Genomic DNA, 56,175 nt, shown 5'->3' on the forward strand with positions numbered 1-56,175 from the left:
TTGTCGCTGCCGCTCGACTTGCATGTGTTAGGCCTGCCGCCAGCGTTCAATCTGAGCCATGATCAAACTCTTCAATTAAAGTTTTGTTGATTCTTTCGAATCGGCTCAATGAATACTGATTGAGTTTCCATTACTAGAAGCTAGTAACGAGAACTCGAATTGACTGTGCCAACTTATTTTCACTACCGAAGCAGTAAACTTAAATTGTATTGGTCACTCAGCTCATTGATAAATCTTTTGACTAATCATTTCACGAGTGCCCACACAGATTGCATGGTCAAATTGTTAAAGAACGTTTGGCTAACACTTGGTGCTGGCCAGGCTGCGTATCTTACGCACCTCTTTTTTTAAGTCAAGAGCTTTTTTGATTTCATCAAAACCGCTTTCTGACTAACTTCAACGACACAAAAGGTTAACTTTTAACGCTTTTGACTTACTCATTGAAGAGACTGGCCATTCTATGCAATCTAAAAACAGTGTCAAGTACCATTTTTAGTCACTTTCTTTACCAATCAGCTTACCTACAAGTTATACACAGCTTACAAATAGCTTACTAAATGCCTGGCTGCCTTGTTGATGAGGTTGCATTATAGGGAGGCGGAGATATAAGACAACCATTTTTTCCTTTTTTATTACTGTTCGACGACGATTCAAACCAAACCCTATAAAAATGACAATAAATACACCGAAACAAGTATTCATAAAACTCGAATCAAATTCATTGCCGTAGATTAAGCGTAGTCAAAAAAATAAAAACCGGAACTTAATTAAGGTAACTTGTAAAAAGGCAGCCGCAGTCTGCCTCGACATTATGCAACATTAACAATAAAGTAAGGGTTAAGGAGATCTTCGCGATGATAGTCCAAAGCATCACCATTTAGTTGTTGCACTATTGCCCCAGCACTTTCAGCAATACATTGACCCGCGGCTGTATCCCACATCATTGTCGGCCCCAAACGTGGGTAATACTGCGCTCGACCTTCAGCAACCAAGCAAAATTTAAGAGATGACCCCACCTCAACCATTTTATGTTCACCCAAAGTACTCAGGAAACTAGTCATATCCGGGCTAGGATGAGAACGGCTACCTACAACTGTCGGCACCGTTGCCGGCCTGACCTTAATCTGATCACGTCCAGCCTTAGTCTGTAACCAAGCCTTTTCACCATTACCTAACCATGTTTTCTCCAGAGCAGGAGCATGGACAACCGCCAAAATCGGCTTTCCATTTTCAATCAAAGCAACGTTTACTGTGAATTCTCCATTTTTACGAAGGAACTCTTTAGTTCCATCCAACGGATCCACCAGCCAATAGGTTTTCCAGTATTGCCTCTCAGCCCAAGGTGTATGAGCAGACTCTTCAGTTAAGATCGGAATATCCGGAGTCAAAGAAGTTAACCGCTCAACAATAATAGCATTAGCGGCAAGGTCGGCTTCTGTCACCGGGCTGCTATCAGCTTTTTCTTCAACCTGAATGTTGCCATGATAGCGATCCATGATGGCAGCTCCCGCTTCCAACGCTATATCATAAATTGATTCGAGTAAGGTACTCACAGCAGCTCCTTTTATTAGCTGATAATCTGACGTTCTTTCAATGAACCCAAACACAGGTCAACCAACTCAGCAACAGACGCCTCCCCTGCTGATAGATAAATTTCCGGAGCATCAGGTGCCTGGTATTCCGAATCAATCCCAGTGAATTGTTTAATTTCACCTGCTCGTGCTTTTTTATACAAACCTTTTGGATCACGCTTCTCGCATTCAGCTAAAGGCGTGTCGACAAAAACCTCTAGAAACTCTCCATCCGGCAACAAGTCCCGCACCAACTGACGTTCTTGGCGATGTGGCGAAATGAAGGCCGTAAGCACAATCAGGCCAGCATCCGTCATTAACTTGGCCATTTCACCTATACGGCGGATATTCTCGCGGCGATCCTCAACCGAAAAACCAAGATCTCGACAAAGGCCATGTCTGACATTATCTCCATCAAGCAGGTAGGTATGGTAGCCCAACTCTGCCAAACGAGACTCCAAAACACCAGCCACCGTCGACTTCCCAGCTCCGCTCAATCCAGTAAACCACATAACGCAAGGTTTCTGGCTTTTTTGCTGGGCACGAAAAACCTTATCAATCTGATGGCTATGCCATACAACATTCTCATCCTGAGGCCGAACTACCGCTGTCATAATCGACTCCGTATCAAAATATACTTTTATATTAGGGGTAAAAAGGAAACAGCAGTGGGATCAGCAAAAGTACTACGAACGAATATACCACCGAGATCGGTAACCCCACTCGCAGATAGTCCCTGAGCTTGTAATTTCCAACGCTATAAACCAATAGGTTCGTCTGGTAACCATAAGGGGAAATAAAACTTGCACTCGCCCCGAACAAAATCGCCATAATAAAAGGCATCGGGTCTGCGCCGTAACTAAGTGCCAAACTGTATGCTATGGGAAAAGACAAAGCTGCAGCCGCGTTGTTCGTCACCAGCTCCGTCAAGACCAATGTCAGCAAATAAATGGCAATCAAAGCCCCGTAGATCCCCCAGCTATCAAAGGAGGCCATCAACATATTGCCAATTCGCTCCGAAAGCCCGCTAGACAACATCAGTTGCGCCAACGACAAAGCAGAACCAACAATCACAATAATATCGACAGGAAACCGGCGCCTGATTTCAGCAAAAGTAATAATGCCTGTTACCACCAAGACTAACAAATAGGCGGCTAACCCATTAATGATCGGAAAAACATCAAGCAAGGCTGCAGCAATAACGCCCATAAATCCAGCCAGTACCCCAAAACTCTTACTGCTGTCGAGCCGAGCGCTCGAATCCAGTCCGTTAACCAGCACAAATTCTCGATTAAGCTGTCGCTTCTTTTCTTTAAACGTTTTTCCCGGAACGACAACCAAGGTATCACCGGCATGAAGCTCAATATTGCCAAGCCCACCAGCCAGACGTTCATGCCCACGGCGTATAGCAACCACGACCGCATCAAAACGCTCCCGGAAACGGGCACTTTTCAACGTCTTGCCACGAATTCCTGCAGAATGGCTAACAATCACCTCCAGCATTGACTGCCCATTAAGGTGGTGCTGACCAAACAAATGCAGTCCGTGGATTTCCTGCAGAGTCGCAACGCTTTCAACATCACCACAAAACAGTAAAATATCTCCGACGATTAGCCGGGTATCCGGACATACCGGAGCCAAGGTTTTGCCGTCACGGATCACCTCAGCCAAAAAAAGGCGACGCAGTGCACGCAAGCCATTCTCAGCCACCGTTTTACCCGCAAGGGGCGACCCCCCTTCTATCCGAGCTTCAAGAAAATAGGGCAAGTCATCCTGACTGTTATCATCATAGCTCGGTAAAAGGTGACTGAGTGGAATAAGGATAAGTAAGCCGATTACCAACACAGCCAGACCTATCGTCGTCGGAGCAAAAAAACCCAGGCTCGGCAAACCGGCATCTTCCACAAAACTATTAATGATGAGGTTGGTCGATGTTCCGATCAGAGTAAGGGTCCCGCCAAGAATTGCGGTATAGGAAAGCGGGATTAGCAATCGGGATGGCGCATGGCGCTGATTTCGCTTAATAGCACCAATCAACGACACCACCACAGCTGTATTATTGGTAAAAGATGATAAGAAAGCGGTCGATAACCCAAGCTTGGCAACCACTGTTGATTGGCCGCCCTGTGAAATTTGACGGCCAACCCAGCTGATCAAACGGGTTTTTTCCAGCGCAACAGAAACAAGGATCAGCAACACTAAAGTTAATAATGACGAATTAGTAAAGTTACCAGCCAGAGTCGGCAACTCTATCATCCCTGCCTGAAAACCGACGAAAGCAGCACCGGCAAACAAATAAGCCGGTTTGATCCGCGTCATCAGCAGGCAGGTGACGATCACCATTATCATCGCAAGAACCATTCCTTGTTCCCAGCTCATTACATCATCCCAGTAACTTGCTGATATCTTTTGCATCCCAGTGAGGGAAATGCTTACGGATCAGCGCATTTAACTCAACTTCAAACGCACTGATAGAATGAACTTGCGAACTCTGCTGCCCGGACAGAGCTTCTCGAACCATTCCTGCCCCGACAGTCACATTGCTCAAACGATCAATCAGGATAAAGCCACCGGTATCAGTACAATTCTGATAGGCATCGACCGCAATAGCCTCATTGAGTGCCACTTCACACAAACCTATTCCGTTGAGAGGCAAGCTGTCGACAGCAAACGTCTCAAGGTTATTAATATCGACCTGATGCCGAATCACCTCAACAGCTCCTATGGTCTTCTTACCGGCAACCTTAATATCGTACTGCCGCCCGACTTCTAACGGCGCTTCTGACATCCAGACAATATCCGCCAACAAATGGCTGCTGAGTGGCACTTCATCACTTTGCGCCACCAGCGTATCACCTCGACTGATATCAATTTCATCGTTTAAAGTGAGGGTAACCGCCTGACCCGGATAAGCCTCTTCCAAATCACCGTCGAAGGTCACAATTCGAGCAACCGTCGAGGTTTTTTCCGAAGGTAATACCTTTACATTATCCCCGACTTTGACATTCCCGGAAGCCACTGTGCCAGCAAATCCCCTAAAATCCAGATTAGGTCTATTCACATACTGCACAGGAAAACGAAATGGCTTAATTTCTTTCTCCTGGCCGATATCGATGCTTTCCAATATCGCTAATAATGGCTCACCCTCATACCACGGAGTTTGCAAGCTACGCTCAACAACATTGTCGCCATCCAAAGCAGATAGCGGCACCAACGTGATATCCAGATCCGCGTTCAGTTTATCGGCAAACGCCAGGTACTCATCCTTAATAGACTCAAAGCGCGACTGTTCAAAGCCAACCAAGTCCATCTTGTTTACGGCCACGACAAAATGACGGATCCCCAGCAGACTGGCGATATAAGAATGACGACGAGTCTGATCAAGCACACCTTTACGGGCATCTATCAAAATCACGGCCACATCACAGGTTGAAGCCCCCGTTGCCATATTACGAGTGTACTGCTCATGGCCAGGGGTATCGGCAATAATAAATTTGCGCTTCTTGGTCGAAAAATACCGATAAGCGACGTCAATAGTGATCCCTTGCTCACGCTCAGCTTGCAGACCATCAACCAACAGAGCCAGATCAGGCTTATCACCTGTAGTTCCGACTTTCAGGCTATCAACGTGGATCGCCGCCAGCTGATCTTCATAAATCTGCTGGGAGTCATGTAACAAGCGACCAATCAGAGTACTCTTACCATCATCCACCGAGCCACAGGTCAAAAATCTAAGCAGGGACTTGTTTTGATGCTGATCCAGGTAAGCTTCGATACCCAGCTCCGCGACTTGTTGTTCAATTGCGCTATTCATTCATCCTCTCCTTAGAAGTAGCCCTGGCGTTTTTTCAGTTCCATCGAACCTGACTGATCATGGTCAATCGCCCTGCCCTGACGCTCACTCGATGTTGCCACCAACATTTCCTCAATAATGCCGGGCAGCGTATTGGCCTGCGACTCAATAGCACCGGTCAACGGATAGCACCCTAAAGTACGGAAGCGCACACTTTTATGCTCAATTTCTTCGCCCGGAAGCAGCTCCATACGATCGTCATCAACCATAATCAACATACCGTCACGATTAACAACAGGACGCACCTCGGACAAATAGAGTGGCACGATATCAATACCTTCTAAATAGATGTATTGCCAGATATCCAGCTCAGTCCAATTGGAAAGCGGGAACACACGTATGCTCTCGCCTTTATTGATCTGACCGTTATAAGTTTTCCATAGTTCTGGACGTTGGTTTTTCGGATCCCAGGTATGATTTTTATCGCGGAATGAGTAAACACGCTCCTTTGCCCGAGACTTTTCCTCATCACGGCGGGCACCGCCAAATGCGGCATCAAAACCATATTGGTTCAATGCCTGCTTGAGGGCCTGAGTTTTCATGATGTCAGTATGTTTGGAAGAACCATGTTTGAACGGGCTGATCCCCATAGCCAAACCTTCCTGGTTCTTATGGACCAGCAAATCGAAGCCGTACTTTTTCGCCGTACGATCACGGAACTCAATCATTTCGCGGAACTTCCAGTTCGTATCGACATGAAGAAGAGGAAATGGGATCTTACCTGGATAGAATGCCTTTCGAGCCAAATGCAGCATCACTGATGAATCTTTCCCGATGGAGTACATCATTACAGGGTTATCAAACTCGGCAGCCACTTCACGGATAATATGAATACTCTCCGCTTCCAACTGCTTGAGGTGGGTAAAACGTTTGGGGTCCATCACTCTCTCCATACTATGCCAGCTTCACTACAGCGGAGTGCTGTGGTTGCTGCTCCTGCTTTTCGAACCAATGTAGTTTTTCAGATAAATTCACAACTTCTCCCACCACTATCAGGGCTGGGGAAGCCGAATGTTGAGCTAACTGAGCCAACTCATGAAGCTGACCTTTCAAAACTTTTTGATTTTTCTGGGTACCGCGCTCAATGATGGCCACAGGTGTTTCAGGGGCACGACCGTGTGTAATTAACTGTAGTTCAATATCTTGCGCTTTAAGCAGCCCCATATAAATGACCAAAGTTTGCTTATCTCGGGCAAGGGTAGACCAGTCAAGCTGATCGCTATCTGGCTTAAGGTGACCGGTAATAAACATTGCAGTCTGAGCATAATCACGATGGGTCAGCGGGATCCCCGCATAGGCTGTTGCCCCGGCTGCTGCCGTAATCCCCGGTACAACCTGAAACGGAATACCGGCATCAAACAACACTTCCAACTCCTCGCCACCACGACCAAAGACAAACGGATCACCGCCTTTCAGACGAACTACCCGCTTCCCCCGCTGGGCGTAATGTACCAACAGCTGGTTGGTCTCTTCCTGTGGCACACTGTGGAAGCCGGCCTTCTTACCAACACAGATCAACTCTGCATCACGGCGAACCAAATCCATTACCTCGTCGGACACCAAGTAGTCATACAGGACAACATCGGCTTGTTGCATCAATTGCAATGCCCGTAAAGTCAGCAGCCCCGCATCACCTGGACCGGCACCAATCAACGCCACCTGTCCTTGCGGCTCAACCTTTTTCGACAGAGAGTGCAACTCATGTTCGGCTTCTTGATCCTGCCCAGCAGCGACCAACTCCGAAAAACGTCCGTCAAAGGCTTGCTCCCAGAAATGACGACGAGCAGTCAGCGTCGTTATGTTTTTTGCCAGTCGAGTCCGGAATTTCCCGGCTATTTCTGCCATTCGTCCCAGGTGCTGAGGTAAGAGCGATTCGAGCTTCTCACGGATCAAACGAGCAAGCACCGGGGCTTGGCCTGAGGAAGAAATAGCGACAATGATCGGCGAGCGATCAACAATAGAAGGGACAATAAAGCTGCAACGCTGGGTATCATCAACCACATTCACCATCACCTGGCGCTGGTTGGCTGATTGGTAAACCAGAGCATTGACTGCCTTGCGGTCAGTCGCGGCAATCGCCAGAAAAATACCGTCAAGATATAAGGGAGAAAATTCTTCGGCAAGGAAAGTAATATCACCGGCCTGCAAGGCTCGTTGGAAATCTGCATTTAATTTGGGCGCAATGACTCGAACATCCGCCCCCGCCTTTAACAGCATGCGGGTTTTGCGCCATGCAACATCACCACCGCCGACAACCAGGCAAGGCCGATGTTTCAAGTCTGCAAAAATTGGCAAGTAATCCATTCCAGCGCCCTCAAGTCCTATAACTAAAAGCACTATAGTTGGGCTGGGATATTACTTGAAATTCTATAATTTCATTTTTTATTCCAAAAAGTTTGGAATAGACATAAATACAGTGAATACCGCCACGAAAATGGCGAAGTTTAGTTAATCAATATAAAAATAGCAGTAATTACATAGATGTAAGGCATGGACTCATATTGCCACTAGGCTAATTGGGCTTATGTTATGCCTTTTTTGTATTAGTTGTCAGAACCAAACCTAGTGAAATAATAAGCATAATTAGTTTTTGTCTTCTTTTTCGAGCAAAAAATGCGATTCCAAACACAATAAGGTAACCAGCTCACGAAACAGCGACATCTTTTTTGATACCTTAAGCACGCTTTTTCTGTTCTATATCCTGGAGATAACCATGAAACTATCAGCCAAGCCGCTGTCGATTGCTGTACTTGGTGGCCTGCTAGCCATGGCTGGCCCAGCCACCGCTGAAACAATCAAATTACGTATCTTGGAAACAACCGATATCCATACCAATGTTATGGATTACGACTACTACAAAGATAAACCAACCCTGAAAACGGGTTTGGTGCGTACGGCAACGCTGGTGAAAAAAGCCCAAGCCGAGGTCATCAACAGTATCCTGGTTGATAACGGCGACTTAATTCAGGGAAGTCCTATGGGTGACTACATGGCGGCAAAAGGTATCAAATCTGGTGAAATTCACCCGGTTTACAAAGCCATGAACCAGCTGGACTATGAAGTTGGTAACCTGGGCAACCATGAATTCAACTATGGCCTGGATTTCCTGAAAACGTCGTTGGAAGGAGCTGACTTCCCTTACGTTAATGCCAATGTCTACGATCTAAAAACAGACAAGAACCTGTTCACGCCTTACATTATCAAGACGCACACCTTCAAGGATACTGATGGTGTCGAGCACGACGTCAAAGTCGGCTACATTGGTTTCGTTCCACCGCAAATCATGATTTGGGATAAAAAGAACCTGGAAGGCAAAGTCGAAGTCAAAGATATCAAGCAAACCGCTGAGAAGTTTGTGCCGCGAATGAAAGCGGAAGGCGCAGACATCATTGTCGCGATCCCTCACTCAGGCGTCACTGCCGACCCATATAAAGTGCTGGCAGAAAACTCAGTGTACTACCTCACCGAAGTTGACGGTATTGATGCTATCACCTTCGGCCACTCCCATGCTGTCTTCCCAAGCAAGGCTTTCGCCAGCCTGCCGAATACCGACATAGAAAAAGGCACTATCAACGGCGTACCTGCTGTTATGCCTGGACGCTGGGGTGACCATCTGGGCGTAATCGACCTGGTACTGGAAAAAGCAGGTAATGACTGGACAGTTACTGGCGCTCAAACCGAAGCACGTCCAATCTATGACAAATTCAAGAAAAAAGCCTTGGTAGAAGCCGACACCGACATGGTTGCCGCCTTAAAGGCAGATCACAAAGGTACCCGTGAATTCGTCAATCAACCAATCGGCAAAGCCAGTGATGTTATGTACAGCTACCTGGCATTGGTACAGGACGATCCAACCGTACAGATCGTCAGCATGGCCCAGAAAGATTATGTCGAGCGCTTTATTCAGGGCGATCCGGATCTGGATGGTATTCCGGTTCTGTCTGCAGCTGCGCCGTTCAAAGCCGGTGGTCGCGGTAACGACCCAGCTAACTTCACCGAGGTCGAATCAGGCCAGCTGACATTCCGTAATGCTGCCGACCTTTACCTCTACCCAAATACCCTGGTAGCGATGAAAGTTACCGGTAAAGAAGTGAAAGAGTGGCTTGAATGCTCTGCTGGTCAGTTCAACCAAATTGGTCTTAACAGCACGGCACAGCAAAGCCTGATCAACTGGGACGGCTTCCGTACTTATAACTTCGATGTTATCGATGGTGTTAACTACAGCATCGATATCTCCCAACCGGCCCGTTATGACGGTGACTGTAAGCTAGTAAATAACAAAGCCGAACGCATCAAAGAGCTGAGCTTCAACGGTAAACCCGTTGACCCAACACAGACATTCATCATCGCGACCAACAACTACCGCGCCTACAGCGGCAAATTTGCCGGTACTGGTGAAGCCTTTGTGGCATTTGCTTCACCAGATGAAAACCGTACCGTGGTAGCCGACTTCATCAGCCGTATCAGCAAAGAAAAAGGCCAAGTAGTACCAAGTGCCGACAACAACTGGCGCTTTGCTCCGCTTAAAAGCGACAAAAAACTGAATGTAACATTCGAAACCTCGCCAAGCGACAAAGCTGCACAGTTTATCAAGGGCAAGGGCCAATACCCGATGGAAAAAGTCGCGACTGACAAAGTAGGCTTTGCGATATACCGCATAGATCTGCAAAAGTAATTACTGACATTCTGTCACTCTGAAAATACCGCGGCCTGACCCGCGGTATTTTTTTGCTATGATGGCAAAATATCTATCTTCAATGATCGCCAATATGAAAGAGTCCCTATACCAATTTCTCAGCCAGCTAGGCGCGACGCAAGAGACAATCGAGCAGGCTGTTGCTCTGGCTGAACCAATGGAACTACCGACCCGGCATGTACTCCTTAACCAAGGGGAGTCACCGGCTTACTGCTACTTCCTGCTTGAAGGTTCATGTCATGCTTGCTACCTCACCGCCGAAGGTAAACAATTCAGTAAAGAGTTTTACTGGGATCAGGATGTTCTGATCGGCTTCGAAAGCCTGATCAGCGGACAACCGTCTCCATACTTATTGGAAACCCTCTCTGCCAGCAGACTGTTAGCCCTGCCAATCAGCCTGCTTAATCAATGGCGAGATGAAGGCAACCCGCTTTATATCCGCCTATTGGAACGTCAGTTAATCTATAAAGAACAAAAAGAAAGATTTATGCTGATGCACAGCCCTGAAGAACGTTATCAACTTTTTGCCGCCAACTTTTCTGATCTTCAGACCCGAATTGCGGATTACCAAATTGCGTCTTATCTGGGGATCACGCCTATCAGCCTTAGTCGGATCAAGAAGCGGCTTGAAGAGGAATAATACCAAACTGAATAATTTGAACGGCGCTTAACAAGCGTTAATGCCAGGAAGGCAAGCGACAGCTAATCTGCTGTAAACACTAATTTCAGCCAGGGAGAAAAACGATGCAATGGCAATGCCTGCCTTTCGAACAACTGAACACCCACCAGCTCTATGATCTGCTGAAACTCAGGGTCGATGTCTTTGTTGTCGAACAAAACTGCCCTTACCCAGATCTGGACGACAATGACCACCTAGCTGGTACACATCACTTGCTGGGTTACCAGAACGACCAGCTCGTGGCCTACCTGAGACTACTGCCGCCGGGTACCACTTATTCCAACGCCAGTATCGGCCGGGTCCTAACAGCAGAATCTACTCGGGGAACCGGGGGTGGGCATGATCTAATTCGCCAGGGGCTTGAACATGCAGAACAGTTATGGCCTGACCAAACCATCGACATCGGAGCCCAATCCCACCTCCAGCATTATTACGCCCGTTATGGCTTCGAGACCATTTCTGAGGAATACCTGGAAGACGGTATTCCTCATATCGACATGAGGCTGGGCAAAGGCATTGTCTGTGACTAGGCTCTCCCCTGTCGCCATCGGAGTACTGCTCCTCATGTTGGGCAACCTGTCATCATCCTTATCAGATGTAGCTGTCAAACTACTGGAGGGCGGGATCAGCGCCTTTCAGTACATGTTCATCCGCCAGCTACTCAGTGTCCTCTTCGTCTTGCCGCTCTGGCTGAAGCTGGCGCCGGCACAGCGAGCTATCGGCATGGCTACTGAAAGAAAAACCGGAACGTTCGAAAGTACTGGCCACCCTAACCGGCTTTTTCGGTGTCCTGGTGAGAAAACTACCGGCACAGCAACCTGTTATTGCTACCCAGTTCTGGACCGGCGTGTTCTCCCTGCCTGTTGCCGGCGTGCTGGCTGCCAACTTTTGGCACCCCATCACCGTTGTGGAACTCGGTCTGATTGCTGCCAGTGCTTTATTTATTCTGGGCTATCATGGCTGCAGTGTTGCAGCCTACCGCCGCGCCGAAACTGGCCGCCTGGGGCTGATTGAATATTCTGGACTTGTTTTTGTCACCCTTATCGGTATTACCGGGTTCAATGAGGTGCCCGACCTCCTGACAAGTTTGGGGATCATTCTAATCATTCTTCCGATGATGCCCTTGGACTTCCGATGATGCCCTTGGAGCGATTACGTCGGAATCCAACACAGACGACTTCGGCAAATAGCAGTGACACCCAGATAGCAAAAAAGGCCGCGTAGCGGCCTTTCCTTCAATTCAATGCAAACCTTACTGGCTGCGGACAAAACTGCCGTCAGAACGACGGAAAAACATCACTGGCTCACCACTGCGACTTTCAATTTGCAGCGCATCCAACCCGCCATCCTCAGTTTGCTTATAGCGCAGCCATTGTCCGGCCTTGATCCGGCTTAACGGCTTACCCTTACCTTCAATCGCAGCAACAGCATATAGATCGGCCAGTGGTAAGGAGTTGTCACGGAAGATATTTGCCATCGTTTCCCCCTTATTAACCTCATACTGGTACCACTCCTGTGCCATGGGCTGCTGGTGCGCAGGAGAAGCAGGCTCTGATACCGAAGCGGTTGTACTGGCAACCGGACGTTTTGGTGATGCAGGCTCTACACGCTGGCTAACCGGCGGCAATTCTTGCTGACTACCACCCAGTTTTAACTCGACATCGCGCCGTTGAGGCTCACCGCTATTCACGGTCGACGGCGCGTCACTGGCTGGTATAACCGACAAAATAGCCACAACAGGGACCAGGACAGCCAACGCCCGACGGTGTAGTTTCGGCAAACTCAACCATTTGGCTTTTAATAATGCCAACTTTGCCTGATGGTGCGTTTTGTAAACACCAAAACTTGCCTTGTTAAGGGAAAAACTAGGCAGTTTAAATTCTCTTTTTTTCTTCGAACGGCGTTTGGCCTGTCCCATATACAACACTCCAGAGCATTATCGCTCACGCAATCAAACGACATCTTGCCACAAAAGTTTACCCCTAAGGGTCTAAACTGTTATCCTGCCTGCTTAAATTCACTCTACACAAAGAGATGACACCATGTCTGACATTAAACTAGATACAGTTGAAACTAAAGCAAGCTACGGTATCGGTCTACAAATGGGCCAGCAGCTAGCACAAAGCGGTCTTGAAGGCCTAAATGTTGCAGCTATCGCTAAAGGTATCGCAACTTCACTTACTGGTGAAATGCCAGAAATCGAAGTTGACGAAATCAACAATGCACTACGTGAAATCCACACTCGTGCAGAAGAAGTTCGTCAGGAACAAGCTAAAGCAGCCGCTGCTGAAGGTGAAGCATTCCTAAAAGATAACGCACTACGTTCTGAAGTTACAGTAACTGAATCTGGTCTTCAGTACGAAGTTCTTGTTGAAGGTAACGGTGAAATCCCGACTTCAGACAAGCAAGTACGTGTTCACTACCACGGCGAACTAACTGACGGTACAGTATTCGACAGCTCAGTATCTCGCGGTCAGCCAGCAGAATTCCCTGTAACTGGCGTTATCGCTGGTTGGGTTGAAGCTCTACAAATGATGCCTGTTGGCTCTAAGTGGAAGCTTTACATTCCTCAAAACCTAGCTTACGGCGAGCGTGGTGCAGGTGCTGCAATCCCTCCTTACGCAGCGCTAGTATTCGAAGTTGAACTACTAGACATCCTGTAAGACGGCCAAGTCAAACAGAATAAATCAAACGGTGCTCAGGCACCGTTTTTTATCGTACCAAACATCTACATCTCCTCTCAATACCCCAACCAAGCGTCACACACCATATAATTTCAATTTAATTTGGTACTTACGCAGCATTCCCCACTACGCTTAAACGTGAATCAAAGGACGCTTAGCGCGCTAATCAAAGGAGAATGCCATGACATGTAAGCTCAGTTTCACCCGTCGTTTACTCACAATCACCACTCTGTTTAGCTGCCTGATCTTCTCGGCCAGCAGTTCTGCATTCAGTCTCTCAGATCTATTTGGCGGCAGTGATGACAAACAACCCGAAGCCTCGACCGCCAGCAACCCGCTCACCGATATACTCAGCAGCCAGCTCGATGTCACCCCGGAACAAGCCGCGGGCGGTGCCGGAGCACTATTATCACTGGCATCAAGCCAACTTAATGGCGATCAGGCTACCGAGCTAACCCAAATGATCCCCGGAGCCGATGCCCTCAGTGCCGCTATCCCGCCGGGACTGGGTGGCCTGCTAACCAACATCGATACCATCAACCAGGTATTTTCAGCCCTGGGAATGGATGCCAGCATGGTAAGCCAGTTTGTGCCTATCGTAATGCAGTTCCTGGGCGATCAGGGAGCCAGTGCCGGGCTAATGCAATCTCTCGGCACGATTTGGAATCCAGCCAGCTAAACTGTCGCGGCAGGGAGAATAACGGAACACTCCCTGCTTCCTGTCAAAAACAAGTAAATAATTGAATAAGAACAGTTAGCAGACATTTACAGCGTTCTATTTCCCATACAACAAAAAAGCCTGAGCAGTTAGCGACTACTCAGGCTTTTAAACTTTCTCCATTATACTTTCAGTTTCTAGGTTTCCACCTAATAGAAATAAAAGCGGTCAAATCCCGGAACCTCCGTATTCACCGTCATCTTCATGTAACCCGCACTCACGCTTAAGGCCAAAGAAACGAGTATCTTCTTCTTTCATACCCGGCTCCCATTTTCGGGTCGTATGGGTATCCCCCACCGACATGTAACCTTGATCCCAAAGCGGGTGGTAAGGTAATTCATGTCGTATCAGATACTGATGGATCTCCCTGTTGCTCCAGTCAATCAACGGCAGGAACTTAAACAAACCATTCTGGATAGCCAAAATCGGCAGTGTGGCCCGCGAATCTGACTGTTCACGCCGCAAACCAGAAAACCAGGTTCCGATACTCAGCTCATCCAAAGCCCGCCGCATCGGCTCGACTTTATTGATACGATTATACTGCTTAAGCCCTTCGACACCCTGCTCCCATAAGCGGCCAAACCGAGCCTCCTGCCATGCAGAGGTCAGCTCTGAGCGATAGACATGCAGGTTCAGCGATAGTCGTTCGGTCAACAGATCAATAAACTGATAAGTTTCCGGGAATAGATAGCCGGTATCGGTCAGAATCACCGGAATATCCGGCTTCTCTCGGGTAACCATATGAAGCATCACAGCCGACTGGATCCCAAAACTTGATGCGAGCGCAAACTCACCATCCAAGTGCTCCAGCGCCCAGCGGATGCGTGATTCTGCTGAAAGCCCCTCCAGTTCAGCATTGATTTCCGCCAACTGCAAAATCTGCTCAACTTTGCTCTGTTGCCGCAGCTCTGACAACACTAATTTAGGCATAGAAATCCCTCTTTGACACCAGTACCGGCTTAATAATCCCGGCACGGATTGTGAAATCGCCAAAATCCTCACCATCTTCTCGCTCAGTTGCCCAGCGTGCCACCAAGGCATCAATCTCTTCCATTATCTGAGCTACCGTGATGTTTTCCTTGTACATCTTAGGTACCCGGGTTCCGTTACGATTCCCGCCTAAATAGAGGTTATAACGCCCCGGTGCCTTGCCCACCAAGCCGATCTCGGCAAGCATCGCCCGGCCACAACCGTTAGGACAACCGGTTACCCGTAAAATAATATTCTCGTCTTTTGCCAGCCCATGTTTAGCCAGCAGCCCTTCGACATCGGTAACAAAACCCGGCAGGAAACGTTCCGCCTCAGCCATCGCCAACGGACAGGTCGGCAGCGAGACACAAGCCATCGAATTTTTACGCTGCTCGCTGACACCATCATCGATCAGGCCGTGATCACGGGCGATCTTTTCGATCTTTTCTTTATCCTTTGCAGCCACACCAGCCACAATCAAATTTTGATTAGCCGTCATCCTGAAATCACCGGTATGAACTTTGGCAATCTCTGCCATTCCGGTCTTAAGCGACTTACCGGGATAATCCAGCAAACGACCATTTTCTATAAACAACGCCAGATGATGTTTACCGTCTATTCCTTCCACCCAGCCGATACGGTCACCGCGATCGGTAAACTCATAAGGGCGGCTCTCAGTAAAAGTAATCCCCGCCCGTTTCTCGACTTCAGCCTTGAACACATCAACTCCGACACGATCCAGCGTATATTTAGTCTTGGCATTCTTACGGTTTGAGCGATTTCCCCAATCGCGCTGGGTTGTCACCACCGCAGCAGCAACATCTAATGTTTTCGCTAACGGGATAAAACCAAAATCATCGGCTCGGCGCGGATAAGTTGACTTGTCACCATGGGTCATAGCCAAGCCGCCTCCTACCAGCACATTAAAACCAACCAGCTTGCCCCCTTCGGCAATTGCCACAAAGTTCAAATCATTGGCATGAATGTCAACATCGTTCTGCGGCGGGATCACCACCGTCGTCTTAAACTTACGCGGCAAATAGGTGCTGCCCAGGATCGGTTCCTCGTCGGTGGTTTCCACCTTTTCACCATCAAGCCAGATCTCGGCATAAGCACGGGTCTTCGGCAGCAAGTGCTCGCTGATCTTTTTCGCCCATTCATAGGCTTCTTGGTGAAGAGTGGACTCGACGGGGTTAGAAGTACACAAAACGTTACGGTTCACATCCCCGGCAGTCGCAATTGAATCAATCCCGATCTGATTCAGGGTCCGGTGCATCAGCTTGATATTTGGCTTCAGTACCCCGTGGAACTGGAACGTCTGGCGTGTCGTCAAGCGGATACTACCGTACAAACTGTGTTCTTCGGCAAACTTGTCGATCGCCAACCATTGTTTTGGTGTGATAATCCCGCCCGGCATCCGTGCCCGCAGCATCACATTATGCAGCGGTTCCAGCTTTTGCTTGGCGCGTTCGGTACGGATATCACGGTCATCCTGCTGGTACATACCATGAAAACGGATCAGCTGGAAGTTATCAGCGGTAAACCCACCGGTAATGCGGTCATTCAGGTCATCGACAATCGTACCTCGTAGAAAATTACTTTCTCGTTTCAGGCGTTCGTTATCTGATAATTTCAGCTCGCTCATTAGTACACATCCCTCTGATAACGCTTGCTCTTACGCAGCTCGCTAAGATACTGCTCCGCCTGTTCGCGGCTTTGTTTACCTTGTCGCTCAACCACGGTGACCAGTGCCTCCTGGACATCTTTCGCCATCTTATTGGCATCACCACAGACATAAATATGAGCCCCATCCTGCAGCCACTTCCACACTTGCGCTGCATGCTCCAAGATTCGGTGCTGGACATAGACTTTTTCGGCCTGATCTCGGCTAAATGCCACATCCATCTGGGTCAAAACTCCAGATTTCAGATACTTCTGCCATTCAACCTGATACAAGAAATCTTCCGTAAACGTTCGATCACCAAAGAACAACCAGTTCTTACCTGAGGCGCTACGATTCTCTCGTTCCTGAACAAAAGCTCTGAAAGGAGCAATACCGGTTCCGGGACCTATCATGATCACCGGCGTATTATCGTCCGACGGCAACTTGAAGTTATTATTACCCTCAACAAAGACTTTTACGCTGCCCCCTTCCTCCAGGCGATGTGATAAATAACCCGATGCGCCGCCCTGACGAATTTCATCGCCACTGCCGTACTCCACAACCCCAACGGTCAGATGCACTTCTTCGCCGACCTCTTCCTGACTGGAAGCAATGGAATACAAACGCGGGGTCAGCCTACGTAGCAAGCCGGTAAGCTGCTCAGCCGTCAACTTGGTTTTCTTTTCGGCCAGCACATCAATCAGCTGGGTCTGGCCGGCATAACGGCGTAGCTTGTCTTTATCTGCCACCAGCTTGGCCAGTTTTTTACTGCCGGATAGCTCTGCAAACTGAGTAACTAACTGCGGATTGGCAACCGTGATCTCATACTTGCTGATCAATGCCTGTTTCAAAGACAAGGATTCGCCATCAATTTCGATGCTCTCCGAACCGTCAAGGCCAACACGAGTAACCACAGCATCAGCCAAAGCCGGATCATTTTCATACCACACCCCCAGCGCATCGCCCGGCTGGTAACTCAATCCGGCTCCTTCCAGATCAATTTCGATATGGCGAACATCCTTACCCGAGCTACGCCCGGTAATTTTCTGATTGGTTAGCAAGGCTGCCTGATAAGGATTTTGCTTGGAATAGGCAGACACCGCCTGCTGAGTATTCGCAACAGGTAGCTGGACGACCTCGGCATCGCCAACAGATAACGTTTCCCTAACCTTATCCAGGGCCTGGTTACACCACTCGGCAGCCGGGGCATCATAATCAACATCACAATTAAGGCGCGGTAACATCGGCTCAGCACCAAGCTTGCCAAGGAAACCGTCGAAATCTTTTGCGGTCTGGCAGAAAAACTCGTAGCTGGAATCACCCAGGCCAATCACGGCATATTTGAGATTAGGCAGCTTCGGCGCTTTCTTCGATTGTAAGAATTCATGCAACTCAATCGCATCATCCGGCGCCTCACCCTCACCATGGGTAGAAGCAACAATGATGACATGGCTCTCCTTTGCCAGATTCTTACCTTTATAGTCACCGGCAGAAAAAAGTTCAGCGGCAATACCAGCGGCACCCGCCTCCTCTTTCAAGGCTTCGGCAACCCCCTTGGCATTCCCCGTCTGAGAAGCATAAATAATAGTGAGTTTACCTGCAGGCTGGGCTGCCACCACAGGTTGCTGGGCCGGTTGTAACTGCCCTGCAGGCTGAGTTTGGCTTAGCCCCCAAAAATAACCGCTGATCCACGCCATCTGTTGTGGCGTTAATTCTGCTGCGGCCTGTTGCAGCTGGCTGATTTGCTGATCATTGAGCGGACTGGCTATAGCCGAGAGTTCCTTAAGTAACATGACACGACGATCCCTATACATTGCGTAGTGTTAGATTAGCGACTCAAGGAAATAACAAGAAAGAATAGATAAGAATGTTTTATAACTTTTAGTAAGGTATAAAAGCATAAAACGGAACCGGCCTAACCTGGTATTAAGCCGGGACAATCACGCATGATGTTAAAAGGTATCAGCAATGCGTACCTGGTGGAAACCGACTTCAAAAGCCCGTTCGGTCGCGGTATCAATATCCCGGTAACACTTCTCGCTACCGGCACCGTCGGTTAGTGGCACGAAGCCCCCGCGACGATGGCGAAACTCGACGATCCAGCCATTAGCCTGAATCGAAGGCTCGATAACCGCTTCCACTATTTCACTATTGGCATATAAACGCTTCAGTTCAGTTAATGTCATCCGCCCATTTCCTGATAGTTGTATCACTTTTAAAAATGGTACAAAAAACCAAAAACAGGCAACAAAAAAGCCACGTAAAAACGTGGCTTTTATTATCTTCTATTTTAAAGCAAAGACTTAGAAATCAACTTCCACACCGGCAAACCAGCCGTCCAACTTCACTTTTCCTTCACTCTGCTTGATAAAGTCAAAGTCGTAGTCCATCACACGGTAGCCTGCACGCAAGTTAAGATCGGCAGCAATAAGAGGAAGCGTCCACTTCACACCCGCCTGGCCGTCAACTGTGCTCGTACCGTCATAGTTACCGAAGTTCAGATCACCAAATACAGATACTGGCGTCATTGGCAATCCAACCTCAACATTACCGTATAGGTTTGGCTGCCATTCGCTGAAGCTCTCGCCTACGAACTTACCGGCATTGAATTTAGACAGGGTGACACCGATATCGAACGCAATCGCATCGTTATCTAAAATCTCGTAATACGCGGTGTAATCAGTCTGGCCGAATGATACCGTTCCGGCATCGACATCAGCATAGCGAAGACGCACATTGGGAACCAATGGGATAAAGTGCTCAAGCGCAACGTAATATGATTTGTGAGTATCGCTGTCGCTGTTACTGGCACTGTTAATCTTAGCATCAGCAAACCATGCGTCTGCACCAGCCTTTACGCCTAACAGCGTGGCTGCCTGCGCCGGTACTGCCGCTGACAAAGCAACCGCCGCAGCAACCGCAGAAATAGTCAATTTGTTCATGCCGAGTCTCCGCTCTTTGTTAGAATTTTCAAATCGGCGAAGACTATACCAGATGCCGTACAAAAAAACTGCATTTCATTCTCTGCCTTATTATCTCCAGCACAAAATCAATATTCCCGACAAGAATTTTTCAGCGATTGTCCCTACCAACATCTAATTACCTACGGCGATAATGTCGGCAGTGTCGCTGCTCTGATTTACGTTCTTTATACAGCCACACCACAACAGCTATCACAATCAGCCACGGCAATAACTTGAGCATCATACCTATCATGCCAGCCAGCGCCATCACGACAAAGCCAGCAAAAACGGCAAACAGCATGCCCACCAAACTAACACCGGTAAACACCAGCACAAAGGCAAACGCCAGTACAAATAAGAATTCGATCATCTTCTGTCCTCTCTCTGCTTCGACTTTACTTATCAGTTAAATTTGCACAAACCAATAAATTTGCACAAACCAGGCCAACATGATGAATATATTTCAAATTTATATTTTTCAATCAGATACAAAAAAAGCGCGAACAGTTGCCTGTGCGCGCTATTTATTTTTAGTTATTCTCACCATCTATAATGGCGAGATTAGCCACCTGAATTAAACATCAAGATGAGCAGGAATTTTAGCTAACGCCTGCTCAAGTACTTCAATACCAGCACCTTGTTTGTGGGCATTTTCGCTGATATGACGACGCCACTGACGAGCCCCCGGCATATTCTGGAACAGGCCCAGCATATGGCGAGAAATATGGTTCAAATACGTACCGTTTGCCAACTGGCGCTCAATGTACGGGAACATAGCTTCGACCACTTCGCGACGCTTTTTCACTGGTTTATCACTGCCAAACAGGCGCTGATCGATCTCCGCCATCAGGTAAGGATTCTGATAAGCCTCACGACCAACCATTACACCATCAAGATACTCTAAGTGGGCTTCAATCTCTTCCATTGTCTTCACCCCACCATTAATTGCCATGGTCAGGTGGGAGAAATCTTTCTTCAGCTGGTAAACACGCGGGTAATCCAGAGGTGGGATCTCACGGTTTTCTTTCGGGCTCAAGCCCTTTAGCCAAGCCTTACGGGCATGGATAGTAAAGTCTCGACAACCGCCTTTCTCGCTGACAGTACCGATAAAATCGGTCAGGAATTGATAAGAATCCTGTTCATCGATGCCGATACGGGTTTTTACCGAAACAGGAATATCAGCCACCTCACGCATCGATGCCACACACTGGGCAACCAGCTCAGCTTCTCCCATCAAGCAAGCTCCAAAACGACCGTTCTGTACACGGTCTGACGGACAACCAACATTGAGATTCACCTCGTCGTAACCACGCTCCTGAGCCAACTTGGCGCAATGGGCAAGGTCCGCCGGGTTCGAGCCACCCAACTGAAGTACCAGAGGATGTTCCTCTTCATTATAAGCCAGGTAGTCTGCCTTACCGTGAATAATCGCGCCTGTTGTTACCATCTCGGTATACAGCTGTACATGTTCACTCAGCTGACGATGGAAATAGCGGCAGTGACGATCCGTCCAATCGAGCATCGGTGCCACAGAGAAACGGCAAGAGGGGTAATCACCAGCAACGCCGCTAGTTTCCTGATGTTTATCAACATTTAATGTCATTTTGAATTACCTGTAATATCGTTGAAATTGCTTGAATTTCGTTCTACAGTACCCCTCATAGTACCCCCGGCAGAGTAGGACAAATGGCATCTTTCACGGTAGAAAAACGACAACTCAAAAGCGGCGAACTGCGGTACAAAGCAACTGTTTTCGTAAAAAAGAACTCGCGGATTATACATCGTGAATCGAAAACTTTCAGGAAAAAGGATCTAGCTCGCACTTTTGGTCGTAACCGAGTACTGGAATTAGAATCTCAGGGGGGACCGGTTAACAATTCAGTATCCCTAGGGGTACTACTTGACCGATATATGAATGATGCTGATTTATGGGATAAAACTGGTCGTACTAAACGCTATGTCATCCAAATGCTAAGGGATTGCGATATAGCTAATATTGACAGCAACCAATTAAAAACAAGTGACCTGATAGAACACTGTCGAAACAGAAGATCTGCCGGAGCCAAACCCGCCACGGTTTACCATGACATCGCCTACTTACGTTCTGTCATGAAAAAGGCTACTCCTGTTTTTAATATCAATTCCAACTACTCAATTTTTGAGGAAGCCGTTCCCGTACTGATCGATATGGGACTCGTAGGTAAAAGCCAAAAGCGAACCCGGCGCCCTACTGAAACAGAGCTAGACAAACTCAGAGAAGGCCTTAAAGCGCGTCAGGACTTTCGACCAAATGGCAAAACACGCATACCGTTTATTGATATTTTGGATTTCAGCATTTTGACCTGTATGCGTATCGGTGAAGTGTGCAATGTACGATGGGAAGATTTAGATCACGATAATAGGACTATTGTAGTTAGAGATAGAAAAGACCCAAGAAAAAAGGCCGGCAACCACATGCTAGTTCCGTTACTTGGTGAGTCATTTGATATCGCACTCAATCAACCAAAGAAGAGTGAATTCATTTTCCCTTACAACCCTCGAAGTGTTTCTGCAGGATTTCAGCGAGTACGTAACGAACTCGGGATTAATGACTTAAGGTATCACGACTTAAGAAGAGAAGGGGCTAGCAGATTATTTGAGAAAGGTTTTTCTATTGAAGAAGTCGCACAAGTAACCGGTCACCGCAACATCAACATTTTGTGGCAAGTCTACACTCAACTGTTTCCTCATCGGCTTGCAGAGAAATACTAAAAAAAAAGCCACTGAATAGACAGTGGCTAAAATTTAAAATTGATTTGTAAATAGACTTATTCTTTCACTAGATTAGTCGCGACGCTTAGATCGCTGCTCTTCTAAGAGTTTATCTACTTTGTTTTGCAGGCTTTCATTTTGACTCTTTAGTAAGCTTGATTCTTGCTGCGCTACCGCCATAGCTTTATCAAGATCATAAACCAACTTCTGGGTCTCATCTAGCTTGTCATTCAAGTGATTTGTAATGGTGCCAAAACCAGTCAAAATTGCACCAAACAAAAGTACAATAATCGCGGTATTTTGAGCCGACATATCACTACGGACACTGCTTTCACTGCTAATAACTCTATCTCCTATGTCAAATGATTTAAGCTCAAGAAACGTCAAAAAGCCGAGCAGGGTTCTCCCACTCAGCCAATATAATCAAAGACATAGTAAATGTAAACGGAGCTATGGCACAAATATCGCATTTGCGCCTCAACAGCTCACATATTGAGCAGTTGCATGGTTTGGGGGTATTACATCATCGATAACATAAACATTGTGTATGCAGGCATAACTCCAAGAGCTAAAAACAGCATTACAAATTGATATGGCCTAAACGATGAGTTATTCCCATTCATGATAAGTATCCTGATTAGTATGAGGTGCGTCTAAAGTAACTATTTACAAATCAACTTTCTAACTGTACTACCGAGTACTTGGCGGAGTGCTTCGCTAGTTATAGAGTTATTATTATTTTTTATAGGATTAAGACCTAAACGGGTACTGGTCTTCGAACTATGCTAAATTTCGTCACGAGTCAATCGTTTAATTTCCATAACCAAAAATAAACCTATTGACAGTAAACTTCAAGGTAAATCGGTGATATACATCAAAATTTAACTTAAAATTCACATAACAAAAACCCCTTCGCAACACGCCTCAAATAAAAAACCACCAAATAACAAGTAGTTAGATGGAGGTTAATTTTTAGCCCACATTGGAAAGGCGGCGTATTATAATCCCTGTGATAAAAAACACAAGACAAATACAAAAAAAGAAAGGAACGTGATAAATCACATTCCCCGTGCCTCCTTTTTAACCAATAACAGTAGTGTTTGCAATCAAAAAATCATGATTATGCGAGTGATACAGACTACTACCTCATAGAAGCGCAATGCATAGTAAAAGTGCCAAGTGTTAACAATCACCCTTAACCCTCTTGTTAGCTTCATCAGAAAATGGGTTATTGGGTCATAATCAAATCTTTTTTAACTCTAAGCTCCTGATTCGAAGTTCCAACTCCTCGATTTCATGTTTCAATGTCGCACAAGTCAATTTCACCCACTTAATATCAACTTTGATAGCAGCTACAGTTGCAATACTCGAAGCTCCCCCTGTTACTGCTGCAATGATTAGTGCTTGATAAACTTCCATTACTTAAACTCGTTTCTGATCATCTCCCAAGCACCAAGGAACATCGGTAAAGTAACGCCAATGATTCCCCCATATTGCCCCCCTGTATCGGTCACAGTCGCGGTAAGCAATTCAGGATGCCCAGTAGCTAAAGCAACACCCGCACCAACAAGCGCAATCCCTTTTTTGGTTGATGGTTGGTCTAAGTCAATTTTCAATTTCTCTTTCAGGAATTTCTTCATAATAACTTACTCTTTTTCAGATACTTGACAGTGTAGGCTGCCAGCACAGCCCCCACCACGGTTACTGCAATCTTCTTGGCATCTTGCTTTGTCATGCCATTTCTACCCCTTTACGCGCCATTTTGAGCGTATAGAACGGGCCAACTTCCATCCGCGACATTGAGTGCAGCAAGGTTGCTAAATGTTCGGAGTTGGTCACGTCCACCGTTTGATTTTCACCAATGCCCGACCACTTACTGACGTTACGAACATAGTTCGAGGTGTCATTCTCGTGACTCGGCGCAAAGCGGTTAATCATCTGGCTTAACGTGCGGTAGCCTTGGCGGTGGTAACTTCTCAGCACTCGCGCACCAGCTCGAAAGCCATACGCCGGATTACTAAAGATCACAAAGCGCCCATCTGAGCCGCGCTGGCCCTCCCAATCGTTCGTCGGACTGAACTCAATGTTCACCGGGTTGTTATTGCGAACGCCACGCGGCAAGCCATGTTTATAAATCATGTATGCCAGCCCCCCGATTATGCAGACGCTTGCGGCAATAATGGTTTTTGAGGCCATACCACATCCTTAAGCGTTTGATAGGTTTGGGTGATATCGCGTAATTGCTGGCGATACTGACGATAAGGCGCGATATCGGCACCGTTATCCAGTGCAATGTTCACCAGATAATCCGCTTCAATTAAAAGCGGGGCGCGGTATGCTCGGATTGCTTCCAGTTCTTTTGCGCTGTTATGGTCAGTGATAGCCTTGTCTGCATCTGAATCCGTTAAACCCAACTCAACAAGAACCGACTTCACCGCCGGAACATTGATAAGAGTTTCACCATTCACAATTAATTTCTTAATCATGCGCTCACCTCCGGCGTTGCATAGCTGATATAAGTTGTAGGGTGGTTGTTAGAGCTGTCGCCATTTTCAATTGCACTCAAAGGTAAAACCTTAGCTAACCATTTGTAATTAAGCGTACCGCCTTGTGAATCCACTAAATCACCCTCACCTTTCAAGCTAAAAGTGATCGGCTTGTTAGAGATAATCTGATATTTCAATTTGCCACCACGCAGCATAAAACCAGAATGGCGACAAGCGAGATAACCCTCACGCTGTGAGTTATATGCACTATCAGGGCCTGTCGGGCTATTCTTCGTTTGTTCAACGTAACCACGGTGGGAGATGTTCACGACGCACTGGCGATAACGTTGATAATTCACGACTGTGCGTAAATAGTTAGCATCCCCATTCCACGGGTAAGCTTGCCCCTTGAGAATGACTAACGCCGATGCAACATGTGTAGCGTCAAAATCGCCAGCGTCCACGCCTGAATTTTTACTATTCCATGAGTAATGACGATAAACCTGAATTTCAGTTTCATCACCATCGGGCAAAATAAAATAAACCGGGTAAAACGTATCTTTATCACCGTTTACTGTAATTTCAGTGACATAACGCCCCTGACCACCTAACGCATTAATATCAACACTTTGCTTAACTCGGGCTAATTCTGAATCAAGCTGTTGCAACTTGTTACGACATAGTGAATCCACGTCTGAAACAACTTTCGCCCCGTCTGTGGTAATTGTTTGCTTTAGTGCATCAAACTGCGTTTGCATTGTTCGGATAGCACCACCCTTGATGCTATCAAGTAGCTTCTTGGCTTCCGTCACGTATTGACCGATTGCCGTAAAATCACTCATAGAGCTTGTTTCTCCATTTCTTCCGCTACAGCCTGTAGGCGTGGCAGCGTATTTGCTGCAACACTGTCCGCCAGTTCGTAAACGTCATTATCTGCATTGAAAATGTGGCGCTGCATTGAAAGTAACGCCGTACCCATTGCAATCTGATTGCTATATACGCCCTGCATCATCTGCAAAGCATCTACCTGTTCAGGCTGTAAATTTTTGAGGTGTTCGGTGAGCGGGTCATATTTCACGACCGCTCGACGCGGCATAATGTGGCTCATCGGTGAACCTCCATCATTGCCAGTTTTAACGGGGTAGTGCTGTTGTTGTACGCCCACAGCTCACCGCCGCCCGTGATAGTCATTCCGGCTGGCGCGGTTCGGTCGCCTAGCATCGGCAAGCCCACAACAGCAGATACATTTGAATCACCGAGCATCGCTTCGGTTTCCATATCGCTGATGTTCTGAATAATCGCCTCCAGTCGTGTAACTGAGGCATTGAACAAGCGGACTTTGCTGTTTGGTTGAATAACAAGATGGTCACGACTGATAAAACGCTGTGCAATCTCCTGACGGGTCGTGACAGGAGAGCGCACCTCACTAATTGCCATAGAGCTGGCAAACTTAACTAGTGCCGGAGGCGTTGTTTTCAAGTCGCGTTTGGTTAGCTGGTACACCACGCGAATTGGGGTTGTGTGCGGGTTAGAGACTTCCAGCTCTTTAAAGCTAGAAATATCTAACGTATCGCCCGCATCCACGCGTATTTTTTCGCCGTTGTCGCTTCGGATATACAAGTATTCCTGAGCTTCACGGACAATCAGCCAGCGGTCAGAGCCAACACCAAAGCGTTTAACTTCATTGGGCTGTAAGGTTATCGCCTTCATTTCGCCCCCTTAAGCGCCATAGCCGTTGCAGCAACCGCAAAAGAAATCGCTACGGCAATAGCAACTTTGCTCATATCGCCAGAGCTGCCCGTCTGACTACGTGAAGCGGTATTTTCAGCCACAACCAACGCGGCGCGGGCATTCTCACCCGACTGTGCCGCCATGGCCTTAACCGCAGACACTGCATCAGTACTGTTCTGGCGCATGTTATCCATTGCCTTTTGACTAACAGTGCTGCTCTCTTTCATAGAATCACGGCTAAAATCCAGCGCCTTTGATAGAGATTCCTGACCGGAATCCAGCGCCGACTTAAGCGACTCTTTGTTTGCCTTAAGCGCCTCTTTGCTAACACTCTCATTCGATTTAAGCGCTTCTTTGCTGACATTTTCGTTTGACTTGAGCGCGTCACGCCCAAAACTAAAAGACTCATCAACCGCATGCTCATTAGCTTTCAACGCATCCGAACCAAGGCGGGCGGCTTCTTTCATGGCTGCGCTGTTGCTACTCATAGCGCTTTTAGCAATTTCTGACGCGGCTTTTACCGAGCCATGGTCAGTCATTGAAATGTTACCGATGTTGCCATTTACGCCAGAAATCACGACACCGAGGTTATCCCCACTAATGGCACTAGTGCCGCTCGTGTTCGTGGTGTTCGTGGTGTTACTACTTGAACTACTGCCACCGCCGCCCATTTAGCAACCCTCCAACGTAAGGGATAAAACAGAGTCATGCTCTGATTTACCTGTGATTGAAAAACCGAATCGCTTAAGAATTCGCACCATGCCACGGCGTACCGTGTGATATTTGATTAAGCGGTATCCCTGAGATTTCACCGCCTCAATGATGTAAGGAGCAGCCTTAACCAGCCCCTTACCCGTCATTGCCAGAATCAAATAGTCATTGTCACTAGTAACGAAACCCACGAATCGAACCGAAACACCCGCGCCCTTAAGGTGGTAGAAGCTAGCCCGCTTGGTCTTCACTGCATCACAGCAAAACTCAAATTCAGCTTTAGCCTGATTTACCCCGTTAAAAGCGGGTTTAATTAGTGAAAACTGAGCGGCAATATCTGCGCGGTTAGGTCTAATTAACATGAACTTCATTTTTTAAACGCCACCCACGCAATACCAAGAGCTAACAACACAAACGGCAAATTCTGAGCAAGGCTTTGCCCTGCGCTACCACCAAAATTAATGGCCCCGTTACGGATGCCACCAATTGAGTTAGTGCCTGTTGCCTCACTTGGCCCAGCCGCACCACCTCCGGCACTGATTGGCATAGAACCGGAGTTCGTTAGCCCTCCACCGATACCTGGTATCATTTGCCCCCCTTAATGACTCGATAAGCCACATAACAACCGCCACCAACGGCACCAATTTTTAACAACTTGGTCGCCCCTGAGCCTGACCAAAAGCCAGCCCCGAAACCGAGGCCGCCTGCTAACAGAGGAAGAACAACAATTAAAGGCATTGCCTCCCCCTTATTTTTTCAGTGCTACGATGAGACCAACCAAAACCACAGCCACGCCCAAACCACCGCCGACATACAACAAGGTTTTATCCATTGCTTGCGGTTGCGGTGCACCTGTCACCGCATTACCGTGATTGTCTTTAACTGGTTGTTGTGGCTGTTGCGTTGTGCCCGCATTCTTTGATGAGTCGTCTGTGGTAGCGACATCAATCAAGTTGCCCATACCCTCGCCCACATCATCCAGCAGGCCGGAGCCGAACTCCGATAAATCATCCCAAAAAGCCAATAGTCACCCCCCTACACTAAGTCAGGGCGAACAACGAGCACCGACTCAACAATGATTGGAATAGAACCCACAGGCTGATTAGTTTTCACAGTGAATTTCAGCTCAGAACCGTGTGCAGTTGGGAACAGTTCATCAATGTAGAAACCACGCATGATTGGGTCGAAGTGATAGCAGCCAGCTTGCCAGAAACGACGGTTTCGCTTAGCGCGCATATCTTCAAGGGCACGAATTGAATCATGCACTTTCACAAAATCACGGTAGATTTGCAGGGAATGAATTTGGTCACTCATAAAGTGCATTCGACGCACCAAATGAAGCGGCCCCGAAACGAGATCAAGAAATTCGTTTTCGGTTGAGCTGGCTTGCATGGTCTGCTTTTTGATTTGCGGAATAACAACTCGTGCAGGCTGGCGAGCTGATACAGTCGCCCACGCTTGCAGCTTAATCGCCGGCGCACTCGACTGAGTGTTATCAGCAATTTCAACTTCAAGAGTGATATTGTCACCCGCTTCTGTCACAAGGCCTGTGTAGCGAACGCCGTTTTTCGTTTTCGCCGTAATATCTGCCAGCGGAATAGTGAAAAAGCCATCAGTTTGAGCTAGACCTTTATAGGCTTCTAGCTTCTTAATCAGCTCACCATCAAGAACAATGATTTCATCGGCATTCAATGTAATCGTCACACGGCGTAGCTGTGCTGCACTGAGGTTAGTTTCGAGAAAAATTTCATCATACGTAGGGCCAATAGGAATGGTTAACGTCGCTTTCTCACCGTAGCCAGTACCTGTAAAAGAATTCAGTTTAGTTGGAGTAGACATTGATGAATTACTCCCTTAACCGATTTTATCTTCAACAGCATCAACATTGTTTGAAGCCCAAACAACGCCAGCAGCGACAAGACCCGCCACAGCTGCAATGACTGCTAATTTCTTTGGTGTAAAACCTGCCATTTATTTACCTATAAAAAAACCGCCCAACATTAGGCGGCCTTTACTTAAACAAATGATTTGGTTTCGATTCCTAATCCTTATTTGGTTTGGATTTGGTTTAAATGTGACGCGAATCACAAATCACCATCGAATCACACCCTTTTTAAACTCTTTTCCATCTTGCAATAGGTACTCAAGCGGATTGAGTTTATCTATCTCGTTGGCAGGGATTCCGGTCATTTTTTCTAAATAATTAGCACTGGCTTTGGTCTTTTGCATCATCACACAAGCACGCTGACAGTTATCTATGATGGTTTTGGATACTTCCTGCCCACGTTGAAACAGGTTGATAGTATGCAAATTAAACTTACGCCCTAAGCGCAATATTTTGCCGTGGTATCCCACAGCCTTACCCGCGTTTTCGCTGTGTTCTGCGACTTCTTCACAAATGATTATTAATGGCTTGGTATGCTTACCGTTCCCCATAGCCCAAACGACCTGACAGAACTTATCAAAGTCTTTAGATGTGGTTTCGTGAGTTGGCTGATAAGCAATCTTAAATCCTTGCTTTGTTTTGCGCCCGGCAATCAGTGCGGCGGCGAACTCTTTAATACTGGAATAACCGCGCACCACTCGCCCCGAAAGCTTGCCAGTGTAATCCCCCATAGGGTCAAACATTGCCACTTGGTCGGTAGATTTGATGAATAATTTTTTAGCGGCAGAGGTTTTACCACTGCCACTCATACCAACCGCAAATACGTGACCATTCTTAAGGGCATTATTTGGGTTAATTGGTTGCATTTATTCCGTTTCCCCCACTGGCTCTAGTTCTACATCTGGTTGTGGCACTTCTTTTGCCGCATCAGACGCTTTCAGCATTCTGATTTGCTGGAACGATGAGAAGCCCAAAGCGCCAGCCGCAACAACAAAAGAGAATTCCTCTTTGTACTGCGCTAACCATGGCGGCATTTCTCCACCATATTTCACAAACAAGGGTGCGGCAGTGTTCGCTACGCTCTCAGCCTGTGACGGGTCAAGAGCAAAGTCTTTGTGTCCGAACTGCTTAAGCAACTGCTCAGACACACCAAGCACAGCCATGACAGAAGCAGCGCCGTGCGCTAACGCTTGCGAGTTATCAGCGGTTTTAATTTCCGCCGTACTTGGGTCAAAATCTTGCTCATCACCAAGCTGCTGAAGAAGTGCCGCTTCATCTTCCGGCGTATGCACTTCCTCATTCACTTCGATTTCATTTACTTCAAATTCATTTTCCATTTAAGCCACCATTTTTAATGTTTTAACTAAACCACCAAAGACAAGCCCCATAACCGCACCAATACCCACACAGGCAACAGTTCCCATTTGCTTTGATTCAGTATCCTGATTCGGTTTCTGCTGTGGTTCCGCATTCGGTTTGGTTACCACTTCTTTCACAACCGGATTTACTTCCGGCTTCGGTGCTTTCAGTAGTTCAATTTCTGACTGCACTTCCTCAAGTGGTTTAAATGCTTTCATTTCCACTTGTGCCGCTTTGCCTGTGCGGGTATCAGGGCCACATTCACAGCGACCATGCACAAATGCTGCTCGTTTCCCTTTACCTTGCTTAATCGCTTTTGGATTCAGGCAGGTACGGCACACCACAAACCCTAAGATTTCGGTTTCATTTTCCATTAGCTGCGCTCCTGTTCTAATGCATTAATCCGTTGGTTAAAGGCTTTGAATAACCAAATGGTTTTCGTTAACCAAGGCTTGATAAAGCCGAATCCCATAGGGGGCTTATAGGCTTGGGATTCCGAATCCATTTCATTTAGCAAACGGCTTGTTTCCGTTTGCAGCGTTTTTTCTGTGGTTTGGCTTTCCATTGGTCTCCCTTAAGTCACAATTAATCGGTTATTTCTAATTCGAATTGTCATGTTGTTATCTATGGGGACTTTTGCCCCCATAGACAGAGGCTTGATAAGGCATTGCACTCCCATAATGCTCCATCCGGTCACACGTTGAAGATGCTCAACTAGTGGTGAGTTACAGTTATTTTCAGTGCTCCAAGGGGAAGCACTCCGTGCTTCTTGAAGGCGCTGCACGTCTTTTTTCTTAACGATGCTGTAGCACTCGCTTGCCGTTTCGATGAGCTGACCTAACCAAGAAAAACCAATCACTTTTTTTGTATCTTCGCCGTACTGGTTCTTTTTGGTTTGGTATTCGACTTTTGCCGATTCCGCCAACTGGCAGAAAAGAGACCATTTAGAAGAATCCGCCGCCTGTCGTAATTCCTCTAATTTCGGGTCAATGGCTGTCTGTTCTGGTTTGGCTCGGCGCAAGTTTCGCCACAGTGAAACAGGCTGACCGCCGAACTGTTGAAACTGTCTGATTCGATGAGTTGAAGCCCAAGCACGAGCACGATAGGCGTACTCTTCACCCTCATTTTCTGGCATGTGTTTGCCGTTAATATTCTTTGAGACGTATTTAGCGATATAAGCTGTTGCACCACCTTTTTCGGGATCAGCTTCTTTAACGTCAAAACGAGGGGAAATATCACTACCTAATTCGTCACGGTCTTCACTGATAGCGCGACTTTGCAGAATATTGATAACGTCCTGCTTATCAGCATGGGAGCAGAACAAAAAATAGTGAGCGTGGCTGGTAGCATCCTTGTGAGGTTCCGCCACACGGAAACCAAAATATTCAATTTCTAACTTAGCAAGCTCAGCTCGGGCAACCGCCCATTTCTCCATTAGGGCTCGATGCCCCTCTTTCACACTTGCCCCGCTCCACTTTTTAGAATTTCGGTGATATTTACTCGGCAATGTCCAAGTAAGAAAAAGCGCCGTATAGCCCAAGTCCTGTGCCAACTCCTCAAAACCACGAGAGCGCACCATCATTTCAATGCGGCGGTTTTCTGGATTCGCCGTGGTTCTTTTGATCACGTCTTCAAGATTGAACGCTTCACCAGTTTCGTTATTCATCACAGCCATAGCTTCAATAAACTGCTTGGCCTCACGCTGCTTTTGCTTCCAATTGGAAAATGAAATGGCACTAATAACAGGGGCTTGGTGCTGACTCTCCCCAACACGGTCTAAGGTGATTTGTGCGTACTCGATATACTGGGCGCGCAAGTGCAACAAACGCCCTTCAATCCAGCCCTCAGACTGCATTTTTAGGATAGCCACCTGCAAATCTTGCTCTAACTCTTCCGACTTCTTATCGCGCTTCTTAAAGTTGATTTGAGGCGCATTTACATAGATAGCCTTAAGCAATTGCGCTTGCTGGTCATAAACATGTTCAAGCACATCAATAAAACACTTGAACACCTCCGGCGTAGCTTCATCCGTTAGCAGTGCTGCACACTTATCCGCATACTCTTTTGCAAGCTGACTAACTGCATCATCACGCATCAAAATGTCATGACTTAATGGTTGCGCTTTTGCCTTGTACCGAGCATCAACAAAGGGAAATTTATCTTCGATAAAGTGAGCGTGTTTCAAACCAAACTTAACCGCATCCTCAGCGGCTTTAATCATGTTGTCTCTGGTCGGATTTTTACGTTTTTTGCGATGCACAATCTTGCGCTTGATATCAGTGCGCACGACTTTAGGCAGTCTTGGGAAAAAGCGACAAGTAAACGCAGAATAGCGGGTAACCTCACCCGCTTCGCCTTTGTCCCGCATGTTTTCTAGTGCTTTGTTGATATCAATTTGATTAGGCATATTGATTAGCTTTTCTCTTTAAGATTTTTGCTTGCTGTGCAATTAGCTTTTTCTGGCGTTCAGTTCTAGCGTGTTTGTACTGACTGCGCTTGACCATTAGCTTTAGCTCTAGAGGAGGGGGAACCACTGCCATGACTTCCCCTTACGCATTCACTGATTGCCATTCGGTTCTAGCTTGCTCATATCGCTGGTCGATATAAGCCGCCAAGTCTTCAATCTTGATAAGAGTCGGGCTTCGCTCAGAATCACGTAGTTTGAAAGTAGGGACAGGGAAATCACACGCCTTAGCTTTTTGCTCAGCGGTCTTCGGAGTGATACCGAAAAACTCTTTAGAGATTTCTTTAAGCTCAACGGTTGGGCTTTCAAAACGAGCCAGTAGTGCAAATGTCGTGTTCATATATCCACCATGTAGTACACTTGAAGCAATTCGAGTCCACTCAAACGACTTCAAATCACCCGCAATAACCTTTTGCAGTATTATTGCGGATACTTTATGTCTTAGCAATACTTTTGCAGACCAAGGGCGGCACATATGAAGACCATAGACGAGCAAATTGGAGAGCTAAAGAAACTCACCAATACGGCAAAGAACGTTGATTTAGCGAAGGTTTTAGGTGTATCACCAAAGACAATTCAATCTTGGAAAACTAGGGAAAAAATTCCTGAAGATATTTTTATAAAAGCGAGACAAGTATCACAAAATGGCGTTATTGCGCCGCCAAGAGGCTTTGTGAACTTAGATTTTTACGAAGTGGAAGTAAGCGCCGGACACGGTGCGCTAGTGGTCAGTGAAGAGAAATCCAGCGCAATTGTATTTAGTGAAGCATTCATAAATAACGATATAGGCGCAAACCCGAATAACGTTTTCTTGATGCCTGTAAAGGGGGACAGCATGTACCCCACATTAAAAAATGGCTGTTTGGTAATGGTGAATAGAGTTGACCAATTTACTGGCGACGGGATTTACATATTTAGGTTTGATGATCAGCTAATGGTGAAGCGACTTCAATTCCTACCAAAAATTATTAAGGTAGTTAGTGACAATCCCACATATGAAAATTGGGAGTTAAGCAAAGCCGAACTGGATAGTGAAGATTTTGAAATTATCGGTGAAGTAGTTTGGTCAGGACAAAGGATGTAAGACATGGAAGAACAAAATAAACTCCCTCAAAAACAAGAAAGCAATGTTACAAAACTAGAGAGTAACGTTAGTGCTCTTAACGAAAATTTAGGTGCCCTTGTCGGTTTGGGAGAAGTCGCGATCACATCATGGGAACAATCAAACCAAGCCGAAGCCGAAACACTAAGAAAAGAAATAGAATTAGAAAATCAGATGCATGCTCGCAATGTCAAATTAGTGTACATAGGCATGTCTATACTGGCAGTTATTGTGATAACTGCAATGCTCTTAGAGCAAACCAAGACCGCCGATAAAATCATAGACTCTATTTTCAAAGTAATTGCAGGTGCAGGAATGGCGGGATTATTCATCAGAAGAAAATCTAAAGACAAAAAAGAATAAAATTAATTAGGCTCGCATCATTTCAGCAAAGCTCACTGAATAGTGGGCTTTTTGTTTTGTAGTATCCCCTGAATTTAGCTTGGTCTCCCTATAGTACCCCTCAAACCCCTCAACACCTTATATAGCTTAAAAGTCAGTCCAATCGAGCATCGGCGCAACAGAGAAGCGGCACGAAGGAAAATCGCCCTTCGCTGTTTGTTCTGACTGTAAATCGTCGCGGTTGGCAACAGCACTGTTTGGCATCGAAAAACCTCAATTTAACCCGTTTATCCGTCTCTGAACCTAATGTCATGCCAACAAAAGACACAACCCGACTTCACGCCTTGTAGCAGCTTGAAGTCACCATTCTTAACGGCTGTTTACTTAAAGAGAGCGGATTCTACCCCATAATAGCTTTCAGCCCAATAGCAACAGAACTCCCCCCCGGCTCAGATAAAAAGATTAAAAACACATGACATTACTTTTAACTTCAAGCTTAAGGTATTGTTTTAAAAGAACTTAACTCAAACCCCACTCTATCACGTACAGCTTATATAGCTTTTGACCACCAATAACCCAAAAAGCTGAACAGCTCATTCAATCATTAAATATCAGCAACTTATAGCCAACCCCACACCTTGAGCACCTAAGATGAAACCTTTTCGCCACAATGACACCAAAAAGCTGTACGCGGTAAAATTCCTTTAGCTTACCTGGCAGCACTAAGGCTGTCGTATCTTTATGACATTCAGCTAACCATAATCAAGCAACTGGCGGTAAGACTTCAGCTGGTATATCACGGCGTAAAGTACAACCTAACTGCGAATGATTAACAGCAATCAAGCTGTACTCTCCATGAGATTTACTTTTTGAACACCAGTAGGCAAAAAAGTAAAGCCTCAACAAGTAAAAAGAATATAGCAGTGTTTATAGGCACCTCAAAAAAGAACTTTAAAAACAAACAATTAAAACTAAAAATAAACAAACAAGCACAGCCCAATCGCATTTGGAACACCACAATAAAAAAGCTTAAAGAGCTGTACAGACATTAAATATCAATGACTTAATTTAGTATTTTAAAGGTGAAACATCAGGCGCGCAGAAAATAACTGACAATACCGCACAAAGGTGTACATAAATTAGAATGATGGACAGTATATCTTTATTGCTTCATATGATATGGCCGCCCGGGTTATCGGGCGTGATCTTATACACGATTTTTTGGCGCTATTTGGCCGGATTTTGTGGAACTAAGATACGTTTGGCGCGAGCTATGATAAACTACTGGACTTGTCGCTGTTTTTTGAGGTTATATGGCAAATCAAACGCAACTGCTGAATAAAGCCCAACAGATTTGCGAGCAACGTGGAGTAAGGCTGACACCTCAAAGGCTGAAGGTCCTTGAGTTAATTATCGAGCATCACAGCTCTATCAGCGCTTACGAGCTGCTGGACTTACTCAGGGAAACTGAACCACAAGCGAAACCGCCAACGGTTTACCGAGCTCTCGATTTTCTTTTAGCTCAGGGATTTGTGCATAAAGTCGAGTCCACTAACAGCTATATTGCCTGTTGTGTGCTTGGACACGCTGATCACAGCTCTCAGCTGCTTATTTGTGATGAGTGCGGAACGGTCGAGGAGTGCCATGATGACGAACTGGCTAAACTATTACGTCAGAAGGCTGAAAAACATGGCTTCCACATATCAAACCATGTTGTGGAGAGCCACGGCATTTGCCATAAATGTCAAAACAATGAGCAGTAACTCTTAAATTTCAATACAGTCATTATCAGATTATGCGTGCAGAATTCGTAAACCCTTTCCTAGCTTCGCTCCTTAATGTCTTAAAGACTATGGCATCGATGGAGCTGGCTCCGCAGAAACCTCGAGTTAAGCGAGACGAGGTTGCCCGCGGTGATGTATCTGGCCTTATTGGCATGGTTGGCCCACAAACCCGTGGCTCAATGTCGATCACTTTTGATGAGCGCCTGGCGCTGGAAATCATGCAGCGTATGCTGGGTGAGCGACCGAGCGGGATCAATGACGAAGTAACGGACATGGTTGGTGAAATCACCAACATGGTTACCGGTGGTGCCAAACGTATCTTGGCTGAAAAAGGCTATGACTTTGAAATGGCAACCCCGGCTGTTGTATCAGGCCGAGGTCATACCATCACACACAAGTGTGAAGGCGCTATTATTATCATGCCGTTTGATTCTGAGTACGGTAAGGCATTTATTGAGATCTGCTTCGACGGCTAATACCTCATCTTGTCTTTGAATCGCTCCAGTCAGGCTCTTCTGGCTGGCGATCCCCTTCCTCTTGTCTCAATATTGCTATCACGTTGAAATTTATGTGAAGCAACCACAAATCCCAGATAAAAAACTACCCCCCCTTAAATATTCGATCTAGACTTAGTTATGCTGAATAAGCATCAAGGCTCTTATAGATTGATCGTCAGCTCGTTATTTTGCTCAGCTCAATCAGGCGAGCAAGGAAATACCCTCATTCAAAGGAAAGATCGTAACATGAACAAACTGACTGGAACCGTAAAATGGTTTAACGATGAAAAAGGCTTTGGCTTCATTTCTGGTGCTGATGGCAAAGATGTATTCGTTCACTTTAGTGCTATTCAAGCTCAGGGTCGTCGTACGCTACATGAAGGCCAGAGTGTTGAGTTTATCGTGACAGATGGTCAGAAGGGTCCACAAGCAAGCGAAGTTGTCGCGCTTTCTTAATTCTGCTGAGAGCCATAGGCCTCAGAACGAAAAAACGCCGCTTAAGCGGCGTTTTTTATAAATTAAAACAGTCGCTTAACTGCGCCACTGTTTGAAAGCATTGATCAGGCCATTAGTCGAGCTATCATGGCTGCTGATCTCATCTGCGCTGTTTAGCTCAGGCAAGATGTTGTTAGCCAGCTGTTTTCCTAGCTCAACGCCCCACTGATCAAAGCTGAAGATATTCCAGATCACACCCTGAGTGAAGATCTTCTGCTCATACAGTGCAATCAGGGAACCCAATACAGAAGGTGTTACCTGCTTCACTAAGATAGAGTTAGTCGGGCGGTTACCTTCAAACACCTTGAACGGTACCAGATCTTTCACATCGTCCAGTGACTTGCCAGTTGCAACAAATTCCGCTTCTACCTGCTCTTTTGTCTTACCGAACGCCAGTGCCTCAGTTTGAGCAAAGAAGTTCGCCATTAACTTCGGATGGTGATCGCTTAGCGGGTTGTGGCTGATTGCAGGAGCAATAAAGTCACACGGGATCAGCTTTGTGCCTTGGTGGATCAACTGGTAGAACGCATGCTGGCCGTTAGTACCAGGCTCACCCCAGATAATTGGGCCTGTCTGGTAATCAATGGGATTACCACCACGGTCAACGCACTTACCGTTAGATTCCATATTGCCTTGCTGGAAGTAAGCAGCAAAACGATGCAGGTACTGATCGTAAGGCAGGATAGCTTCAGATTCCGCACCATGGAAGTTGTTATACCAAATGCCGATCAGCGCTAGGATAACAGGTAGGTTGTTTTCCAGAGGGGCTTCTGCAAAGTGCTTATCCATTGCATGGGCACCTTCCAGTAGCTCAATAAAGTTATCGAAACCGATAGCCAGGCTGATTGACAGGCCAATCGCAGAACATAGTGAGTAACGACCACCAACCCAGTCCCAGAACTCAAACATGTTGTCAGTATCGATACCGAACTCAGCAACCGCCGAAGCATTGGTAGACAGTGCAGCAAAGTGCTTAGCGACATGCGCCTGGTCTTGTGCTGTCGCCAGAAACCAATCACGTGCAGAAAGCGCGTTAGTCATCGTTTCCTGAGTGGTGAATGTCTTCGATGCGATCAGGAACAGTGTCGTTTCCGGATTCAGAGCTTTCAGCGTCTCTGCAATGTGGGTACCGTCAACATTTGACACAAAGTGCATATTCAGGCGTGTTTTATATGCTGCCAGCGCTTCAGTCACCATGTAAGGTCCCAGATCTGAGCCTCCAATACCGATGTTCACAACGTCGGTAATTTCCTTGCCGGTATAACCTTTCCACTCACCATCAACGATACGGGCAGTGAAGCCTTTCATCTTCTCCAGAACCGCATTCACATTTGGCATTACATCTTCGCCGCCAACCATTACCGGCGTATTGCTACGGTTACGAAGAGCCGAGTGCAGTACCGCACGGCCTTCTGTCTGGTTGATTTTCTCACCGCTGAATAGATCCGCAATCGCAACTTTTAGCTCAGTTTGCTCAGCTAGCTCAAGCAGCTTGCTCATGGTTTCTTCAGTGATCAAGTTCTTGGAGTAATCCAGCAGAATGTCGGAGCCAAAGTTTGCCGAGAACTTAGCAAAACGATCGCTATCTTGTGCAAACAGCTCGCTAAGCTGTAGATCCTGTGCCTCTTCAAAATGTGCAGTCAAAGCTTTCCAAGCCGGTGTCTGCGTTGGGTTGATGTTTTTCAACATGGTGAAGTTCCTGATTTTTTTAATTTTTAATCCATCGGCCTTATCAGTATGATCCAGCCCATGGATCCCCGATATTCTTAAATGTTGTCAATTGTAGCGCAACCTGCTGGGTCGGCTATATTTTTGTAATTTTACGACTTATGACAGATTATGACTTGAAGATAACTCTATCTTCATTGAGTCAGGTCACGAAAACCAAGAGTAGATAATAGACGCAAAGCATCTCGATGAATACAGTTGTCGACTAAGATTGCAGCAAAACGATAACAAAAGGGCATACAGATGTGGTTTCAAAAGACAATCCAGCTAAAACCCCGCAGTCGCGGTTTTCACCTTATAACCGATGAAATTGAACAACATATTCCAGAGCTTCAACAATATAGCGTCGGACTGCTTCACTGCTTCATCCAACACACCTCGGCGAGCCTGACACTCAACGAAAATGCCGATCCGACAGTCCGTAGCGACATGGAAGCCCACTTCAATAAATCCATACCGGAACGCGCCTCCTATTATCGCCATACTTATGAAGGTGATGATGACATGCCGGCCCACATAAAAGCTTCAACCTTGGGTACAAGTATTAGCATTCCCATTACTCAAGGGCGTCTGGCGCTCGGTACCTGGCAGGGAATTTATCTCGGTGAACACCGGGATCTCGGCGGCAGCCGCCGAGTTATAGTGACAATTCAGGGCGAATAATCGCTGATAATAAATTGGAACAGATATAAAAAAGCCGCAGCAACCGCTGCGGCTCTCAGTTAAAAATCAGCTTAACAACCAACTGGTTAAGCTCATTGGCTGGTATATTACAAGTAAGCCATCTTGACCCGTGACGTTAGCTTAGTCACCAGCTCATAGGCGATGGTACCTATGTGTTCGGCCACCTCTTCAGCCGGCAGTCCCTCTCCCCACAGAATGGCTTCATCACCGACCTTGTCGGTTGCATCCGGCCCCAGCTCAACAGTCAGCATATCCATCGAAACCCGTCCGGCCATCGGTACCATACGACCATTAACCAGAACCGGGGTACCGTTAGGGGCTGTACGCGGATAACCGTCACCGTAGCCAATTGCTATCACCCCAACCTTAGTATCACGCTCACTGGTCCAGATCCCGCCGTAACCGACCTTTTCACCTTTTTTTACATCCCTGACCGCAATCAAGCTAGATGTCAGGGTCATCACCGGTCTCATGCCATACGCTGCCGCTGAACGCTCAGGCTCAACGAAAGGCGACACGCCATACATAATAATACCAGGGCGGATCCACTCAAGGTGGCTATCCGGCCAAACCAGGATCCCTCCAGACGCAGCCAGCGAACGCTCACCGCTACAACCTTTCGTCAGTGACAGGAAGGTATCAATCTGCTGACAAGTTACCTCACTCTCCATTTCATCGGCACAACCGAAATGGCTCATATAGCGCAGAGGCTTGGCAACATTATCACAAGCATGAAGACGTTCAACAAACTCATTAAAGTGCTCTGGACGCACCCCGAGGCGATGCATACCAGTATCAATTTTCAGCCACACGACCACCGGGCCATCTAGCTTAGCCTGCTCAAGAGCTTCGAGCTGCTCAATAGAGTGGACTACGGTATGGATATTATTAGTTACCAACACCGGCAGATCAGACGGCGCATAAAAGCCTTCCAACAAAAGCACTGGCTTAACGACACCACCGGCCCGAAGGGTCAACGCCTCTTCAATACGGGCAACACCAAAGCCATCGACATCAGGCAGGCTCTTGGCAACATGCGCCAGGCCATGCCCGTAGCCATTAGCCTTTACTACGGCCAGTATCTTGCTATTCGGTGCCTGCAACCGGATTTGGCTGATATTATGGGTCAGCGCTTCCGTGTTGATATAAGCTGTCGCTGCTTTCATCAAAAATCCTATACTCGTCTATCCAAACTGGTGCAATCATCCGCTGCCCAGCAATAAAGAAAGCCGCCGTTTACTCCTCGTCGAAGGCCGGGCCGGCATAGTTGTCAAAGCGTGAGAACTGTCCCTGGAAAGTCAGGCGCACAGAGCCGATAGGGCCGTTACGCTGCTTACCAATAATAATTTCCGCAATCCCTTTCAAGGCGCTGTCTTCGTGATAAACCTCATCACGGTAGATAAACATGATCAAGTCGGCATCCTGCTCGATCGCACCAGATTCACGTAAGTCCGAGTTAACCGGGCGCTTGTCGGCACGTTGTTCCAACGAGCGGTTAAGCTGCGACAGGGCCACCACAGGTACATTCAGTTCTTTAGCCAATGCCTTAAGGGAACGGGAGATTTCCGCGATTTCCAAGGTACGATTGTCCTGCAACCCAGGAACGCGCATCAACTGAAGGTAGTCGACCATGATAAGGCTCAAGCCACCGTGATCGCGGGCAATTCGGCGGGCACGGGAACGGACTTCTGTCGGAGTCAGGCCCGAGCTGTCATCAATGAACATATTCTTCTTCTCCATCAGAATACCCATCGTCGACGAAATTCGCGCCCAATCCTCATCATCCAGCTGACCGGTACGAATTTTGGTCTGATCCACGCGAGACAAGGAAGCCAGCATACGCATCATGATCTGTTCTGCCGGCATCTCCAGCGAGAAAATCAATACCGGTTTTTCCTGCTCCATCGCAGCATTTTCACACAGGTTCATGGCAAAGGTCGTCTTACCCATCGACGGGCGTGCCGCCACGATAATCAAATCCGATCCCTGCAGGCCTGCCGTCTTCTTGTTCAGATCAGAAAAGCCTGTCGATACCCCGGTCACCCCGTCTTGCGGAGACTGGTACAGGATCTCGATACGCTCAAGAGTTTTCTCAAGAATCGTATCTACATTCTGCGGACCTTCATTTTCAGAAGTGCGCTGCTCGGCAATCGCGAAAACCTTACTTTCTGCCATGTCGAGCAAATCTTCACTGGTGCGGCCCTGTGGATCATAGCCCGCATCAGCAATTTCGTTCGCCACACCAATCATATCGCGGATGAGCGCACGCTCGCGAACAATCTCGGCATAGGCCGATATATTCGCCGCCGATGGCGTGTTCTTGGCCAGCTCGGCCAAGTAGGCAAAACCACCAACATCTTCCAACTGATCAGACTGCTCAAGCTGCTCCGACAGGGTGATCAAATCCAGCGGCTGGCCACCTTCGAGTAACCCCGAAGCGCCATCGAAAATGATCCGGTGCGGACGGCTATAGAAATCGTTAGCGACAACTTTTTCTGCCACCGCATCCCATTTCTCGTTGTCCAGCATCAAGCCGCCAAGGACGGACTGTTCAGCCTCCAGCGAGTGTGGAGGCATCTTAATTGCGTCCATCTGGGAATCTTTGGATTTATACGGTTTTTTCTCTGCCATAGGAATTGCGTGGTTTCCGGAAAACTAAGCGGTGCATTATACCTTATTCAAGCCAACTCTGAGCACCATTATCAGTGATACCTCAATAATAGTAACGAAAGACTCAACACGGCCCCAAGTAGGCTAGTCGATTACCATTATGTCGCGGAATCGCACCAGAGGCGCTAATCATTACAATTCTTGACAAAATAATGACATAAATAAGGTAAAATCTGTGGTTTGCTTCCATATTTACTACTTGCCCGCAATCAAAAGGAGGACACTTGGCAAGATACCTACTGGCCTTATTGCTACTTGCCAATACTACCGCCTACGCAGACGATGAAGCACCGACCAAGCCACCTTCGCCGTGGACAAGCGAGCTGGAACTTGGCTATCAGTCTCTGGGAGGAAACTCCGACTCAGAATCCCTCAACACCCGTATCGGGCTAACCTATGTGAAGAAGCAACTCCGCCAAAAAGCAGAGGCCAAATACCTGCTGGCGGAAAAAGATGGCGAAGAAGACAAACGTAAAGGCCAGATTGAACTGCAGAGTGACTTAAAAATCAACGAGCGGACCTATGTGCTCGGTAATGCCAACTACGTCGATGACAGATACGGGCCATACTTTACCGACTTCACTCTATCAACTGGTCTCGGTTATCAGCTACTGCGGCGGGAAACATTCCAAATGGAAGTGGAAATTGGCCCGGGTTATCGTCACCAGGAGCCGAATATTGATGAGATTGATGATGATGACATCATTGTGCCAGAAACAGTCGATGAGCTGATCCTAAGGGGCAACACAAAATTCACCTGGAAGCCGTCGAAAACCGTTGAGCTCAATGCCCGCTTTACCGGTATTGCCGGCAACAGCAACAGCACCCTTGAAGCTCAGCTGAACCTGACCAGCGCCGTAACCGAAAATATCGCTATCAAGCTAAGCAATACCCAGAAAATAAACAGCTGGGTACCGGAAGGGCTGAAAAAGCGAGACTCAACCATGACAATCAATCTGCTATTCAAAATCTAGTCGCAACCAACTTATACCAGCGCTCCCCAGGACGACTCGCGCTGTATGTATCCCAACACTTAGACACAAAAAAGCCAGCCCGAAGGCTGGCTTTTTACTAATTAACGCTAAAAGCTATTACTCTGCAGCAACAACGTTTAGGTTAATAGTTGCGAATACATCAGAGTGCAGCTGGATGCTGATCTCGAATTCGCCAGTAGTACGTAGTGCGCCTTCTGGTAGACGAACTTCGCTCTTCGCTACTTCAACGCCAGCTGCAGTGATTGCATCAGCGATGTCACGAGTACCGATAGAACCGAATAGTTTACCTTCGTCGCCCGCTTTAGAAGCGATAACTACAGCTTCTAGAGCGCCTAGTTTTTCAGCACGTGCTTCAGCAGCAGCTAGTTGCTCAGCAACTTTAGCTTCTAGCTCAGAGCGACGAGCTTCAAACATTTCAACGTTAGCTTTAGTAGCCATAACTGCTTTACCCTGAGGGATTAGGAAGTTACGAGCGTAACCAGCTTTAACGTTAACCTGATCACCAAGGCCACCTAGGTTGCCGATTTTATCAAGTAGAATAACTTGCATTATCTTGTCCTCTTAAACTTAATTTAACCGCTACCGATTACTGATGCTTGTCAGTGTATGGTAGAAGTGCTAGGTAACGAGAACGCTTGATAGCACGAGCTAGCTGGCGCTGGTATTTAGCGCGAGTACCAGTGATACGGCTAGGTACGATTTTACCAGCTTCTGTGATGTAGTTTTTTAGAGTTGCTACGTCTTTGTAGTCAATCTCTTGTACGCCTTCTGCAGTGAAACGGCAGAACTTACGACGACGGAAGAAACGTGCCATGGGCTTATCTCCTGAACTAAATTTTTTCAATGTGATCGGCATGCAACACTAATTTACCAATGCCGTTACGGCCGGTGTGGTAAGAAACAAAGCCTCCTACCTTAATGTGACTGCCGATAGCTAAATCTTGAGTGAATAATTGTTGACCTTGCCCGCTTACTACCACATTGATGTAGCAATACACCTGGCGTGGTAGATCGGCTTCTTGCTGATAGGAACGGTGCTCAAGCACAAAGTGACAATGAGGGATCCCCGCCAGCGATTGGCTTCGTTTGGGGTCTTTGGCGATAACGCCAGATAACTCCAGACGATTGGTCATTTACCAATTACTCAGCAGCTGCTTCGCCTTCAGCAGGCTTTGCAGGTTGCTCTGCACGCTCTTCACGACGTGGGGCACGCTCTTCTTTAGCCTTCATCATTGGAGATGGCTCAGTGATAGCGCCTTTAGTGCGCATGATCATGTTACGGATCACAGCATCGTTGAAGCGGAAGTTAGACTCTAGCTCGTCAATTACAGACTGCTCAGCTTCAACGTTCATTAGAACGTAGTGTGCTTTGTGCAGTTTGTTGATTGGGTAAGCCATTTGACGACGGCCCCAATCTTCTAGACGGTGAATCTGACCACCAGAATCTTTGATTGCACCAGTGTAACGCTCGATCATGCCAGCAACTTGCTCGCTCTGATCTGGGTGCACCATGAATACGATTTCGTAATGACGCATGGGTTGCTCCTTACGGATTAATCAGCTTCTCTAATTGGCTCGGTCATCCAGGAGAAGCAAGGAACTAAAAAAAGAACCGAGAATTTGGAGGCAGAATAGTACAGAGAATGGACAATCTAAGCAAGCGATTTTGATAAAAGAAGGGAAGATAACAACAATAAATAAAAAATAAGGTTCAAAAAAACAAACGCCCGCAAACCTGTCGGTTTACGGGCGTTACACGCATTGCTATTCGCGAGCTCTTAGCTTGTCTGACGCTGACGCACGGCTTCAAACAGACAAATACCTGTAGCCACAGAAACGTTCAGGCTTGATACCGAACCAGCCATCGGGATTTTGATCAGATCATCACAGGTTTCACGTGTCAGGCGACGCATACCTTCACCTTCAGCGCCCATCACAATCGCCAGCGGACCGGTCAGCTTGCTATGGTAGAGATCATGAGTCGCTTCACCAGCCGTACCAACAACCCACACCCCTTTCTCCTGTAGGGCACGCAGGGTACGAGCCAGGTTAGTTACACGAACCAGCGGCACCACTTCCGCCGCCCCACAAGCTACCTTGCTAGCGGTTGCATTCAGCTGGGCTGAACGGTCTTTAGGCACAATCACAGCCACTGCACCTGCCGCGTCCGCATTACGCAGGCAAGCACCCAAGTTGTGCGGATCCGTCACACCATCCAAAACCAGCAACAACGGATTTTCTTTTCCGGCCAGCAGATCATCCAAGTCATTTTCGTTGTACTGCTTGCCCGGACGAACTCGCGCAACAATCCCCTGGTGCGAAGCACCCTTAACCTTGTCATCCAGTGCCTTACGGCCAGCCTGCTGAATAGTAATACCCAACATCTGCAGCTCATTTAGCACAGGCAACAGACGCTCATCCTGACGACCTTTCAGGACAAATACTTCAATAAAGCGTGCAGGATCAGACGCTAAAACGGCTTTGACGGCATGAATACCGAAAATAATGTCATTACTCATTGGTTATTTCTTCTTTGCTGCCCGTTCTTTCTTACCAGCACGTTGCTTCTTATTGCGTGCCTTGGTGGATTTTTTCTTAGGCTTTCCTTTGCCATCTTTCTTGCCATCCGGAGCCTTGTCTTCCTCAAGCTTAGGGATCGCCCCGGTTTTCAGCTTTTGACGCACAGAGCTACGCTCTTTTTTCGATTTCGAACGATGCTCTTTCTTCTGCGCTTGAGCCTCGCCGTCTTCAACGCGGTACACTTTCAGGCCCTGACGTTTCAGGCCTTCAGCTTTGCGCATGCGCTGTTTTTGCTCTCGGTTCTTGGCTGTCTTGCCAGCACCACGCGGCTTACGGTTACTACCGACAATATCAAAGTCAATCTGACGGTCGTTAAGGTTGATCGCAGCCACCTTAACCTTGACTGTATCGCCCAAGCGATAGACCAGACCGGAGTTATCACCGATCAGACGCTGACCGATCGCGTCATACTGGTAGTAGTCATTGGCCAGGTTCGAAATGTGTACCAGGCCATCAATGTTCAGCTCGTTAAGGCGAACAAAGAAGCCAAAACCGGTCACATTGGCAATCACGCCTTCGAACTCGTCACCGACATGATCTTGCATGTATTCACACTTCAGCCAGTCAGCCACATCACGAGTCGCATCATCGGCTCGGCGCTCAGTCATTGAGCACTGCTCACCCAGGGTATCCATATCATCAAAGGAGTAATGGTAACCGCCCGTCGGTGTCCAGCGATCCGTATTATTACCTTCCTTCTTCGCAATCAGGTACTTAAGTGCACGGTGCAATGTCAGATCCGGATAACGGCGAATGGGCGAGGTAAAGTGGGCATATTGCTTCAGTGCCAGGCCAAAGTGGCCAATATTATCGGCCTGATACACAGCCTGCTTCATCGAACGCAGCAACATGGTCTGGATCAGCTCTTTATCCGGACGGTTATGAATCAGCTGCGCCAAATCTGCATAGTCACGCGGCGATGGTTCCAGGCCGCCAGACAACTGCAAGCTCAGCTCACCAAGGAAATCACGGAAGCCCATCAGGCGCTCTTCGCCCGGCGCATCATGCACTCGGTACAATGCCGGCTCTTTGGCCTTCTCGACAAAGCGTGCCGAGGCAATATTGGCCAAGATCATGCATTCTTCGATGATCTTGTGCGCATCATTACGCTCCGCAGGCACAATCCGGTCAATCTTGCGGTCAGCATTGAAAATGAACTGCGTTTCCACCGTTTCAAATTCAATTGCACCACGAACCTCACGCTCAGCTTTCAACACTTTATACATGCCGTAAAGCTCTTCGAGATGCGGAACCAATGGCGCATAACGATCTCGCAGCTCTTCATCACCTTCCAGCATTTTACTGACTTTGGTATAAGTCAAACGAGCGTGAGAATTCATCACCGCTTCGTAGTGCTTATAACCAGACAGCTTGCCGCTGTCCGAGATGGTCATTTCACAAACCATACACAGGCGATCAACCTGCGGGTTCAGCGAACACAGTCCGTTAGACAGTACTTCCGGCAGCATCGGGATCACTTGAGACGGGAAATACACCGAGTTGCCACGCTTAACGGCTTCATTATCTAACGCAGAGCCCTCGCGGACATAGTGGCTGACATCGGCAATAGCCACCCATAGGCGCCAGCCACCAGACTTCTTACGCTCACAGAATACAGCATCGTCAAAGTCACGGGCATCTTCGCCATCAATCGTTACCAACGGCAGTTCACGAAGATCAACACGGCCTTTCTTGGCCTCTTCAGGAACTTCTTCACTTAATCCCTGGATTTGCTTTTCGACCTCTGCCGGCCATTCGTTTGGAATATCATGGGTACGCAGGGCAATCTCAATTTCCATCCCCGGCGCCATGTTCTCACCCAGCACTTCTACCACTTTGCCAACAGCGTTATGCTGGCGGGTTGCACGCTGGTTGATCTCAACCACCACCACATTACCCATGCGGGCTCCCATGCGGTAATCGTTCGGGATCACAATATCCTGAGCAATCCGGGAATCATCAGGCACCACATAGCCCAAGCCGTCTTCAATAAAGAAACGTCCGACTATCTGGCCGGCGTATTGTTGCAACACGCGGACAACGCGACCTTCGCGACGGCCTCGTTTGTCCGTACCCGCAACTTGAGCAAGGATATAGTCACCATGGATCACCCCGCGCATCTGGTGATGCGGCAGCAGTAAATCTTCTTCTTTGGCATTGGTGCCTTCTGGGCGCAAGAAGCCAAAACCATCTCGGTGACCAATCACATGGCCTTTAATCAGATCAAGGCGCTCAGGCAGGGCATAGCACTGACGGCGAGTAAAAATCAACTGACCATCTCGCTCCATCGCGCGCAAACGGCGACGCAAGCCTTCGTACTGGTCATCACCCTCAAGCTTAAGCTCAGCAAAAAGCTGATCTCGGCTAACAGGTGCAGTAAAGCCGCGGATCACTTCAAGGAGCATCTCGCGGCTTGGAATTGGGTTTTCGTAATTAGATGCTTCGCGTTCGCGAAAAGGGTCGACCGGTAAATCGGTAGTACCTTTGGACATAATTAGATCCATATTGGCGAAGATATAACCATAGTATATCCGGGCCATAGGTGAACAGACGGGAGCAAAGTTCAATTTCTTCACTCCACAGAATAATTTAAGAAGTTATTGGTTGGCTCTACTATGAAGCCGCAGGGCGATCCAGCAAGACTCGCAATGGCGGGTTGTTATCGATCAAACTCGCCAGCGTATGCTGATCAAGTTCAGCTAAAAACGCTCCCCTTGCGCTATCCAGGATACCTTTCAGGCGGCAAGCCGGGGTAATATGGCAAAAGTCTTCACTGCAGTTAACTATCTGCAAAGGCTCTATCGCACGTACCACATCCCCAAGGACAATTTTATCAGCAGGCATTCCCAGGCGAATACCGCCGTTTTTACCGCGTACGGTTTCGACATAACCCAGCTGGCCCAATTTATTAATAATTTTGACCATATGGTTACGTGACACGCCGTAAATATCGGTCACTTTTGAAATACTGGCCAGCTCACCTTCAGGTAAGGTTGCCAGATAAATCAGGGCTCGTAAGCCATAATCGGTAAAACTTGTCAGTTGCACAATAACTCCTCCTGCCGCCATTTTAATCGCGTTATTGACTAAAAGATACAGATCAAAAGCAACTCTCGACGTACATTATCAATTTTATAATTATGCAAGAAGGCCGACACACCGACATCAAGAAAGCTCTGTGGGAACTAACCGCCTGCACAGAAGCTCACAACAAGTCTCTTTCTTCCTTGATATAAAAACGCAAAAAGAGGCCAGTAAGCCTCTCTTTTATTATTCATTTCATGATGGTAGCAGCGCTAATTGCTACCAGAACACATCACGACGTTTGGCTCTGGCAATAATATTTTCCGGCATCCGGGTTTCCAGGCTACGACGTAGCCGGGAAATTTTCCTATGAGCCGTACGACTCGAAGTCACCGTGTTATACAGCCAACGATAAGCATCTTCAAAATCCAGAGGGCTGCCGTAATTACTCAGCAACAATTCGGCAAGCTGGATGCGAGCATCCACATTTCCCATCGACGCCGCTTCACGCAAATACGGGATTGCACGTTCTCTATCTTGCTGCACCAAGGTGCCATTGGCATAGTAACGGCCTAGCTGCTCAAGGGCTGCCGGCGATCCCTGATGGGCGGCGGACTGCATGTAATACACTCCAAGCTCCACATCGCGATCGACACAAACGCCCCATGCAAGCATATCACCGTAGAGAAACTGATATGCAGGGGACTCAACCCGAACCGCATGCGCTTCGATATCCTGTACCAGCTGGCAGTCATCCGTCTTCACTCGCTTAAGGTGGCTATTCGATTCAAACAGCCGGATCAGTTCAGCGTCGGTATAAACCGGTACTGCATCGCCTACATCCTCTAATGCATAAGCGGGTGTCGCTGCCAGTAATGTTAAAAGAAACAGTTTATGCAGTTTCATGAACTAATCTCAGTTGAACCGTAGTTAACTTATCGGCAAAGGCAAAACAGACTTTAATACCAAACTGAATAATAATCTGGCCTATCAGCGAGAATGAAAAGGCACAGATACAAGGCACTTGATTGTAGGTGTATTCATATCCATCAAAATCAAGTAACACAGTAGCTGTACCTTTTAAACTCGCCCTTCGGGAGCGTTTCAGTCACTCGATAACGGCCCCAAATTGCTTTGATGTAGAGCCACACTATATCTTCATCAATTTAGGTTGTTCTCAAACGTCTGAAAACGCTCTGATTGGATCAGATTATTGTTCAGTTTGGTATAACCTCTTTTACCAAAAAAACGGCAATCTATTACCGCTTGAATGTTTAGCACGGCCAAGCTATTGATACAACTATTTTTTCAAAATTTCGGAGCCGTATCTTTACTTGCCACCCAGCCTCCAGACATAAAAAAACCAACCCCTTAGAGTTGGTTTTTATCGAACCTCATCAAAGGCGATGATTATTCACCGTATGGATGAACCTTGATGATAGTTTCGTTACGGTCTGGGCCAGTTGAAATGATATCAATTGGCACACCAGTCAGCGCTTCAATGCGAGCGATGTAATCCAGTGCAGCTTGTGGAAGCTCATCCAGAGACTTAGCACCGAATGTGCTTTCAGTCCAACCAGGTACTGTTTCGTAGATTAGCTCTAGATCTTCGTAAGCGTCAGCCGCCATTGGAGATACTTCTAGAATCTCGCCATCTTTCGTTTTGTAACCAATACAGATCTTGATTTCTTTCAGGCCGTCCATTACATCAAGCTTAGTCAGACAGAAACCAGAGATTGAGTTGATCTGTACCGCACGACGCATAGCAACCGCATCAAACCAACCAGTACGACGTAGACGACCTGTAGTTGCGCCAAACTCGTGACCTACTTCACCTAGGTGCTTACCAACTGGGTCTTGCTTATCGAGACCATCGTATAGCTCAGTTGGGAACGGACCTGCACCTACACGTGTACAGTATGCTTTCGCAATACCCAGGATGTAACCCAGGTGACGAGGACCAAAACCAGAGCCTGCAGCAACACCACCAGCAGTAGTGTTAGAAGAAGTTACGTACGGGTAAGTACCGTGGTCGATATCAAGCAGTGTACCTTGCGCACCTTCAAACATGATCTTGTCGCCACGTAGACGCGCGTCATCAAGTTCTTTAGTTACGTCGATAACCATAGAAGTCAGAACATCAGCTTGTGCCATGATGTTTTCCAGAACTTCTTCGTAGCTTACTGGCTCAGCATTGTAGTAGTGCTCAAGCTGGAAATTGTGGAAAGCCATAACTTCTTTAAGCTTCTCAGCAAATGCTTCTTTATCGAATAGGTCGCCAACACGCAGACCACGACGAGCAACTTTGTCTTCGTAAGCAGGACCGATACCACGACCTGTAGTACCAATCGCTTTCTTACCGCGAGCAGCTTCACGAGCTTGGTCAAGAGCGATGTGATATGGAAGGATTAGCGGACAAGCTTCTGACAGGAACAGACGTTCACGAACTGGGATGCCACGCTCTTCTAGCGGGCCCATTTCTTTCATCAGCGCATCTGGAGAAAGTACAACACCGTTACCGATGATACATTTAACGTTGTCACGCAGGATACCTGATGGGATCAGGTGAAGGACAGTTTTTTCACCGTCAATGACAAGAGTGTGACCGGCGTTATGGCCACCTTGGTAGCGCACTACATATTTTGCATCTTCGGTCAAAAGATCAACGATCTTACCCTTACCTTCGTCACCCCATTGGGTGCCAAGAACGACTACATTATTTGCCATCTTTCTTCGTCTATCAGTAGTTAAAAAGGGATTCTAGCACCTTAAAGAACGCCTTGCAGTCATTTTTTGACCATAGCCCATATTTCTGCAAGAAGAGTGTCACGATTGCATGCTAGAGCAATTTACATACTAGTGTACATCATGTAAGCAATCACACTGCCTGCCACAACCAGGCAACCGCCGATACGGCGCAGAGTAGCATCACTTTGCTGGCTAAGCTGACTCACCATTTCACGCCAGCCGCGCGGAGCAATTAAAGGACCCAGTCCTTCAAAAATAAGTACCAGCCCCAGAGCCAGCCAAATCGCTTTATTCATCTTCATTACCTTTTTGTGCAATCGGTACCAACGAGGAGCTCGCGGTCTTTACGCAGATTATTATTCTGTTTGGTATTATATGACGACAAAAAAAAAGACAAGGCCGAAACCTTGTCTTTCTGATTCATCACGTCACCTTAGTTGGTGGTGCCGTTAGCCTCTTTCATATACTTGAAGAAATCACTATTCGGGTCAACAACCAGAATATCGCTCTTCGAATTGAAGCTATTTTCATACGCTTTAAGTGAACGCAGGAAGCTATAGAACTCAGGGTTCTTATTAAAAGCTGCAGAATAAATTTCTGCTGACTTGGCATCAGCCGTACCACGAAGAACACGCGCCTGACGATCTGCTTCTGCCAAAATTTTCGCCACTTCCAGTTCAGACTGGGCACGAATAACTTCAGCTTTCTCACGACCTTGTGAGCGGTGCTTACGGGCAACAGACTCACGCTCAGCGCGCATACGACGGTAGATAGACTCACTGATCTCATCTGGCAGGTTAATTTTCTTCATTCGGAAATCAACCACTGCCACACCCAAGTCTTTCGCCGCACTAATCTGGATATCTGCCAGAACATTTTCCATGATCTGGTCACGCTGGCCTTCAACCTCTTTGCGTGGCGCTACTTCTGCCACAATTTCAGTTGCTGGCGCATCGTTGTCATCCGATACCACCGCATTAGCATCAACCTGCTTACCGCGATCCGGACCAGAGACGATCTGCTTGATTTCACGTGAACCGATTTCAGCACGCAGGCTATCAACCACTTTACGTTTCAGTAGGGCCTCAGCCGTAGACGCATCACCACCACCGGTAGTCAGGTAGTATTGGCCAAAGTCCTCGATACGCCACTTCACGTAGGTATCGATGATTACGTCTTTTTTCTCAGCCGTAACGAAACGGTCAGCCTGATCATCCATTGTCTGAATACGGGCATCAAGCATACGAACACGGTCAAACACCGGCACCTTAAAGTGCAGGCCAGGCTCGTAAATACGCGCCACTTCGGAGTTATCATCTTTCAAGATTCGCCCGAAACGCACCACGATACCGCGCTCACCTTCCTGAACCACGAACATAGACATAAGCAGCGTGGCAACGAAGATGACAATCACTGGGATCATTAACTTACGCATAATTAATATCTCCCCTGACGACCAGTATCAGCACGTGGTGACGTCGACACCGGTGCTGTTTCAACTTTCTCCAGCTCAATACCGTACGAACTGCTTGATGTGCTGCCCTTCGGCTGCGCACTACGTTCCGTTGGATTGATCAGCTTATCCAGCGGCAGGTACAACAGGTTGCCACTCGAGTTAGAATCGATCATAACCTTACTGGTGTTGCCGTAAACACGTTCCATTGTCTCTAAGTACAGACGGTTACGTGTTACTTCTTTCGCAGCCAGATACTCAGGAAGCAGCTTCTCAAACTGGGCCACTTCACCGAGGGCGCCATTGATAACTTTCTCTGAATAACCTTGTGCTTCTTTCTTCAAACGTTCCGCACGACCGGTCGCCTTCGGCAAAATATCATTGCTGTAAGCTTCCGCTTCACGAACAAAACGCTCTTCATCTTCTCGGGCTGCAATCGCATCATCGAATGCATCTTTCACCGCTTCCGGTGGACGCGCCGACTGGAAGTTCACATCAACAACCAAGATACCCATGTCATAGTTCTGGATAATCTTGTCGATAGCTTCCTGCGTATTAGCACGGATCGTCTGACGTCCTGTCGTCAATGCTTCATCCATGGTCGAGTCACCAATTACAGCACGCAGTGCAGAATCTGTGGCTTGACGCAGGCTATCATCTGCATTGGTTACGCTGAACAGATATCTGTTTGCATCAGAGACACGGTACTGGACGTCCATTTCAACTTTCAGTACGTTTTCGTCTTTCGTCAGCATCAGACCTGAGCTACGTAGCGAACGGATCGCCTGTACGTTGACGGGTTTCACTTCGTCAATGAACGTCGGCTTCCAGTTCAGACCAGGATCGACCATTTCGTAAAACTTACCGAAGCGCAATACCACGCCTCGCTCTGCTTCACCGATAGTATAAAAACCAGAAAATGCCCATACAGCAGCGGCAATTACGGCTAATGCCCCCAAACCGGCAACACTGCCACCAGTCGAAGGTCCTTTCTTATTCCCCAAAATACCACCGAACTTACGACTCAGTTTTGAGAAAACCTCATCGAGATCCGGCGGACCTTGATCACGACCACCGCGATTATTATTCCCCCAAGGGTCTTTATCACGGCCGCCGTTGTTTCCAGGCTCATTCCACGCCATTATAGAACTCCATCAATATGATATGACGACAGTTTTTTATTACTCTAGCAGTCCATTAAGCAACGATAAAGTCATCTAACGAAGTACTTTCTCTTTTTTGTAAGCGAGACCACTCTGCTAACGGTAACCGAATATCAATTGTCAGGCTGCCATCAGGTTCATATTCTTCACGCAAAATACATCCCAGCTGATAAAACTTACTGCGATAACGACCAATCAGATACGGCGGCAAACACAATGTGTGTTTTACCATCGTGCCAGACAGGCGTTCTGTGAGCGCTTCAAACAGCAGGTCAATACCCAGCCCTTCAATCGCAGAAACCCAGACGCGGCGGGGGATCCCATCCTCGTCTCGCTCGATCCGCGGCTCAGCGCCTTCCAGGTTGTCGATCTTATTCATCACGAGCAACACTGGAACATCTGCAGCATCGATCTCTTCCAGTACGTTATTGACCGCGTCAATATTTTCCCGGAAACGGTCATCACTGGCATCCACCACATGCAACAGCAAGGTTGCATCCTGGGTTTCTTTCAGTGTTGCCTTGAACGCAGCTACCAAATCATGTGGTAAATGACGGATAAACCCAACGGTATCAGCCAGAATTGATGTACCGACATCCGCCACATCAATCTTGCGCAAAGTCGGATCCAAGGTCGCAAACAGCTGGTCAGCGGCATAAACCCCGGCATCAGTTACCCGGTTAAATAACGTCGATTTCCCGGCATTGGTATAACCCACCAGGGAAATAGTCGGGATTTCCGCCCGGTTTCTGGCCCGGCGTCCCTGATCCCGCTGTTTTGATACCTTTTCCAACCGGCGCAGAATAGTCTTAATACGATCCCGCAACAAACGTCGGTCCGTTTCCAGCTGAGTTTCACCCGGACCACGCAGCCCGATGCCACCTTTCTGTCGTTCAAGGTGGGTCCAACCGCGGATCAATCGAGTAGAAATGTGACGTAGCTGGGCTAGCTCAACCTGTAGCTTACCTTCGTGGGTACGCGCGCGCTGTGCAAAAATATCAAGGATCAAACCAGTTCGATCCAATACCCGACATTTGCAAATGCGCTCCAGGTTACGCTCTTGCGCTGGAGAGAGGGAGTGGTTGAATATGACGATTTCGGCTTCTTCAGCCCGTACTGCTTCGGCAATTTCCTGCGCTTTACCTTCTCCCACGTAATACTTAGGGTGGGGAGTTTTACGACTACCTGTTACTACACGTAGCGTATTCACTCCCGCCGAGGAGACCAGCATTTCACATTCGCTTAAGTCTTCCCATTCCCCTTCTTGCGTGAAGTTGATATGAACAAGAATCGCCTGCTCACCGGCTTCATAACGGTCAAACAAGCAATCAACTCCTTATTGAAGAACGATTATTCTTCAGTTTTTTCCTGAGAACGTTCAGCAGGAGCCGGACGCTCAGCTGCATGGTGGTGATTCACTGGACGAGCAGGAACCACTGTTGAGATTGCGTGCTTGTACACCATCTGGTTCACAGTGTTTTTCAGAAGGATCACGAACTGATCAAATGATTCAATCTGACCCTGTAGCTTAATGCCGTTAACTAGGTAAATAGAGACCGGAATTCTTTCACGACGCAGCGCATTCAAAAACGGGTCTTGCAAAGATTGCCCCTTAGCCATTATTTCTTTTCCTTATTTGTTTGTAGTTGTATTTAGCAACGAACAAAAATTAAAAATACGCAAAACAGAGAGAGTATACACGTTAATCAAACGTCACATCTAATTGA

Annotated in this window: 65 protein-coding genes, 1 rRNA gene and 1 pseudogene (1 of these 67 only partly in view); 14 read left to right on the top strand and 53 right to left on the bottom strand. The window is 47.3% G+C overall.

Annotation, left to right across the window (positions count from 1 at the left end; all coding sequences use genetic code 11):
- The 7 genes from Q0852_RS20470 to cysG form a co-directional block, all read right to left on the bottom strand.
- Positions 1–78, bottom strand: a 16S ribosomal RNA gene (locus Q0852_RS20470); the annotation flags it as partial.
- Between the two features lie 731 nt (positions 79–809).
- Complete coding sequence (gene cysQ, locus Q0852_RS20475; protein ID WP_299021452.1) at positions 810–1,553, bottom strand: 3'(2'),5'-bisphosphate nucleotidase CysQ; 744 nt, start codon at positions 1,551–1,553, stop codon at positions 810–812.
- 14 nt (positions 1,554–1,567) lie between these two features.
- A complete protein-coding gene (cysC, locus tag Q0852_RS20480) occupies positions 1,568–2,185 on the bottom strand; it encodes an adenylyl-sulfate kinase (RefSeq protein ID WP_299021453.1) in 618 nt (205 codons plus the stop codon).
- Positions 2,186–2,216: 31 nt separating this feature from the next.
- Positions 2,217–3,950 (bottom strand): SLC13 family permease, encoded by a 1,734-nt coding sequence (locus Q0852_RS20485; RefSeq protein ID WP_299021456.1) that lies wholly within the window; start codon positions 3,948–3,950, stop codon positions 2,217–2,219.
- Between the two features lie 4 nt (positions 3,951–3,954).
- A complete protein-coding gene (gene cysN, locus Q0852_RS20490; RefSeq protein WP_299021458.1) occupies positions 3,955–5,385 on the bottom strand; it encodes a sulfate adenylyltransferase subunit CysN in 1,431 nt (476 codons plus the stop codon).
- 11 nt (positions 5,386–5,396) lie between these two features.
- Positions 5,397–6,305, bottom strand: coding sequence for a sulfate adenylyltransferase subunit CysD (gene cysD, locus Q0852_RS20495; RefSeq protein ID WP_299021460.1), 909 nt, complete (start codon positions 6,303–6,305; stop codon positions 5,397–5,399).
- A gap of 13 nt (positions 6,306–6,318) precedes the next feature.
- On the bottom strand, positions 6,319–7,728 hold the full coding sequence (cysG, locus tag Q0852_RS20500) for a siroheme synthase CysG (RefSeq protein WP_299021461.1): 1,410 nt from the start codon (positions 7,726–7,728) through the stop codon (positions 6,319–6,321).
- 409 nt (positions 7,729–8,137) lie between these two features.
- Here cysG and Q0852_RS20505 point away from each other — a divergent pair, with 409 nt between their 5' ends.
- From Q0852_RS20505 to Q0852_RS20520, 4 genes and pseudogenes are all read left to right on the top strand, one after another.
- Positions 8,138–10,099: a bifunctional 2',3'-cyclic-nucleotide 2'-phosphodiesterase/3'-nucleotidase gene (locus tag Q0852_RS20505; RefSeq protein ID WP_299021463.1), complete on the top strand. Its 1,962-nt coding sequence runs from the start codon at positions 8,138–8,140 to the stop codon at positions 10,097–10,099.
- 94 nt (positions 10,100–10,193) lie between these two features.
- A complete protein-coding gene (locus Q0852_RS20510) occupies positions 10,194–10,760 on the top strand; it encodes a Crp/Fnr family transcriptional regulator (RefSeq protein WP_299021464.1) in 567 nt (188 codons plus the stop codon).
- Between the two features lie 104 nt (positions 10,761–10,864).
- Positions 10,865–11,329: a GNAT family N-acetyltransferase gene (locus Q0852_RS20515; RefSeq protein ID WP_299021466.1), complete on the top strand. Its 465-nt coding sequence runs from the start codon at positions 10,865–10,867 to the stop codon at positions 11,327–11,329.
- Positions 11,330–11,363: 34 nt separating this feature from the next.
- Positions 11,364–11,937 (top strand): annotated as a pseudogene (locus tag Q0852_RS20520) (hypothetical protein).
- A 114-nt stretch (positions 11,938–12,051) separates the two neighbouring features.
- Here Q0852_RS20520 and Q0852_RS20525 read toward each other — a convergent pair.
- Positions 12,052–12,717, bottom strand: a complete 666-nt coding sequence (locus Q0852_RS20525; RefSeq protein ID WP_299021467.1) for a LysM-like peptidoglycan-binding domain-containing protein — start codon at positions 12,715–12,717, stop codon at positions 12,052–12,054.
- A gap of 124 nt (positions 12,718–12,841) precedes the next feature.
- On the opposite strand from Q0852_RS20525, the gene Q0852_RS20530 reads away from it, so the two are divergent.
- Entirely contained in the window at positions 12,842–13,462 is a 621-nt protein-coding gene (locus Q0852_RS20530; RefSeq protein ID WP_299021469.1) for an FKBP-type peptidyl-prolyl cis-trans isomerase, read from the top strand.
- A 202-nt stretch (positions 13,463–13,664) separates the two neighbouring features.
- Positions 13,665–14,162, top strand: a complete 498-nt coding sequence (locus tag Q0852_RS20535) for a DUF2780 domain-containing protein (RefSeq protein WP_299021471.1) — start codon at positions 13,665–13,667, stop codon at positions 14,160–14,162.
- Positions 14,163–14,369: 207 nt separating this feature from the next.
- Here Q0852_RS20535 and Q0852_RS20540 read toward each other — a convergent pair whose 3' ends face one another.
- From Q0852_RS20540 to dusA, 7 genes are all read right to left on the bottom strand, one after another.
- A complete protein-coding gene (locus tag Q0852_RS20540; RefSeq protein ID WP_299021474.1) occupies positions 14,370–15,131 on the bottom strand; it encodes a phosphoadenylyl-sulfate reductase in 762 nt (253 codons plus the stop codon).
- Positions 15,124–16,815: an assimilatory sulfite reductase (NADPH) hemoprotein subunit gene (gene cysI / locus Q0852_RS20545; protein ID WP_299021475.1), complete on the bottom strand. Its 1,692-nt coding sequence runs from the start codon at positions 16,813–16,815 to the stop codon at positions 15,124–15,126. The genes Q0852_RS20540 and cysI overlap by 8 nt, the downstream gene beginning before the upstream one ends.
- Positions 16,815–18,626: an assimilatory sulfite reductase (NADPH) flavoprotein subunit gene (locus tag Q0852_RS20550; RefSeq protein ID WP_299021477.1), complete on the bottom strand. Its 1,812-nt coding sequence runs from the start codon at positions 18,624–18,626 to the stop codon at positions 16,815–16,817. The genes cysI and Q0852_RS20550 overlap by 1 nt, the downstream gene beginning before the upstream one ends.
- 159 nt (positions 18,627–18,785) lie before the next feature.
- Positions 18,786–19,019: a thymidylate kinase gene (locus tag Q0852_RS20555; RefSeq protein WP_299021478.1), complete on the bottom strand. Its 234-nt coding sequence runs from the start codon at positions 19,017–19,019 to the stop codon at positions 18,786–18,788.
- A 117-nt stretch (positions 19,020–19,136) separates the two neighbouring features.
- Complete coding sequence (locus Q0852_RS20560) at positions 19,137–19,775, bottom strand: TIGR04219 family outer membrane beta-barrel protein (protein ID WP_299021482.1); 639 nt, start codon at positions 19,773–19,775, stop codon at positions 19,137–19,139.
- Between the two features lie 157 nt (positions 19,776–19,932).
- Complete coding sequence (gene pspG / locus Q0852_RS20565) at positions 19,933–20,166, bottom strand: envelope stress response protein PspG (RefSeq protein ID WP_299021485.1); 234 nt, start codon at positions 20,164–20,166, stop codon at positions 19,933–19,935.
- A 204-nt stretch (positions 20,167–20,370) separates the two neighbouring features.
- Positions 20,371–21,399 carry a tRNA dihydrouridine(20/20a) synthase DusA gene (gene dusA, locus Q0852_RS20570; protein WP_299021487.1) on the bottom strand — a complete coding sequence of 343 codons (1,029 nt, stop codon included), beginning with the start codon at positions 21,397–21,399 and terminating at the stop codon, positions 20,371–20,373.
- Positions 21,400–21,482: 83 nt separating this feature from the next.
- Here dusA and Q0852_RS20575 point away from each other — a divergent pair, with 83 nt between their 5' ends.
- Complete coding sequence (locus tag Q0852_RS20575) at positions 21,483–22,547, top strand: site-specific integrase (protein ID WP_299021490.1); 1,065 nt, start codon at positions 21,483–21,485, stop codon at positions 22,545–22,547.
- A 72-nt stretch (positions 22,548–22,619) separates the two neighbouring features.
- On the opposite strand, the gene Q0852_RS20580 is transcribed toward Q0852_RS20575, so the two are convergent.
- From Q0852_RS20580 to Q0852_RS20675, 20 genes are all read right to left on the bottom strand, one after another.
- Positions 22,620–22,859, bottom strand: coding sequence for a hypothetical protein (locus Q0852_RS20580; protein WP_299021492.1), 240 nt, complete (start codon positions 22,857–22,859; stop codon positions 22,620–22,622).
- Between the two features lie 930 nt (positions 22,860–23,789).
- Positions 23,790–23,966 carry a hypothetical protein gene (locus Q0852_RS20585; RefSeq protein ID WP_299021494.1) on the bottom strand — a complete coding sequence of 59 codons (177 nt, stop codon included), beginning with the start codon at positions 23,964–23,966 and terminating at the stop codon, positions 23,790–23,792.
- Complete coding sequence (locus Q0852_RS20590) at positions 23,966–24,187, bottom strand: hypothetical protein (protein WP_299021496.1); 222 nt, start codon at positions 24,185–24,187, stop codon at positions 23,966–23,968. Before Q0852_RS20590 ends, Q0852_RS20585 begins: the two co-directional genes overlap by 1 nt.
- Positions 24,188–24,278: 91 nt before the next feature.
- Complete coding sequence (locus tag Q0852_RS20595) at positions 24,279–24,743, bottom strand: virion protein (protein ID WP_299021499.1); 465 nt, start codon at positions 24,741–24,743, stop codon at positions 24,279–24,281.
- On the bottom strand, positions 24,704–24,928 hold the full coding sequence (locus Q0852_RS20600) for a phage tail assembly chaperone (RefSeq protein WP_299021700.1): 225 nt from the start codon (positions 24,926–24,928) through the stop codon (positions 24,704–24,706). The genes Q0852_RS20595 and Q0852_RS20600 overlap by 40 nt, the downstream gene beginning before the upstream one ends.
- Positions 24,929–25,029: 101 nt before the next feature.
- On the bottom strand, positions 25,030–25,875 hold the full coding sequence (locus Q0852_RS20605) for a hypothetical protein (protein ID WP_299021500.1): 846 nt from the start codon (positions 25,873–25,875) through the stop codon (positions 25,030–25,032).
- Positions 25,872–26,141, bottom strand: a complete 270-nt coding sequence (locus Q0852_RS20610) for a hypothetical protein (RefSeq protein ID WP_299021502.1) — start codon at positions 26,139–26,141, stop codon at positions 25,872–25,874. The genes Q0852_RS20605 and Q0852_RS20610 overlap by 4 nt, the downstream gene beginning before the upstream one ends.
- Complete coding sequence (locus Q0852_RS20615; protein ID WP_299021504.1) at positions 26,138–26,743, bottom strand: hypothetical protein; 606 nt, start codon at positions 26,741–26,743, stop codon at positions 26,138–26,140. Before Q0852_RS20615 ends, Q0852_RS20610 begins: the two co-directional genes overlap by 4 nt.
- Positions 26,740–27,435, bottom strand: a complete 696-nt coding sequence (locus Q0852_RS20620) for a hypothetical protein (RefSeq protein ID WP_299021507.1) — start codon at positions 27,433–27,435, stop codon at positions 26,740–26,742. Before Q0852_RS20620 ends, Q0852_RS20615 begins: the two co-directional genes overlap by 4 nt.
- Entirely contained in the window at positions 27,436–27,837 is a 402-nt protein-coding gene (locus Q0852_RS20625; protein WP_299021509.1) for a hypothetical protein, read from the bottom strand.
- A 5-nt stretch (positions 27,838–27,842) separates the two neighbouring features.
- Complete coding sequence (locus tag Q0852_RS20630; protein WP_064354347.1) at positions 27,843–28,064, bottom strand: hypothetical protein; 222 nt, start codon at positions 28,062–28,064, stop codon at positions 27,843–27,845.
- Positions 28,061–28,213, bottom strand: coding sequence for a hypothetical protein (locus tag Q0852_RS20635; RefSeq protein ID WP_228209406.1), 153 nt, complete (start codon positions 28,211–28,213; stop codon positions 28,061–28,063). The genes Q0852_RS20630 and Q0852_RS20635 overlap by 4 nt, the downstream gene beginning before the upstream one ends.
- A 10-nt stretch (positions 28,214–28,223) precedes the next feature.
- Positions 28,224–28,499 (bottom strand): hypothetical protein, encoded by a 276-nt coding sequence (locus Q0852_RS20640; protein WP_299021517.1) that lies wholly within the window; start codon positions 28,497–28,499, stop codon positions 28,224–28,226.
- An 11-nt stretch (positions 28,500–28,510) separates the two neighbouring features.
- A complete protein-coding gene (locus Q0852_RS20645) occupies positions 28,511–29,314 on the bottom strand; it encodes a major capsid protein P2 (protein ID WP_299021519.1) in 804 nt (267 codons plus the stop codon).
- Between the two features lie 252 nt (positions 29,315–29,566).
- Positions 29,567–30,226: a type IV secretory system conjugative DNA transfer family protein gene (locus tag Q0852_RS20650; protein ID WP_299021521.1), complete on the bottom strand. Its 660-nt coding sequence runs from the start codon at positions 30,224–30,226 to the stop codon at positions 29,567–29,569.
- Entirely contained in the window at positions 30,227–30,697 is a 471-nt protein-coding gene (locus tag Q0852_RS20655) for a hypothetical protein (RefSeq protein WP_299021523.1), read from the bottom strand.
- Positions 30,698–31,093 (bottom strand): hypothetical protein, encoded by a 396-nt coding sequence (locus Q0852_RS20660; protein WP_299021525.1) that lies wholly within the window; start codon positions 31,091–31,093, stop codon positions 30,698–30,700.
- Positions 31,093–31,284 carry a hypothetical protein gene (locus tag Q0852_RS20665; protein ID WP_299021527.1) on the bottom strand — a complete coding sequence of 64 codons (192 nt, stop codon included), beginning with the start codon at positions 31,282–31,284 and terminating at the stop codon, positions 31,093–31,095. Before Q0852_RS20665 ends, Q0852_RS20660 begins: the two co-directional genes overlap by 1 nt.
- Before the next feature lie 9 nt (positions 31,285–31,293).
- Complete coding sequence (locus Q0852_RS20670; protein ID WP_299021702.1) at positions 31,294–33,087, bottom strand: replication endonuclease; 1,794 nt, start codon at positions 33,085–33,087, stop codon at positions 31,294–31,296.
- 181 nt (positions 33,088–33,268) lie between these two features.
- Positions 33,269–33,523: a pyocin activator PrtN family protein gene (locus tag Q0852_RS20675; protein WP_299021529.1), complete on the bottom strand. Its 255-nt coding sequence runs from the start codon at positions 33,521–33,523 to the stop codon at positions 33,269–33,271.
- Positions 33,524–33,658: 135 nt separating this feature from the next.
- Here Q0852_RS20675 and Q0852_RS20680 point away from each other — a divergent pair, with 135 nt between their 5' ends.
- The 5 genes from Q0852_RS20680 to Q0852_RS20700 all read left to right on the top strand — a co-directional run bounded on the left by Q0852_RS20680 (position 33,659) and on the right by Q0852_RS20700 (position 37,364).
- Positions 33,659–34,267 (top strand): S24 family peptidase, encoded by a 609-nt coding sequence (locus Q0852_RS20680; protein WP_299021531.1) that lies wholly within the window; start codon positions 33,659–33,661, stop codon positions 34,265–34,267.
- A 3-nt stretch (positions 34,268–34,270) separates the two neighbouring features.
- A complete protein-coding gene (locus Q0852_RS20685; RefSeq protein WP_299021533.1) occupies positions 34,271–34,648 on the top strand; it encodes a hypothetical protein in 378 nt (125 codons plus the stop codon).
- Positions 34,649–35,940: 1,292 nt separating this feature from the next.
- Positions 35,941–36,390 carry a zinc uptake transcriptional repressor Zur gene (gene zur / locus Q0852_RS20690; RefSeq protein WP_299021535.1) on the top strand — a complete coding sequence of 150 codons (450 nt, stop codon included), beginning with the start codon at positions 35,941–35,943 and terminating at the stop codon, positions 36,388–36,390.
- Positions 36,391–36,422: 32 nt separating this feature from the next.
- Complete coding sequence (locus tag Q0852_RS20695; RefSeq protein WP_299021537.1) at positions 36,423–36,887, top strand: chemotaxis protein CheX; 465 nt, start codon at positions 36,423–36,425, stop codon at positions 36,885–36,887.
- A 267-nt stretch (positions 36,888–37,154) separates the two neighbouring features.
- Positions 37,155–37,364, top strand: coding sequence for a cold-shock protein (locus Q0852_RS20700; protein WP_039466466.1), 210 nt, complete (start codon positions 37,155–37,157; stop codon positions 37,362–37,364).
- 75 nt (positions 37,365–37,439) lie between these two features.
- Here Q0852_RS20700 and pgi read toward each other — a convergent pair whose 3' ends face one another.
- Complete coding sequence (gene pgi / locus Q0852_RS20705; RefSeq protein ID WP_299021545.1) at positions 37,440–39,092, bottom strand: glucose-6-phosphate isomerase; 1,653 nt, start codon at positions 39,090–39,092, stop codon at positions 37,440–37,442.
- A 282-nt stretch (positions 39,093–39,374) separates the two neighbouring features.
- Between pgi and Q0852_RS20710 the strand changes: the two genes are divergently transcribed.
- Positions 39,375–39,794 carry a secondary thiamine-phosphate synthase enzyme YjbQ gene (locus Q0852_RS20710; RefSeq protein ID WP_299021547.1) on the top strand — a complete coding sequence of 140 codons (420 nt, stop codon included), beginning with the start codon at positions 39,375–39,377 and terminating at the stop codon, positions 39,792–39,794.
- Positions 39,795–39,901: 107 nt separating this feature from the next.
- On the opposite strand, the gene alr is transcribed toward Q0852_RS20710, so the two are convergent.
- Both alr and Q0852_RS20720 read right to left on the bottom strand, forming a co-directional pair.
- A complete protein-coding gene (gene alr, locus Q0852_RS20715) occupies positions 39,902–40,981 on the bottom strand; it encodes an alanine racemase (RefSeq protein WP_299021549.1) in 1,080 nt (359 codons plus the stop codon).
- A 70-nt stretch (positions 40,982–41,051) separates the two neighbouring features.
- Positions 41,052–42,446, bottom strand: a complete 1,395-nt coding sequence (locus Q0852_RS20720) for a replicative DNA helicase (RefSeq protein WP_299021552.1) — start codon at positions 42,444–42,446, stop codon at positions 41,052–41,054.
- Positions 42,447–42,709: 263 nt separating this feature from the next.
- On the opposite strand from Q0852_RS20720, the gene Q0852_RS20725 reads away from it, so the two are divergent.
- Positions 42,710–43,459 (top strand): YdiY family protein, encoded by a 750-nt coding sequence (locus Q0852_RS20725; RefSeq protein ID WP_299021555.1) that lies wholly within the window; start codon positions 42,710–42,712, stop codon positions 43,457–43,459.
- A gap of 117 nt (positions 43,460–43,576) precedes the next feature.
- Here the strand turns inward: Q0852_RS20725 and rplI are convergent, their stop codons facing one another.
- The 15 genes from rplI to miaA all read right to left on the bottom strand — a co-directional run.
- Entirely contained in the window at positions 43,577–44,029 is a 453-nt protein-coding gene (rplI, locus tag Q0852_RS20730) for a 50S ribosomal protein L9 (RefSeq protein WP_299021558.1), read from the bottom strand.
- A gap of 37 nt (positions 44,030–44,066) precedes the next feature.
- Positions 44,067–44,294: a 30S ribosomal protein S18 gene (rpsR, locus tag Q0852_RS20735; RefSeq protein ID WP_002539422.1), complete on the bottom strand. Its 228-nt coding sequence runs from the start codon at positions 44,292–44,294 to the stop codon at positions 44,067–44,069.
- A gap of 16 nt (positions 44,295–44,310) precedes the next feature.
- Positions 44,311–44,613: a primosomal replication protein N gene (priB, locus tag Q0852_RS20740; protein ID WP_299021656.1), complete on the bottom strand. Its 303-nt coding sequence runs from the start codon at positions 44,611–44,613 to the stop codon at positions 44,311–44,313.
- Between the two features lie 7 nt (positions 44,614–44,620).
- Positions 44,621–45,016, bottom strand: coding sequence for a 30S ribosomal protein S6 (gene rpsF, locus Q0852_RS20745; RefSeq protein ID WP_299021657.1), 396 nt, complete (start codon positions 45,014–45,016; stop codon positions 44,621–44,623).
- Between the two features lie 242 nt (positions 45,017–45,258).
- Positions 45,259–45,999 (bottom strand): 23S rRNA (guanosine(2251)-2'-O)-methyltransferase RlmB, encoded by a 741-nt coding sequence (gene rlmB, locus Q0852_RS20750; RefSeq protein WP_299021659.1) that lies wholly within the window; start codon positions 45,997–45,999, stop codon positions 45,259–45,261.
- A 3-nt stretch (positions 46,000–46,002) separates the two neighbouring features.
- Positions 46,003–48,552: a ribonuclease R gene (gene rnr, locus Q0852_RS20755; RefSeq protein WP_299021662.1), complete on the bottom strand. Its 2,550-nt coding sequence runs from the start codon at positions 48,550–48,552 to the stop codon at positions 46,003–46,005.
- 121 nt (positions 48,553–48,673) lie between these two features.
- Positions 48,674–49,108, bottom strand: coding sequence for a nitric oxide-sensing transcriptional repressor NsrR (gene nsrR / locus Q0852_RS20760; protein WP_299021663.1), 435 nt, complete (start codon positions 49,106–49,108; stop codon positions 48,674–48,676).
- A 255-nt stretch (positions 49,109–49,363) separates the two neighbouring features.
- Positions 49,364–49,990: a tetratricopeptide repeat protein gene (locus Q0852_RS20765; protein ID WP_299021666.1), complete on the bottom strand. Its 627-nt coding sequence runs from the start codon at positions 49,988–49,990 to the stop codon at positions 49,364–49,366.
- A gap of 504 nt (positions 49,991–50,494) precedes the next feature.
- Positions 50,495–51,811 carry an adenylosuccinate synthase gene (locus Q0852_RS20770; protein WP_299021667.1) on the bottom strand — a complete coding sequence of 439 codons (1,317 nt, stop codon included), beginning with the start codon at positions 51,809–51,811 and terminating at the stop codon, positions 50,495–50,497.
- A gap of 122 nt (positions 51,812–51,933) precedes the next feature.
- Positions 51,934–52,128 carry a DUF2065 domain-containing protein gene (locus Q0852_RS20775; RefSeq protein WP_299021668.1) on the bottom strand — a complete coding sequence of 65 codons (195 nt, stop codon included), beginning with the start codon at positions 52,126–52,128 and terminating at the stop codon, positions 51,934–51,936.
- Positions 52,129–52,265: 137 nt separating this feature from the next.
- Positions 52,266–53,267, bottom strand: a complete 1,002-nt coding sequence (gene hflC / locus Q0852_RS20780) for a protease modulator HflC (protein ID WP_299021670.1) — start codon at positions 53,265–53,267, stop codon at positions 52,266–52,268.
- 2 nt (positions 53,268–53,269) lie between these two features.
- On the bottom strand, positions 53,270–54,427 hold the full coding sequence (gene hflK / locus Q0852_RS20785) for an FtsH protease activity modulator HflK (RefSeq protein ID WP_299021673.1): 1,158 nt from the start codon (positions 54,425–54,427) through the stop codon (positions 53,270–53,272).
- Positions 54,428–54,482: 55 nt separating this feature from the next.
- Positions 54,483–55,772 (bottom strand): ribosome rescue GTPase HflX, encoded by a 1,290-nt coding sequence (gene hflX / locus Q0852_RS20790; RefSeq protein ID WP_299021675.1) that lies wholly within the window; start codon positions 55,770–55,772, stop codon positions 54,483–54,485.
- Between the two features lie 26 nt (positions 55,773–55,798).
- Positions 55,799–56,068 (bottom strand): RNA chaperone Hfq, encoded by a 270-nt coding sequence (hfq, locus tag Q0852_RS20795; protein WP_299021677.1) that lies wholly within the window; start codon positions 56,066–56,068, stop codon positions 55,799–55,801.
- An 86-nt stretch (positions 56,069–56,154) separates the two neighbouring features.
- Positions 56,155–56,175, bottom strand: partial view of a tRNA (adenosine(37)-N6)-dimethylallyltransferase MiaA gene (miaA, locus tag Q0852_RS20800; RefSeq protein ID WP_299021678.1) — the final stretch only. Its footprint extends 915 nt past the window's final position; only the last 21 of its 936 coding nucleotides appear in the window; the start codon falls outside the window, past its right edge; its stop codon occupies positions 56,155–56,157.

This window comes from uncultured Photobacterium sp., from assembly GCF_947502415.1.
In the GTDB taxonomy this organism is placed as follows: domain Bacteria; phylum Pseudomonadota; class Gammaproteobacteria; order Enterobacterales; family Vibrionaceae; genus Photobacterium.

What these genes read in the sequence shown, in the direction of transcription:
- hflK (WP_299021673.1), bottom strand. Translation starts at nt 54,427, where the DNA reads ATGGCGTGGAATGAGCCTGGAAACAACGGCGGCCGTGATAAAGACCCT.
- Q0852_RS20675 (WP_299021529.1), bottom strand. Translation starts at nt 33,523, where the DNA reads ATGAACACGACATTTGCACTACTGGCTCGTTTTGAAAGCCCAACCGTT.
- rlmB (WP_299021659.1), bottom strand. Translation starts at nt 45,999, where the DNA reads ATGAGTAATGACATTATTTTCGGTATTCATGCCGTCAAAGCCGTTTTA.
- Q0852_RS20665 (WP_299021527.1), bottom strand. Translation starts at nt 31,284, where the DNA reads ATGGAAAGCCAAACCACAGAAAAAACGCTGCAAACGGAAACAAGCCGT.
- Q0852_RS20575 (WP_299021490.1), top strand. Translation starts at nt 21,483, where the DNA reads ATGGCATCTTTCACGGTAGAAAAACGACAACTCAAAAGCGGCGAACTG.
- Q0852_RS20610 (WP_299021502.1), bottom strand. Translation starts at nt 26,141, where the DNA reads ATGAGCCACATTATGCCGCGTCGAGCGGTCGTGAAATATGACCCGCTC.
- dusA (WP_299021487.1), bottom strand. Translation starts at nt 21,399, where the DNA reads ATGACATTAAATGTTGATAAACATCAGGAAACTAGCGGCGTTGCTGGT.
- Q0852_RS20535 (WP_299021471.1), top strand. Translation starts at nt 13,665, where the DNA reads ATGACATGTAAGCTCAGTTTCACCCGTCGTTTACTCACAATCACCACT.
- Q0852_RS20550 (WP_299021477.1), bottom strand. Translation starts at nt 18,626, where the DNA reads ATGTTACTTAAGGAACTCTCGGCTATAGCCAGTCCGCTCAATGATCAG.
- Q0852_RS20595 (WP_299021499.1), bottom strand. Translation starts at nt 24,743, where the DNA reads ATGGCCTCAAAAACCATTATTGCCGCAAGCGTCTGCATAATCGGGGGG.
- Q0852_RS20615 (WP_299021504.1), bottom strand. Translation starts at nt 26,743, where the DNA reads ATGAAGGCGATAACCTTACAGCCCAATGAAGTTAAACGCTTTGGTGTT.
- Q0852_RS20660 (WP_299021525.1), bottom strand. Translation starts at nt 31,093, where the DNA reads ATGGAAAATGAAACCGAAATCTTAGGGTTTGTGGTGTGCCGTACCTGC.
- Q0852_RS20555 (WP_299021478.1), bottom strand. Translation starts at nt 19,019, where the DNA reads ATGACATTAACTGAACTGAAGCGTTTATATGCCAATAGTGAAATAGTG.
- Q0852_RS20540 (WP_299021474.1), bottom strand. Translation starts at nt 15,131, where the DNA reads ATGCCTAAATTAGTGTTGTCAGAGCTGCGGCAACAGAGCAAAGTTGAG.
- zur (WP_299021535.1), top strand. Translation starts at nt 35,941, where the DNA reads ATGGCAAATCAAACGCAACTGCTGAATAAAGCCCAACAGATTTGCGAG.
- alr (WP_299021549.1), bottom strand. Translation starts at nt 40,981, where the DNA reads ATGAAAGCAGCGACAGCTTATATCAACACGGAAGCGCTGACCCATAAT.
- Q0852_RS20530 (WP_299021469.1), top strand. Translation starts at nt 12,842, where the DNA reads ATGTCTGACATTAAACTAGATACAGTTGAAACTAAAGCAAGCTACGGT.
- priB (WP_299021656.1), bottom strand. Translation starts at nt 44,613, where the DNA reads ATGACCAATCGTCTGGAGTTATCTGGCGTTATCGCCAAAGACCCCAAA.
- cysN (WP_299021458.1), bottom strand. Translation starts at nt 5,385, where the DNA reads ATGAATAGCGCAATTGAACAACAAGTCGCGGAGCTGGGTATCGAAGCT.
- Q0852_RS20695 (WP_299021537.1), top strand. Translation starts at nt 36,423, where the DNA reads ATGCGTGCAGAATTCGTAAACCCTTTCCTAGCTTCGCTCCTTAATGTC.
- cysD (WP_299021460.1), bottom strand. Translation starts at nt 6,305, where the DNA reads ATGGACCCCAAACGTTTTACCCACCTCAAGCAGTTGGAAGCGGAGAGT.
- Q0852_RS20510 (WP_299021464.1), top strand. Translation starts at nt 10,194, where the DNA reads ATGAAAGAGTCCCTATACCAATTTCTCAGCCAGCTAGGCGCGACGCAA.
- Q0852_RS20700 (WP_039466466.1), top strand. Translation starts at nt 37,155, where the DNA reads ATGAACAAACTGACTGGAACCGTAAAATGGTTTAACGATGAAAAAGGC.
- Q0852_RS20625 (WP_299021509.1), bottom strand. Translation starts at nt 27,837, where the DNA reads ATGTTAATTAGACCTAACCGCGCAGATATTGCCGCTCAGTTTTCACTA.
- rnr (WP_299021662.1), bottom strand. Translation starts at nt 48,552, where the DNA reads ATGTCCAAAGGTACTACCGATTTACCGGTCGACCCTTTTCGCGAACGC.
- Q0852_RS20580 (WP_299021492.1), bottom strand. Translation starts at nt 22,859, where the DNA reads ATGTCGGCTCAAAATACCGCGATTATTGTACTTTTGTTTGGTGCAATT.
- pgi (WP_299021545.1), bottom strand. Translation starts at nt 39,092, where the DNA reads ATGTTGAAAAACATCAACCCAACGCAGACACCGGCTTGGAAAGCTTTG.
- Q0852_RS20720 (WP_299021552.1), bottom strand. Translation starts at nt 42,446, where the DNA reads ATGGCAGAGAAAAAACCGTATAAATCCAAAGATTCCCAGATGGACGCA.
- cysI (WP_299021475.1), bottom strand. Translation starts at nt 16,815, where the DNA reads ATGAGCGAGCTGAAATTATCAGATAACGAACGCCTGAAACGAGAAAGT.
- Q0852_RS20485 (WP_299021456.1), bottom strand. Translation starts at nt 3,950, where the DNA reads ATGAGCTGGGAACAAGGAATGGTTCTTGCGATGATAATGGTGATCGTC.
- hflC (WP_299021670.1), bottom strand. Translation starts at nt 53,267, where the DNA reads ATGCGTAAGTTAATGATCCCAGTGATTGTCATCTTCGTTGCCACGCTG.
- Q0852_RS20620 (WP_299021507.1), bottom strand. Translation starts at nt 27,435, where the DNA reads ATGGGCGGCGGTGGCAGTAGTTCAAGTAGTAACACCACGAACACCACG.
- rpsR (WP_002539422.1), bottom strand. Translation starts at nt 44,294, where the DNA reads ATGGCACGTTTCTTCCGTCGTCGTAAGTTCTGCCGTTTCACTGCAGAA.
- rpsF (WP_299021657.1), bottom strand. Translation starts at nt 45,016, where the DNA reads ATGCGTCATTACGAAATCGTATTCATGGTGCACCCAGATCAGAGCGAG.
- Q0852_RS20655 (WP_299021523.1), bottom strand. Translation starts at nt 30,697, where the DNA reads ATGGAAAATGAATTTGAAGTAAATGAAATCGAAGTGAATGAGGAAGTG.
- cysC (WP_299021453.1), bottom strand. Translation starts at nt 2,185, where the DNA reads ATGACAGCGGTAGTTCGGCCTCAGGATGAGAATGTTGTATGGCATAGC.
- Q0852_RS20765 (WP_299021666.1), bottom strand. Translation starts at nt 49,990, where the DNA reads ATGAAACTGCATAAACTGTTTCTTTTAACATTACTGGCAGCGACACCC.
- Q0852_RS20505 (WP_299021463.1), top strand. Translation starts at nt 8,138, where the DNA reads ATGAAACTATCAGCCAAGCCGCTGTCGATTGCTGTACTTGGTGGCCTG.
- hfq (WP_299021677.1), bottom strand. Translation starts at nt 56,068, where the DNA reads ATGGCTAAGGGGCAATCTTTGCAAGACCCGTTTTTGAATGCGCTGCGT.
- Q0852_RS20775 (WP_299021668.1), bottom strand. Translation starts at nt 52,128, where the DNA reads ATGAATAAAGCGATTTGGCTGGCTCTGGGGCTGGTACTTATTTTTGAA.
- rplI (WP_299021558.1), bottom strand. Translation starts at nt 44,029, where the DNA reads ATGCAAGTTATTCTACTTGATAAAATCGGCAACCTAGGTGGCCTTGGT.
- Q0852_RS20770 (WP_299021667.1), bottom strand. Translation starts at nt 51,811, where the DNA reads ATGGCAAATAATGTAGTCGTTCTTGGCACCCAATGGGGTGACGAAGGT.
- Q0852_RS20685 (WP_299021533.1), top strand. Translation starts at nt 34,271, where the DNA reads ATGGAAGAACAAAATAAACTCCCTCAAAAACAAGAAAGCAATGTTACA.
- Q0852_RS20585 (WP_299021494.1), bottom strand. Translation starts at nt 23,966, where the DNA reads ATGGAAGTTTATCAAGCACTAATCATTGCAGCAGTAACAGGGGGAGCT.
- Q0852_RS20590 (WP_299021496.1), bottom strand. Translation starts at nt 24,187, where the DNA reads ATGAAGAAATTCCTGAAAGAGAAATTGAAAATTGACTTAGACCAACCA.
- Q0852_RS20605 (WP_299021500.1), bottom strand. Translation starts at nt 25,875, where the DNA reads ATGAGTGATTTTACGGCAATCGGTCAATACGTGACGGAAGCCAAGAAG.
- Q0852_RS20670 (WP_299021702.1), bottom strand. Translation starts at nt 33,087, where the DNA reads ATGCGGGACAAAGGCGAAGCGGGTGAGGTTACCCGCTATTCTGCGTTT.
- Q0852_RS20635 (WP_228209406.1), bottom strand. Translation starts at nt 28,213, where the DNA reads ATGCCTTTAATTGTTGTTCTTCCTCTGTTAGCAGGCGGCCTCGGTTTC.
- pspG (WP_299021485.1), bottom strand. Translation starts at nt 20,166, where the DNA reads ATGATCGAATTCTTATTTGTACTGGCGTTTGCCTTTGTGCTGGTGTTT.
- Q0852_RS20645 (WP_299021519.1), bottom strand. Translation starts at nt 29,314, where the DNA reads ATGTCTACTCCAACTAAACTGAATTCTTTTACAGGTACTGGCTACGGT.
- Q0852_RS20560 (WP_299021482.1), bottom strand. Translation starts at nt 19,775, where the DNA reads ATGAACAAATTGACTATTTCTGCGGTTGCTGCGGCGGTTGCTTTGTCA.
- Q0852_RS20680 (WP_299021531.1), top strand. Translation starts at nt 33,659, where the DNA reads ATGAAGACCATAGACGAGCAAATTGGAGAGCTAAAGAAACTCACCAAT.
- Q0852_RS20630 (WP_064354347.1), bottom strand. Translation starts at nt 28,064, where the DNA reads ATGATACCAGGTATCGGTGGAGGGCTAACGAACTCCGGTTCTATGCCA.
- cysG (WP_299021461.1), bottom strand. Translation starts at nt 7,728, where the DNA reads ATGGATTACTTGCCAATTTTTGCAGACTTGAAACATCGGCCTTGCCTG.
- Q0852_RS20525 (WP_299021467.1), bottom strand. Translation starts at nt 12,717, where the DNA reads ATGGGACAGGCCAAACGCCGTTCGAAGAAAAAAAGAGAATTTAAACTG.
- Q0852_RS20710 (WP_299021547.1), top strand. Translation starts at nt 39,375, where the DNA reads ATGTGGTTTCAAAAGACAATCCAGCTAAAACCCCGCAGTCGCGGTTTT.
- Q0852_RS20515 (WP_299021466.1), top strand. Translation starts at nt 10,865, where the DNA reads ATGCAATGGCAATGCCTGCCTTTCGAACAACTGAACACCCACCAGCTC.
- Q0852_RS20650 (WP_299021521.1), bottom strand. Translation starts at nt 30,226, where the DNA reads ATGCAACCAATTAACCCAAATAATGCCCTTAAGAATGGTCACGTATTT.